Source organism: Agrobacterium sp. O3.4 (genome assembly GCF_041414895.1).
GTDB classification, from domain to species: Bacteria; Pseudomonadota; Alphaproteobacteria; order Rhizobiales; family Rhizobiaceae; genus Agrobacterium; species Agrobacterium cucumeris.
This window is the reverse complement of the sequence record NZ_JALPZP010000002.1, coordinates 1-57,671: the sequence shown is the minus strand read 5'-3', so window position 1 is coordinate 57,671 and position 57,671 is coordinate 1. Positions and strand designations below refer to the sequence as shown.

General features: G+C 58.6%; 46 protein-coding genes (1 of these 46 running past the window's edge). 14 read left to right on the top strand and 32 right to left on the bottom strand.

Features of this window, described 5'->3' with window-relative positions:
- On the bottom strand, nt 1-818 hold the 5' portion of the coding sequence (locus tag M0412_RS12905; protein ID WP_269698895.1) for a bile acid:sodium symporter family protein. The gene continues 202 nt to the left of window position 1, outside the view; only the first 818 of its 1,020 coding nucleotides appear in the window; the start codon lies at nt 816-818; the stop codon falls past the left edge of the window.
- 99 nt (nt 819-917) lie between these two features.
- Between M0412_RS12905 and M0412_RS12900 the strand changes: the two genes are divergently transcribed.
- On the top strand, nt 918-1,778 hold the full coding sequence (locus M0412_RS12900; RefSeq protein ID WP_269698894.1) for a LysR family transcriptional regulator: 861 nt from the start codon (nt 918-920) through the stop codon (nt 1,776-1,778).
- A gap of 55 nt (nt 1,779-1,833) precedes the next feature.
- Here M0412_RS12900 and glpK read toward each other — a convergent pair whose 3' ends face one another.
- The 19 genes from glpK to M0412_RS12805 form a co-directional block, all read right to left on the bottom strand.
- Entirely contained in the window at nt 1,834-3,333 is a 1,500-nt protein-coding gene (glpK, locus tag M0412_RS12895) for a glycerol kinase GlpK (protein ID WP_269698893.1), read from the bottom strand.
- A gap of 155 nt (nt 3,334-3,488) precedes the next feature.
- Entirely contained in the window at nt 3,489-5,210 is a 1,722-nt protein-coding gene (locus M0412_RS12890) for an ABC transporter substrate-binding protein (protein ID WP_142841717.1), read from the bottom strand.
- Between the two features lie 75 nt (nt 5,211-5,285).
- Nucleotides 5,286-5,576, bottom strand: coding sequence for a DUF2160 domain-containing protein (locus M0412_RS12885; RefSeq protein WP_269699517.1), 291 nt, complete (start codon nt 5,574-5,576; stop codon nt 5,286-5,288).
- Nucleotides 5,577-5,581: 5 nt separating this feature from the next.
- Entirely contained in the window at nt 5,582-6,457 is an 876-nt protein-coding gene (locus tag M0412_RS12880; RefSeq protein WP_371338318.1) for a carbohydrate ABC transporter permease, read from the bottom strand.
- 39 nt (nt 6,458-6,496) lie between these two features.
- The gene (locus M0412_RS12875; RefSeq protein WP_046799053.1) at nt 6,497-7,363 is read right to left on the bottom strand and encodes a carbohydrate ABC transporter permease; all 867 of its coding nucleotides are present in this window, start codon (nt 7,361-7,363) and stop codon (nt 6,497-6,499) included.
- Nucleotides 7,364-7,365: 2 nt separating this feature from the next.
- Nucleotides 7,366-8,436: an ABC transporter ATP-binding protein gene (locus tag M0412_RS12870; RefSeq protein WP_269698892.1), complete on the bottom strand. Its 1,071-nt coding sequence runs from the start codon at nt 8,434-8,436 to the stop codon at nt 7,366-7,368.
- Between the two features lie 13 nt (nt 8,437-8,449).
- Nucleotides 8,450-9,520: an ABC transporter ATP-binding protein gene (locus M0412_RS12865; protein WP_269698891.1), complete on the bottom strand. Its 1,071-nt coding sequence runs from the start codon at nt 9,518-9,520 to the stop codon at nt 8,450-8,452.
- Between the two features lie 37 nt (nt 9,521-9,557).
- A complete protein-coding gene (gene glpD, locus M0412_RS12860) occupies nt 9,558-11,081 on the bottom strand; it encodes a glycerol-3-phosphate dehydrogenase (RefSeq protein WP_269698890.1) in 1,524 nt (507 codons plus the stop codon).
- 107 nt (nt 11,082-11,188) lie between these two features.
- Entirely contained in the window at nt 11,189-11,962 is a 774-nt protein-coding gene (locus tag M0412_RS12855; protein WP_046799057.1) for a DeoR/GlpR family DNA-binding transcription regulator, read from the bottom strand.
- 140 nt (nt 11,963-12,102) lie between these two features.
- Complete coding sequence (cysG, locus tag M0412_RS12850; protein WP_269698889.1) at nt 12,103-13,581, bottom strand: siroheme synthase CysG; 1,479 nt, start codon at nt 13,579-13,581, stop codon at nt 12,103-12,105.
- A complete protein-coding gene (locus M0412_RS12845; RefSeq protein ID WP_269698888.1) occupies nt 13,553-16,201 on the bottom strand; it encodes a nitrate reductase in 2,649 nt (882 codons plus the stop codon). Before M0412_RS12845 ends, cysG begins: the two co-directional genes overlap by 29 nt.
- Nucleotides 16,202-16,418: 217 nt before the next feature.
- Nucleotides 16,419-16,754 carry a nitrite reductase small subunit NirD gene (gene nirD, locus M0412_RS12840; protein ID WP_142841724.1) on the bottom strand — a complete coding sequence of 112 codons (336 nt, stop codon included), beginning with the start codon at nt 16,752-16,754 and terminating at the stop codon, nt 16,419-16,421.
- A gap of 5 nt (nt 16,755-16,759) precedes the next feature.
- Nucleotides 16,760-19,207: a nitrite reductase large subunit NirB gene (gene nirB, locus M0412_RS12835; RefSeq protein WP_269698887.1), complete on the bottom strand. Its 2,448-nt coding sequence runs from the start codon at nt 19,205-19,207 to the stop codon at nt 16,760-16,762.
- A gap of 5 nt (nt 19,208-19,212) precedes the next feature.
- The gene (locus M0412_RS12830) at nt 19,213-20,010 is read right to left on the bottom strand and encodes an ABC transporter ATP-binding protein (protein ID WP_269698886.1); all 798 of its coding nucleotides are present in this window, start codon (nt 20,008-20,010) and stop codon (nt 19,213-19,215) included.
- A gap of 13 nt (nt 20,011-20,023) precedes the next feature.
- Complete coding sequence (gene ntrB, locus M0412_RS12825) at nt 20,024-20,917, bottom strand: nitrate ABC transporter permease (RefSeq protein ID WP_142841727.1); 894 nt, start codon at nt 20,915-20,917, stop codon at nt 20,024-20,026.
- 114 nt (nt 20,918-21,031) lie between these two features.
- A complete protein-coding gene (locus M0412_RS12820) occupies nt 21,032-22,324 on the bottom strand; it encodes a CmpA/NrtA family ABC transporter substrate-binding protein (RefSeq protein ID WP_269698885.1) in 1,293 nt (430 codons plus the stop codon).
- A gap of 379 nt (nt 22,325-22,703) precedes the next feature.
- A complete protein-coding gene (locus M0412_RS12815; protein WP_269698884.1) occupies nt 22,704-23,990 on the bottom strand; it encodes a CmpA/NrtA family ABC transporter substrate-binding protein in 1,287 nt (428 codons plus the stop codon).
- Between the two features lie 33 nt (nt 23,991-24,023).
- Nucleotides 24,024-24,611 carry an ANTAR domain-containing response regulator gene (locus M0412_RS12810; RefSeq protein ID WP_149899679.1) on the bottom strand — a complete coding sequence of 196 codons (588 nt, stop codon included), beginning with the start codon at nt 24,609-24,611 and terminating at the stop codon, nt 24,024-24,026.
- A 100-nt stretch (nt 24,612-24,711) separates the two neighbouring features.
- Nucleotides 24,712-25,377: a GntR family transcriptional regulator gene (locus M0412_RS12805; RefSeq protein WP_142841730.1), complete on the bottom strand. Its 666-nt coding sequence runs from the start codon at nt 25,375-25,377 to the stop codon at nt 24,712-24,714.
- 266 nt (nt 25,378-25,643) lie between these two features.
- On the opposite strand from M0412_RS12805, the gene M0412_RS12800 reads away from it, so the two are divergent.
- The 6 genes from M0412_RS12800 (at nt 25,644) to amyA (ending at nt 33,458) form a co-directional block, all read left to right on the top strand.
- Entirely contained in the window at nt 25,644-26,900 is a 1,257-nt protein-coding gene (locus M0412_RS12800) for an NRAMP family divalent metal transporter (RefSeq protein ID WP_142841731.1), read from the top strand.
- An 18-nt stretch (nt 26,901-26,918) separates the two neighbouring features.
- Complete coding sequence (locus M0412_RS12795) at nt 26,919-27,686, top strand: LamB/YcsF family protein (protein WP_269698883.1); 768 nt, start codon at nt 26,919-26,921, stop codon at nt 27,684-27,686.
- A 12-nt stretch (nt 27,687-27,698) separates the two neighbouring features.
- A complete protein-coding gene (locus M0412_RS12790) occupies nt 27,699-28,508 on the top strand; it encodes a putative hydro-lyase (RefSeq protein ID WP_269698882.1) in 810 nt (269 codons plus the stop codon).
- A 7-nt stretch (nt 28,509-28,515) separates the two neighbouring features.
- Nucleotides 28,516-30,111 (top strand): 5-oxoprolinase/urea amidolyase family protein, encoded by a 1,596-nt coding sequence (locus M0412_RS12785; protein ID WP_269698881.1) that lies wholly within the window; start codon nt 28,516-28,518, stop codon nt 30,109-30,111.
- Between the two features lie 17 nt (nt 30,112-30,128).
- On the top strand, nt 30,129-31,859 hold the full coding sequence (locus M0412_RS12780; protein WP_142841735.1) for a biotin carboxylase N-terminal domain-containing protein: 1,731 nt from the start codon (nt 30,129-30,131) through the stop codon (nt 31,857-31,859).
- A gap of 111 nt (nt 31,860-31,970) precedes the next feature.
- Nucleotides 31,971-33,458 (top strand): alpha-amylase, encoded by a 1,488-nt coding sequence (gene amyA, locus M0412_RS12775; protein WP_269698880.1) that lies wholly within the window; start codon nt 31,971-31,973, stop codon nt 33,456-33,458.
- Between the two features lie 23 nt (nt 33,459-33,481).
- Here the strand turns inward: amyA and soxR are convergent, their stop codons facing one another.
- Both soxR and M0412_RS12765 read right to left on the bottom strand, forming a co-directional pair.
- Nucleotides 33,482-33,937 (bottom strand): redox-sensitive transcriptional activator SoxR, encoded by a 456-nt coding sequence (soxR, locus tag M0412_RS12770; RefSeq protein ID WP_142841737.1) that lies wholly within the window; start codon nt 33,935-33,937, stop codon nt 33,482-33,484.
- A 159-nt stretch (nt 33,938-34,096) separates the two neighbouring features.
- On the bottom strand, nt 34,097-36,205 hold the full coding sequence (locus M0412_RS12765; protein ID WP_269698879.1) for a TonB-dependent siderophore receptor: 2,109 nt from the start codon (nt 36,203-36,205) through the stop codon (nt 34,097-34,099).
- Nucleotides 36,206-36,352: 147 nt separating this feature from the next.
- Here M0412_RS12765 and M0412_RS12760 point away from each other — a divergent pair, with 147 nt between their 5' ends.
- Nucleotides 36,353-37,822 (top strand): glycosyl transferase family protein, encoded by a 1,470-nt coding sequence (locus M0412_RS12760; RefSeq protein WP_269698878.1) that lies wholly within the window; start codon nt 36,353-36,355, stop codon nt 37,820-37,822.
- Nucleotides 37,823-37,841: 19 nt separating this feature from the next.
- Here the strand turns inward: M0412_RS12760 and M0412_RS12755 are convergent, their stop codons facing one another.
- The 5 genes from M0412_RS12755 to repA form a co-directional block, all read right to left on the bottom strand.
- Nucleotides 37,842-39,041 carry a low temperature requirement protein A gene (locus M0412_RS12755; RefSeq protein WP_269698877.1) on the bottom strand — a complete coding sequence of 400 codons (1,200 nt, stop codon included), beginning with the start codon at nt 39,039-39,041 and terminating at the stop codon, nt 37,842-37,844.
- A gap of 394 nt (nt 39,042-39,435) precedes the next feature.
- On the bottom strand, nt 39,436-39,648 hold the full coding sequence (locus tag M0412_RS12750; RefSeq protein WP_142841742.1) for a hypothetical protein: 213 nt from the start codon (nt 39,646-39,648) through the stop codon (nt 39,436-39,438).
- A gap of 477 nt (nt 39,649-40,125) precedes the next feature.
- A complete protein-coding gene (gene repC, locus M0412_RS12745; protein WP_269699516.1) occupies nt 40,126-41,403 on the bottom strand; it encodes a plasmid replication protein RepC in 1,278 nt (425 codons plus the stop codon).
- A gap of 185 nt (nt 41,404-41,588) precedes the next feature.
- Entirely contained in the window at nt 41,589-42,602 is a 1,014-nt protein-coding gene (gene repB / locus M0412_RS12740) for a plasmid partitioning protein RepB (protein ID WP_142841744.1), read from the bottom strand.
- Nucleotides 42,599-43,813: a plasmid partitioning protein RepA gene (gene repA, locus M0412_RS12735; RefSeq protein ID WP_142841745.1), complete on the bottom strand. Its 1,215-nt coding sequence runs from the start codon at nt 43,811-43,813 to the stop codon at nt 42,599-42,601. Before repA ends, repB begins: the two co-directional genes overlap by 4 nt.
- 437 nt (nt 43,814-44,250) lie before the next feature.
- Here repA and M0412_RS12730 point away from each other — a divergent pair, with 437 nt between their 5' ends.
- The 4 genes from M0412_RS12730 to M0412_RS12715 all read left to right on the top strand — a co-directional run bounded on the left by M0412_RS12730 (nt 44,251) and on the right by M0412_RS12715 (nt 49,098).
- Nucleotides 44,251-45,618, top strand: coding sequence for an FAD/NAD(P)-binding protein (locus M0412_RS12730; protein ID WP_269698876.1), 1,368 nt, complete (start codon nt 44,251-44,253; stop codon nt 45,616-45,618).
- Between the two features lie 414 nt (nt 45,619-46,032).
- Nucleotides 46,033-46,428, top strand: coding sequence for a RidA family protein (locus M0412_RS12725; protein WP_142841782.1), 396 nt, complete (start codon nt 46,033-46,035; stop codon nt 46,426-46,428).
- Nucleotides 46,429-46,460: 32 nt separating this feature from the next.
- Nucleotides 46,461-47,549, top strand: coding sequence for a D-TA family PLP-dependent enzyme (locus tag M0412_RS12720; protein ID WP_142841783.1), 1,089 nt, complete (start codon nt 46,461-46,463; stop codon nt 47,547-47,549).
- 70 nt (nt 47,550-47,619) lie between these two features.
- Nucleotides 47,620-49,098 carry a M81 family metallopeptidase gene (locus tag M0412_RS12715; RefSeq protein ID WP_269698875.1) on the top strand — a complete coding sequence of 493 codons (1,479 nt, stop codon included), beginning with the start codon at nt 47,620-47,622 and terminating at the stop codon, nt 49,096-49,098.
- Nucleotides 49,099-49,142: 44 nt separating this feature from the next.
- Here the strand turns inward: M0412_RS12715 and M0412_RS12710 are convergent, their stop codons facing one another.
- The 5 genes from M0412_RS12710 to hutI all read right to left on the bottom strand — a co-directional run bounded on the left by M0412_RS12710 (nt 49,143) and on the right by hutI (nt 55,148).
- Nucleotides 49,143-49,712: a HutD family protein gene (locus M0412_RS12710; RefSeq protein ID WP_269698874.1), complete on the bottom strand. Its 570-nt coding sequence runs from the start codon at nt 49,710-49,712 to the stop codon at nt 49,143-49,145.
- A 62-nt stretch (nt 49,713-49,774) separates the two neighbouring features.
- A complete protein-coding gene (gene hutU, locus M0412_RS12705) occupies nt 49,775-51,448 on the bottom strand; it encodes a urocanate hydratase (RefSeq protein ID WP_142841749.1) in 1,674 nt (557 codons plus the stop codon).
- An 11-nt stretch (nt 51,449-51,459) separates the two neighbouring features.
- Nucleotides 51,460-52,263, bottom strand: coding sequence for an N-formylglutamate deformylase (hutG, locus tag M0412_RS12700; protein ID WP_269698873.1), 804 nt, complete (start codon nt 52,261-52,263; stop codon nt 51,460-51,462).
- A gap of 84 nt (nt 52,264-52,347) precedes the next feature.
- Entirely contained in the window at nt 52,348-53,892 is a 1,545-nt protein-coding gene (hutH, locus tag M0412_RS12695) for a histidine ammonia-lyase (protein ID WP_269698872.1), read from the bottom strand.
- Nucleotides 53,889-55,148, bottom strand: a complete 1,260-nt coding sequence (gene hutI / locus M0412_RS12690) for an imidazolonepropionase (RefSeq protein WP_269698871.1) — start codon at nt 55,146-55,148, stop codon at nt 53,889-53,891. Before hutI ends, hutH begins: the two co-directional genes overlap by 4 nt.
- A gap of 114 nt (nt 55,149-55,262) precedes the next feature.
- Between hutI and M0412_RS12685 the strand changes: the two genes are divergently transcribed.
- Together M0412_RS12685 and hutC are read left to right on the top strand one after the other, a co-directional pair.
- The gene (locus tag M0412_RS12685; protein ID WP_142841753.1) at nt 55,263-56,609 is read left to right on the top strand and encodes a formimidoylglutamate deiminase; all 1,347 of its coding nucleotides are present in this window, start codon (nt 55,263-55,265) and stop codon (nt 56,607-56,609) included.
- A gap of 51 nt (nt 56,610-56,660) precedes the next feature.
- Nucleotides 56,661-57,386, top strand: coding sequence for a histidine utilization repressor (gene hutC / locus M0412_RS12680; protein ID WP_237681414.1), 726 nt, complete (start codon nt 56,661-56,663; stop codon nt 57,384-57,386).
- Nucleotides 57,387-57,671 lie beyond the last annotated feature (285 nt).

Below are 57,671 nucleotides of genomic sequence, written 5' to 3'. Positions count from 1 at the left end.
CTCTTCTTGGACCCGCAGAAGGTGATGGTGATTTCATCCGCCTTGTTGAAACCAAGCGCCCGGCTGCCGAACATCGTTACGCAGAGGACAAACGCCAGAAGCAGGATGTTGATGACAATGACCACGCCGATGTCGCGCAGGGAAAACGTCTGCCAGATACCCTCGATGACAGCATCGGAAAAAGCGAGATAGACAACCATCAAGATCGAGCCGCGATCAACGGGAGACAGCAGTTTTTTGCGCGCCCGGATCCAGTCGCCAATCCACGGCTGCAACACCTGACCGACGATGAAAGGCAACAACAGCTGCAGGAAGATTTGCAGGAAAGCGTCCAGCGAAAACCCGTTGCCATGGCCGCCGACCGTAAACAGCAGGCCAACCAGCAATGGCGTCAGGAACATGCCGAAAATATTCGATGCCGAAGCCGAGCAGATCGCCGCCGGCACGTTTCCGCCCGCCATGGAGGTGAAGGCGATGGAGGATTGCACAGTGGATGGCAGGACACAGAGAAACAGCACGCCCATATAAAGCGGCGCCGGCAGGATGTTTTCGGGAATGAAACCGATCGCCACGCCCAGCAACGGGAAAAGGCCGAAAGTGACGAGCAGGATCGCCAGATGCAGACGCCAGTGCAGGATGCCGGCAATCACCACATCCCGCGAAAGTCGCGCACCATGCAGGAAGAACAGAAGCGCAATCGCCAGCTTCGTCGCAAGGCCGAAATATTCCGCCGGCTGACCGCTGATGGGCAGAAAGGAAGCCAAAATCACGGTGGCCACCAACATCATGGTGAAGCGGTCAGGCAGGAAGCGGGTCATGGGAAAATCTTTCCGGCATCAGTTTTACTTGAAATGTCAGCCACTATCGCTAATCATGAATTCGAATGCAAAGACTAACAGTTATCATGATTTGAGATAATGCTGAACCTTCAACATCTAGCCAGCTTCGTCATGCTGCAGCAAACCGGCAGTTTCACTCTCGCAGCCGAGCGACTGGGTGTCGGCCAATCCACCGTCAGCCAGCATATTCAACGGCTGGAAGCCTCGCTTGGTCGCCGGCTGATTGCACGTAGTACCCATCAGGTAAAACTGACCGGTGAAGGCGAGGCACTGCTCGGTTATGCCCGCAATATGCTTGACATCGACAGCAAGGTCTCCTCGCTCTTCAGCGAAAGCCGCCTGCGCGGACGGCTGAGGCTTGGTGTATCCGAAGATTTCGTCGCCAGCCGGCTGACGGCCATTCTGGAAGAGTTCATCCGTCTTTATCCTCTAGTGGATCTGGAACTGACGGTTTCGCTGAGCGGCGTACTTTACCAGATGCAGGATAATGGCGAACTGGATGTGGTGCTGGCCAAACGCCGTCTTGGTGACAAGCTCGGACACTTCCTCTATCGCGAACCGCTGGTGTGGCTGGCGCGTGACCCCGAGCGCATGCTGAACCAGCCGGACGCCCTGCCGCTGATCGCCTTTCCGCCGCCGAGCATTACCAGAAAGGCGGCGCAGGAAGCGCTTGACCGCGCTGGCCTCTCCTGGCGCATCGTCTGCACCTGCGGCAGTCTCAGCGGGCTGACGGCTGCTGCAAGAGCGGGCATGGGCATTCTGGTGCAGCCACGCAGCATGGCGCCCACCGGTCTCAAGGAGATTGCGGCGGATGTGCTGCCGGTGCTCGAAGACGTGGAATTCGTGCTTCAGCCGAGCAAGGGTACCGATACGAAACTGGTGCGCGCCCTTTCCGATCTGGTGTCCAGCAAGAGCATCGCTCCCGGCAGCTTCGTATAGCTTCCCTGACGCATTTCCGGACGCAAAACCGCTTCACACTTTTGCTGGAAATGCTCTAGTTTTCCCGCCGTGAAAGGCACCGGCCGACGCTGTCACGCCAGCCGGCGATGGCGTTTTTCCGCTCCGCCTCGTCCATGTCAGGAGCGAAACGGCGGTCACGTTTCCAATGGGCTGCGAAGGCTTCACGATCCGGCCAGATGCCCGCACGCGATGCAGCGAGCCAGGCGGCACCCAGAATGGTCGTTTCCAGAAAGACCGGACGGTCTACCGGTGCGGCGAGAACATCGGCCAGTCGCTGCATCGTCCAGTCAGAGGCAACCATGCCGCCATCGACCCGCAGCACCGTCTTGCCATTGTCACCCGCCCAGTCCTTGCGCATGGCATCCAGGAGGTCAAACGTCTGATAGGCAACGCTTTCCAGCGCCGCACGTGCGAATTCCGCAGGTCCTGTTCCACGCGTCAGGCCGAAGATCGCTCCGCGCGCATCAGCATCCCAATACGGCGCACCAAGGCCGGTGAAGGCCGGAACCAGATAGACACGCTGATTGGGATCGGCCTTTTCGGCAAGCGCGCTGACTTCAGAGGCGACCGAGATGAAACCCAGCTCGTCACGCAGCCATTGCACCGCCGCACCGGCAATGAAGATCGAACCTTCGAGCGCATAGGTCGTCACACCATCGAGACGGTAAGCAATCGTCGTAAGCAGCCGGTTGGTGGAAGCGACGCGATCCGTGCCGGTATTGAGAAGCGCGAAGCAGCCGGTGCCATAGGTTGATTTCATCATGCCCGGCTCGAAGCAGGCATTGCCGATGACAGCTGCCTGCTGATCGCCGGCAACACCGAGGATCGGGATTTCTGCGCCTAGAAGCGCCTTGTCCGTCACGCCGAAATCAGCGGCGCAATCCAGCACTTCCGGCAGCATGGCGCGGGGAATGTCGAGGATCGACAGCAGCTCGTCATCCCAGGCATTGTCCTCAATATTGTAGATCAAGGTCCGAGAGGCATTGGTGGCGTCGGTCACATGGCGACGACCGCCGGTGAGACGGTAGATCAGGAAACTGTCGACCGTGCCGAAGCAGATGTCACCCCTCACCGCCTTTTCGCGGAGGCCGCTGACGCTATCCAGAATCCATTTCAGCTTGGTACCGGAAAAATAGGGATCGAGCAGCAGGCCGGTCTTTTTCGAAAACAACGGCTCCAGGCCACGGCGTTTCAGGTCCTCGCAGATGGGTGCGGCGCGCCGATCCTGCCAGACCACCGCACGGTGTACGGCTTCACCCGTGTTACGGTCCCAGAGCACTGTCGTTTCGCGCTGGTTTGTAATGCCGATAGCCTCGATATCGGAAGCGGCAATGCCGGCATCGGCAAGCGCCAGCCGGATGGTTTCGAGCACGCTTTTCCAGATATCCTCGCCATCATGTTCCACCCAGCCCGAGGCCGGGAAATGTTGCGGAAATTCTCGCTGTCCGACACCGATGACCCGCATGTCGCGATCAAAGACCATCGACCGTGTCGATGTCGTTCCCTGATCGATCGCCAGAATATAACCGCCCATTATGTAACTCCCTTTCAGACGCAATGACGGGGCGGCAAAGCCGCCCCGGTTTCAGAGCACGTCGTCGGACGTACTCTGTATCTTTGTTTTCACGCATTTTCCGGACGTAAAACCGCTACGCACTTTTACTGAAAATGCTTCATGTCACGCAGAGATTACTTCTGCCAGCTTTTGACCAGTTCGTCGTAATTGACGGTGACCGGCTTTTCCTTTTCGTTGGCGATCTTCAGCTGCGGAGCCAGATTGCCCTTCGAAACGGCGTCCTTGTTCCAGTAGTCGATATCGTGCTCTTCCGCCAGTTTCGGGCCGATATCACCCTGCACACCGGCGCGCTCGATACGGGCCATGACCTTTTCCTGCTCGGCGCAGAGCGAGTCCATGGCTGCCTGCGCGGTTTTCGCACCCGACGACGCATCGCCGATTGCCTGCCACCACAGCTGCGCCAGCTTCGGATAATCAGGAACGTTGGTGCCGGTTGGAGACCATTGCACGCGGGCCGGCGAACGATAGAACTCGATCAGACCGCCGAGCTTGGCAGCCCGATCCGTGAAGCTCTGGTGATGGATCGTGCTGTCACGAATGAAGGTGAGACCCACATGGCTCTTCTTCACATCCACCGTCTTGGAGGTCACGAACTGCGCGTAAAGCCATGCAGCCTTGGCGCGGTCGTCGGGGGTGGATTTCATCAATGTCCACGAACCCACATCCTGATAACCGAGCTTCATGCCGTCCTTCCAGTAGACGCCATGCGGCGAAGGTGCGACGCGCCATTTCGGCGAGCCGTCCTCGTTCACAACAGGCAGGCCGGGTTTGGCCATATCGGCGGTGAAGGCCGTGTACCAGAAGATCTGCTGGGCAATGTTACCCTGCGCCGGCACCGGCCCGGATTCGGAGAAGGTCATGCCCTGTGCTTCCGGCGGCGCGTATTTCTTCAGCCATTCGAGATATTTCTCGATGGAATAGACCGAAGCGGGACCGTTGGTATCACCACCCCGCGCCACGCAGGAACCGACGGGCTGCGACTTGTCGTTGACCTTGATACCCCATTCATCGACCGGCAGGCCGTTCGGCAGACCCTTGTCGCCGTTGCCAGCCATGGAGAGCCAGGCATCGGTGAAGCGCCAGCCAAGCGACGGGTCCTTCTTGCCATAGTCCATATGGCCGAAGACCTTCTTGCCGCCGACATCGCGGCCGGTGAAGAATTCGGCGATATCCTCATAAGCCGACCAGTTGACCGGCACGCCGAGGTCGTAGCCGTATTTGGCCTTGAAATCGGCCTTGTTCTTGTCGTCGTTGAACCAGTCGTAACGGAACCAGTAGAGGTTCGCGAATTGCTGGTCGGGAAGCTGGTAGAGCTTCTTGTCCGGTGCCGTTGTAAAGGCGCTGCCGATGAAATCCTTGAGGTCGAGACCGGGATTGGTGACGTCCTTGCCTTCATTGGCCATGAAGTCGGTCAGGTTGCGCACCTGCTGGTAGCGCCAATGCGTGCCGATGAGATCGCTGTCGTTGACCCAGCCGTCATAAAGGTTCTGGCCGGTCTGCATCTGGGTCTGGATCTTTTCGACGACGTCACCTTCCTGGATGATGTCATGCGTGACCTTGATGCCGGTAATGGCGGTGAAGGCCGGCGCCAGAACTTTCGATTCATATTCATGCGTGGTCAGGGATTCGGAAACGACCTTGATGTCCATGCCGGCGAAAGGTTTCGCGGCATCGATAAACCATTGCAGTTCCTTCTCCTGATCCGCACGGGAAAGCGACGACATATCGCCGATTTCCTTGTCCAGAAACTGCTTTGCTTCCTCCATTCCGGCGAAAGCGGAACCTGTCATTGCCAGCAGCATGGCTGCCGTCGTCGTCATCAGATGCCGTCGCATATCAGTCCTCCCAGGGGTTGCGATTGCATGAAGTCCTCCAGTGCGGTCTTCCTCCGCCGCACCGTTCTTTCTGCTCTAAACGAAACGGAAAACGCCGATGGCGTAGACCACGGACAGAGCGAGAGCCCACCACAGGTTCGGACCGACCAGCCCGAGCCATGCGAGATGAATAAAGGCGCTGCCGAGCAGCGAAATGAACAACCGGTCGCCGCGCGTGGTCTCAAAGCGCAAGAGGCCAAAGCGGGGATTGCCACCGGGCGAAAAATATTCCCAGACCCACATGCCGACGAGCAGCACGGCGATGGCGCAGAAAAATGCGGCCGTAGCCCAAGTCCACGCCATCCAGGTAAAATCGGGCATCTTCATCACGGTCAAACCCTCCCCAACGCAAAGCCCTTGGCGATGTAATTGCGCACGAACCAGATCACCAGCGCGCCCGGAATGAGTGTCAGCACACCGGCAGCGGCAAGCAGGCCCCAATCCATGCCGGCGGCGGACACGGTTCGCGTCATCGTCGCGGCGATCGGCTTTGCATCCGTCGTCGTCAGCGTACGGGCGATCAGAAGCTCGACCCACGAGAACATGAAGCTGAAGAAGCAGGCCACACCGATGCCGGAAGCGATGAGCGGCATGAAAATCTTCACGAAGAATTTCGGGAAGGAATAGCCGTCAATATAGGCGGTTTCGTCGATTTCCTTCGGCACGCCCGACATGAAGCCTTCGAGGATCCACACCGCCAGCGGCACGTTGAACAGGCAATGCGCCAGCGCCACAGCAATATGCGTGTCGATCAGCCCGAACGCCGAATAAAGCTGGAAGAAGGGCAACGCGAACACGGCGGGCGGGGCCATACGGTTGGTCAAAAGCCAGAAGAACAGGTGCTTGTCACCGAGAAAACGGTAACGGGAGAAGGCATAGGCCGCCGGAAGTGCCGCTGCAACCGAGATCACCATGTTCATCACAACGTAGATAATCGAGTTGATGTAACCCGAATACCAGGAGGAATCGGTGAAGATCGTCCGGTAGTTCTGCAGCGTCGGCTGGTGCGGATAAAGCGTCATGGACGAGACGATCTCCGCATTCGTCTTAAAGCTCATATTGACGAGCCAATAGATCGGCACGAGCAGAAGAATGATGTAGATCGTCGGCACCAGCCAGGAAAAACGCGATGGCCCATGGCGGCGGCGCGATCGTGCCGCAAGGCCCGACAATCCCGCCGAGGCGGCTTTCACCGGGGAATTTCCCATCCGTTCCACGCTTGTGGTGACATCAGAGGCGCTCATGTCTCAAGTCTCCGCGTCGTGGCTGGTCATCACGGTGTAGAACACCCAGGACAACAGCAGGATGATGAGGAAGTAGATCAGCGACATGGCTGCTGCAGGGCCCAGGTCAAACTGGCCGAGCGCCATCTTCACGAGATCGATGGACAGAAAGGTGGTGGAATTGCCCGGGCCGCCGCCAGTGACGACGAAAGGCTCGGTATAGATCATGAAACTGTCCATGAAGCGCAGCAGGAATGCGATGAGCAGCACGCGCTTCATCTTCGGCAGCTGGATGAACCGGAATACGGCGAAACGCGATGCTCCATCGATCCTGGCCGCCTGGTAATAGGCATCCGGAATGGAAACGAGGCTGGCATAGCAGAGCAGCACGACGAGGCTCGTCCAGTGCCAGACATCCATGATGACGACCGTGATCCATGCATCGAGCGGATCGTTGACGTAGTTGTAATCAAGCCCAAGCTGATTGGCGTAATAACCGAGCAGCCCAATATCGCTGCGCCCGAACACCTGCCAGATCGTGCCGACCACGTTCCACGGCACCAGAAGCGGCAGCGCCATCGTCACAAGGCAGACAGGCACGCCGATGCCGGATTTCGGCATTTTGAGCGCGATGAAAATGCCGAGCGGAATTTCAATCGCGAGGATGATGCCGGAGAACAGCAGGTTGCGCCCCAGCGCATCCCAGAACCGGGCCGATGCCAGAATTTCTTCGAACCATTGCGTTCCCGCCCAGAAGAACTGGTTGTTGCCGAAGGTATCCTGCACCGAATAGTTCACGACGGTCATCAGCGGAATGACGGCGGAAAAGGCGACCAGTACCAAAACCGGCAGCACCATGAACCACGCCTTGTTGTTCCAGCTCTTTTCCATCGTCAGGCCCCCATCTTCACACGCCAGGAATCGGCAAAGACACCGACGGCGGCCGGGTCGAAGCGAACACCCGCTTCCGCCGGAATTTCCTCGTCTTCAGCAACGACAATTGCCAGCTTCTGGCCGGCAAACCGGGCGCGAACGATCTTCTGTCGGCCTATATCCTCGACCTTGTCGACGGTAATCGGCATGCCGCCCCGCTCCAGCCGGATGAATTCCGGGCGGACGCCGATCTCGATGCGCTGCGCTCCATCAACCTTCGGTACACCGGCAAGCGGCACACCGAGGTCGCCGATCATAGCGGTTGCGCCGTCTATCCTGGCGGGCAGCACGTTCATGCCAGGCGAGCCGATGAAATAACCAACGAATGTATGCCCCGGCCGCTCGAAAAGCTCCGCCGGCGTGCCGATCTGGACGATCTGCCCGTCATACATGACCACCACCTTGTCGGCGAAGGTCAGCGCTTCGGTCTGGTCGTGCGTCACATAGACCATGGTGAAGCCGGATTGCCGGTGCAGCCGTTTTAGCTGCGAGCGCAGCACCCATTTCATATGCGGATCGATAACCGTCAGCGGCTCGTCGAACAGGATGGCGTTGACGTCGGAACGCACGAGGCCGCGTGCCAGCGAAATCTTCTGCTTCTGGTCTGCCGTCAACCCACGCGCATGACGTTTGGCCATGCCGGAAAGATCGGTCATCTCAAGGATGTCCCGCACCCGGCGATCCACTTCTGCTTCCGGCACATGCCGGTTGCGCAACGGAAAGGCCAGATTGTCGTAGACCGTCATCGTGTCGTAGACGACCGGAAACTGGAACACCTGGGCGATATTGCGGTCTTCGGTGGCAAGATCGGTCACGTCAGTTCCGTCGAACGCGATACGCCCTTCGGAGGGGCGCAGCAGCCCGGAAATGATGTTGAGCAACGTGGTCTTGCCACAGCCGGAAGGCCCGAGCAGCGCATAAGCCCCGCCATCCTCCCATTCGTGATGCACTTCTTTCAGGGCATAATCGCCGGCTGCCTGCGCCTTGGCGTTATAGGCGTGGCGGATGTGATCGAGCGTGATGCGTGCCATGACCGATCTCCCTTCAAGCCGCTTTGCCGATGGCGCGGCCATTCGCGTCAAAGGCCATCAAATGCCGTGTATCAAGAAACAGTTCGATGTCCCTGTCCGGCTCGATATCGTGAATGCCATGCGCCAGCATGACCCAGCGCCGGCCCGAAAATTCCACATGCACGAAGCTTTCCGATCCGGCGATTTCCGAAATCAGCGTTCGCGCCCGAATGGATTGCCGCGCTTCTCCCTTCGCATAGGGGAAGAGGTGGTGTGGCTGGAAGGCTATCGTCACCGGGCCGTCCGGCATGGCGGCAAGATGGGCTGGAACCGCGACCACGGCATGATCCGCACGGGTGAAAGCATTGCCGGCCTTGATGACCTCAATGGTGTTAAGCGGCGGATCTGCGAAGATTTCCGCGGTCACGATATCCACCGGATGCCGGTAAACCTCGATGGTGCGGCTGAACTGCGTCACCCTTCCCTCATTAAGCGTCGCGGTATTGCCACCCAGCAGCAGTGCCTCGGAAGGTTCGGTGGTGGCATAAACGAAAATTGCGCCGGATTCCGCGAAAATGCGCGGCAATTCCTCGCGTAGTTCCTCGCGCAACTTGTAATCGAGATTGGCCAACGGCTCATCGAGCAGCACCAGATTGGCGTTCTTGACGATGGCGCGGGCGAGCGCCGTGCGCTGCTGCTGGCCACCGGAAAGATTGAGCGGCGTCCGGTCGAGATAGGGCGTCAGCTTCAGAAGCTCGGCGGCTTTCCTCACCTCCCGATCAATGGTTGCCTGGTCTCTACCGGCAACCCGCATCGGCGAGGCGATGTTTTCGTAGACACTCAGCGCCGGATAGTTGATGAACTGCTGATAGACCATGGCGACGTTGCGCTTCTGCACCGGCCAGCCCGTCACGTCCTCACCATTAAAGAAGATCGCGCCGCCGCTCGGCTTGTCCAGCCCGGCCATCAGCCGCATCAGCGTCGTCTTGCCCGAAAGTGTCGGTCCAAGCAGGACGTTCAGGCTTCCGCGCTGCAACGTCAGATCGGTCGGGTGAATATGATATTCACCGCCGGCCATCTTCGAGACGTTTCGCAATTCAAGCATGTTGATCCAAAGCCTCCTCCGCTTTTCGATCGGATCGTCAGATTGCCTTCAAGCGTTCCCCTGCAATGTCTTCGATATAGTCCTCCAGCCCGCGCACCTCTTCAGGAGTGAAAAAAAGCCCCTGCTTGGTGCGGCGCCACAGAATATCCTCCGCCGTCAGCGCCCATTCCCGCGCCATCAGCCAGTGAACCTCGACCTCATAAAGCGTACCGCCGAAATGACGGCCCAGTGCTGCCGCATCCGTGGCAGAACCGATCATTGCCGTCGCATCCGTTCCGTAGCAGCGGACGAGCCGCCCGGCATGTCGCTCTTCCAGGAAGGGGTAACGCGAACGCAGGGCCGAAACCTCTGCACCGTAAGCCTCTGCACCGAAGTTCCCGCCCGGCAAATGCGAACCCGCCGTCCAGGGCGCACCCTTTTCGCCCAGCGCATCGCCGATTTTTTCAAGAGCATGTTCGGCAAGCCGCCGATAAGTGGTAAGCTTGCCGCCGAAAATATTGAGCAAAGGTGCTTCGCCCTCCGCTCCATCAGTTTTCAGCACATAATCGCGGGTCGCTTCCTGCGCTTTCGACGCGCCGTCGTCGAACAGTGGCCGCACGCCGGAATAGGTCCAGACGATATCGTCCTGCGTAACCGGTTCGGCAAAATATTCGCTGGCCGCGCTGCAAAGATAGCTGATTTCCTCCGCGGTGATCTTAACAGCGCGGGGATCGGCGGTATAGTCGCGATCCGTCGTGCCGATCAGCGTGAAGTCCTGTTCATAAGGGATGGCGAAGATGATCCGACCGTCCGGATTCTGGAAAAAATAGGCGCGCGGATCGGCAAACTTCTTGCGCACGATGATATGGCTGCCCTGCACGAGGCGGACATTATGCACGTTATTTTTGCCGAATGTGGAAGCGAGAACCTTGTCCACCCAGGGGCCGGCGGCATTCACCAGCATGCGTGCCCGGTAGGTCGCGCTTTCCCCGGCAGCGCTTTTTGTTTCAACCCGCCAGAAGGCGCCTTCGCGCCGCGCTGAAACCACCTGCGTGCGGTTGAGGATCAGGGCGCCACGATCAGCGGCATCGCGGGCGTTCAGCACGACAAGCCGGGCATCATCCACCCAGCCGTCGGAATATTCGAAAGCGCGGGCGAAAATCGGCTTCAGCGGTTTTCCGGCGGGATCGCGGCGCAGATCAAGCGAACGGGTGGCAGGCAGAAGCTTGCGGCCGCCGAGGTGATCATAAAGAAAAAGTCCGAGACGCACGAGCCAGGCCGGACGCACGCCACCTTTCTGAAACGGCAGAACGAAACGCATGGGCCAGATGATGTGCGGCGCCATGGCCCACAACACCTCGCGCTCCATCAGCGCTTCGCGCACCAGACGAAACTCATAATGTTCGAGATAACGCAAACCGCCATGGATGAGCTTGGTCGCGGCGGACGAGGTGCCGGAGGCAAAATCGTTCATTTCCGCAAGTGCAACGGAATAACCCCTGCCAACGGCATCACGCGCAATGCCGCAGCCATTGATGCCGCCGCCGATCACGAAAATATCGTGGATTGCCTCGTCAGACATGAATTCTCCCGCGCTTTCATCGACGCTCTCCTCATCGATATATTGAAAGCACAGACATCTAATTCGAAGACAAAACGAATGTCAAACGAAATTCCGATGGCGCAGGATCAGGTCTCCCGCGCCTCGGTTTCAATCAGCCGAACGTCATGATCGGCACAGATGGAACGGATGGAATCGACCGGGCAGTGGTCGGTAATAAAAGTATGCACCTGCGAAAGATGGCCGATGCGCACCGGGGCCGTCCGCTCGAATTTGAGCGAGTCCGACACCAGAATGACATGGCGGGCATTGGAGATGATCGCCTGCGCGACCTTGACCTCGCGGAAATCGAAATCCAGCAGAGCGCCGTCCTCATCAATGGCCGAAACGCCAATGACGGCAAAATCGACTTTGAACTGGCGGATGAAGTCGACCGCCGCCTCACCGACGATGCCGCCATCTGAACCGCGCACCACGCCGCCGGCAATCACCACTTCAATGCCCGGGAAAACCCGCAACCTGTTGGCAACATTGATATTGTTGGTGATGACCATCAATTCGTGGTGGTCCGCCAAAGCTTCACCCACCGACTCGGTCGTCGTGCCGATGTTGATAAAAAGCGACGAGTTATTGGGAATGAGGGCAGCGGCAGCAGCCCCGATCGCCTGTTTTTCAACAGATGCAATCGCGCGGCGCGCTTCGTATTTGACGTTTTCATTGCCGCTTGGAAAAAGTGCGCCGCCATGGATGCGCGTCAGCACCCTGGTGTCGCAGAGATCGTTTAGGTCCTTGCGAATTGTCTGGGGGGTCACCGAAAAGCGCGCCGCCAGCTCATCGACCAGCACCCGCCCGTTCGCTTTCGCCAGCGCAACGATTTCATCCTGACGCGGTGTGAGCAGCATTTCACCCTCCCTCCTCTTTCAATTTTTTCGTTTTATTGAAGAGCGAACGAAAAACCAATGTCAAGGGAAGGTTTGTGGCGGTGCGTTCTACCTGTCTGCGAATATGCCTGAAACACGCAATGGGGTTGCCCACGAACTCATTAGCCGGCTTTCTGAGCTATCCTTGAGGCGACCCCCTGCATATCGATACCGGAGAATCCCGAAGACGCGGCACTGAACGCATCGCCGATACCGATCAGGATAGGTTCGTTCACGCCCAGTCTCTCGACTGCCGCAGCCAGTTGCGCGAGCGAACCGCACCAGCGCTGTTCATTTGCCCGGCTGACGGCAATCATCACCGCAACGGGCGTAGAAGCAGGCATGCCGTGGGCGAGCAGCGAGGACTGGATATCAGCTGCGGTGCGGCCACCCATATAAAAAACAGTGGTCACGGCGGGATTGGAAAGCGATGCCCAATCGATATTCTCCGGCAACTTTCCCTGCCGCGAATGGCCGGTGACGAAGCGAACAGACTGGGCATGGTCGCGATGCGTCAGGGAGACGCCGAGGCGCGAGGCCATGGCGCTTGCGGCGGTAATGCCCGGCACGACGTCGACCGGGATATTTTCAGCCTCCAGCGCGGCGATCTCCTCGCCGGCGCGCCCGAAAATCATCGGATCACCGGATTTCAGCCGCACCACCCGTTTGCCGGCCTTGGCGAGGCGGATCATCATGTCATTAATGTCTTCCTGCTTGCAGCTTTCCCGGCCACCGCGCTTGCCGACCAGCATGCGCTTCGCCTCCCGCCGCGCCAGCTCCAGTACCTCCGCTGACACGAGATCATCGAATAAGATGACATCGGCGGCCTGCAGGGCCCGAACCGCTTTCAGCGTCAGAAGTTCGGCATCGCCCGGCCCGGCCCCCACGAGCGTTACGCGTCCGCGCGATAGGCCGGTGCCGGCGTCCTGCGTTCCAATATCCGTCAGCAGCCGTTCTTCGCTGCTCTCATCCAGCCTTTCGGTAAAGGCCCGATCGACGAAATTTTCCCAGAAAGATCGCCGTGACGGGCCGGGTGCGAGCCGCAGATTAACGCGATCACGGATCGTCTGGGCAAGTGCGCCCCAATCCTTCAGGGCCAGCGGCAGCAATGTCTCGATGCGCCGGCGGATGGCCTGCGCCAGAATGGGGGCTGCGCCATCGGTGGAAATCGATACCACCACCGGCGAGCGATTGACGATGGAGCCGAACTGGAACTGGCAAAATTCCGGCTTGTCGATGACATTGACGGGAACGCCGGCAGCCCGCGCAGCGGAATAAAAGGCTTTTCCTTCCACATCCGTTTCGCAATCCGCCAGCGCCAGTTCGGCATTGTCGAATATGCCATAATGCCAGGATTGGTCGTGAAAGCTCAAGGCCGGGTTCTTTGCAATAAGGGTCGTGAATGTCTCCGACAAATCTTGCTTGTCGCAATAGACATGCACCGTAGCACCGCAGGCGAGCAGCAGTTCCGCTTTCCAGGCGGCCCCATCCGACCCTCCCGCAAGCACCACACGCTTACCCTCCAGCCCCCAGAAAACTGGTAATTTGGCCAACTTTTCCATGCGCGCCGGTTCATTCCGCTGCGGTTTTAAGGCATCCATCGATGATCCCCCTGATTTCGGCGCGGCACGAGCCGCAATTGGTTCCGGCATTCAACGCCTTGCCGATGGCTTCGACGCTGTGGCAGCCATCGCGGATGGCGGCGGTGATCTGATTGACCCCAACATTAAAGCAGGAGCAGACCGTCGCACCCGGATCGGCCCGCCCGGCACCGGGGCGACCGGCAACCAGCGCAAAGCGCATGCGCAAATCCTCATGGCGCTCGGTCAATTGCGATATCGCCCAGTTGCGGGCGACGGCCACCGGCTGATTGGCGATGAACAGCGCTGCCAAGAGGCTCTCACCATCGAAAAAGGCAAGCCGCAGATTGCCCGTCTGCCGGTCGTTGTAACCAAGCGGCTCGACCCTGACATCGATGCCGAAAACCTGCCGCGCCCAGAGCGTCCAGTCCTGCGGTTCTTCCTCGAAGGCCAGCTCCATGCGATAGCCGCCATCCGCCTTGGCTGTCGCCCAATAGGAGCAATCCGGTGCATCCGGCCGGGTGCGGGAGATGGCGAAGCCATAGGCCTTTGCCGCAAAACGCCTTGCCCTCACCGCCACGTTTTTAGAAGCCGGCTGGCCGGAATGCGGGTCCGTGACCGGCGCAACAACCACATCGATGCGCGCCCGCGAGGCGAACTGGTCGTTCCAGTGCATTGGCGCAAAGACCGATCCACGCGCCTGCCTTTCGCTGACCAGTGCGCGCAGCAGAACCTTGCCGTGCGGGCTTTCCAGTTCCACCAGATCGGCGCTTTCGATGCCCAGCGCCTGCGCATCACGCGGGTGAAGTTCGGCGAAAGGCTCGGCGATATGGGCGGTCAGCCGCGCACTTTTGCCGGTACGGGTCATGGTGTGCCATTGGTCGCGGATGCGGCCGGTATTCAGCGTCAGCGGATAATCGGGCGACGTTCTGCCGGTCTCCGGCAAGGCTGTGGCGATGAACCGCGCCTTGCCATCGGCATGGTAAAAACGACCATCCGCGAAAAAGCGCGTTTCGGCATTGCCACCGGTTACGGTTTTCGGCCATTGAAAGGGTGGCATCTCTCCATAGGAATCCGGCTCGATCCCACTAATATCAAAATCCCGGCTGCCCGCATTCTCAAAGCCGGAAAGGGCCGCGTGTTCGGCAAAAATCTCCGATGGCTGGCGATAAGCGAAAGCAGCGTCGAAACCCATGCGCCGGCCCACTTCCGCCATTTGCCACCAATCGGCCTTGGCTTCGCCGGGCACAGGGAGAAAACCGCGCTGACGGGAAATGCGCCGTTCGGAATTGGTAACCGTGCCGTCCTTTTCGCCCCAGCCGAGTGAAGGCAAAAGCACATGGGCATGACGGGCCGTATCGGTATTGGCCATGACATCGGACACCACGACGAAAGGACAGGCCTTGATCGCGGCTTCGACGGCACCGGCATCCGGCATCGAGACGACGGGGTTGGTGGCCATCATCCACAATGCCTTAATGCGGCCGTCGGCCACGGCCCGGAACATGTCCACCGCCTTTAGCCCGGGCTTTTGCGCAATGGCGGGCGAGGCCCAGAAACGTTGCACCCGGTCGCGGTCCTCAGCGCTTTCGAGGGCCATATGGGCGGCCAGCATGTTGGCGAGCCCGCCGACCTCGCGCCCGCCCATGGCGTTCGGCTGGCCGGTCAGCGAAAACGGCCCCATGCCCGGCCTGCCGATACGGCCGGTTGCGAGGTGGCAGTTGATGATCGCATTGACTTTGTCTGTGCCGCTTTGCGACTGGTTGACGCCCTGGCTGTAACAGGTGACGGTTTTTTCCGTGCGTTCGAACAATTCGTAAAAGGAAATCAGTTCGGCGATGGTCAGGCCGGTGGCTTCGGCGATCTCCGGCAGGCTATGCTCGCTTGCGACCTGCATGGCGGCGTCGAAACCGGCCGTGTGGTTTTGCACGTAAGCACTATCGATCACGGAACTGACGGAAAGATGCACTAAAAGACCGGTAAACAGCGCCACATCTCCATCCGGGCAGATGGCGAGGTGCATATCGGCAATATCGGCGCTCATCGTCCGGCGCGGATCGATGACCACGACCTTCATTTCCGGCCGTGCGGTCTTTGCCGCCGCCAGCCTTTGGTAGAGAACCGGATGACACCATGCGAGGTTGGAACCGGTGAGGATCACCAGATCGGCAAGCTCCATATCCTCATAGGTGCCCGGCACCGTATCGGCTCCGAAGGCGCGGCGATGGCCGGCGACCGACGACGACATGCAGAGCCTTGAATTGGTGTCGATATTCGCCGAACCGACGAAACCTTTCATCAGCTTGTTGGCGAGGTAATAATCCTCCGTCAGCAATTGGCCGGAGACGTAAAAGGCAACCGAATCCGGGCCATGTTCGGCGATGGTTTCAGAGAAACGGGAAGCGACGAGATCAAGCGTTTCGTCCCATGCCGCCCGTCTGCCGGCGATCTCGGGATAGAGAAGACGTCCTTCGAGGTCTATGGTTTCGGCGAGAGCCGAACCCTTGGAGCATAGCCGGCCGAAATTGGCAGGATGGTCCGGATCGCCTTTGACGGACACGACGCCGGAGTCGTTGACGGTGGCGATGACGCCGCAGCCGACACCGCAATAAGGACAGGTGGTTTTTGTTTCAACGGGCATGGGTTTGCCCTCTCGGTGAGCGGCGTTTACCCCCCTCTGTCCTACCGGACATCTCCCCCTCAAGGGGGGAGATCGACAAGCGGAAGGCTCCTCGTTTCCTCTCCATCGGCGATGACGCCAGTTGTGAATGGAGGTTCGTGCCACAGGTGATCTCCCCCTTAGAGAGGGAGATGCCCGGCAGGACAGAAGAGGGGGGTAACGCCACCGCCATCGCCATTCACTCCGCCGCAATCATCAGCGTTTCGAACGCTATCGAAAGCCGCCCATCCAGATTACGCACCGGAATGGTCCGCACCTCGCCCTCATCCGCCCCCAGCGCCTTGCCGGTTTCCAGCGAAATGACCCAATTGTGCAAGGGACACGTCACCGAAGCCCCATGCACGATGCCCTGGCTCAGCGGCCCGCCCTTGTGCGGGCAATGGTCCTCAATGGCGAAGACCTGATTTTCCGCCGTGCGAAACACCGCGATTTTGCCCATCGGCGTTTTCACGCAGCGCGCGCCACGCAATGGAATGTCGGAGATGTCACCAATGTCGATCCAGTTGCTGTCCATCGTTCTCACTCCGCTGCCTGGTTGAAACCGATTGCCGCCATGGGCCTGAACTCATGCTTGTCGTGACCGGACACACGTTCCGACCAGGGATCGACCTGCGCGAATTTCTGGCTGAAGACGAAGCGATCGAAATAGGCCCGGCGCTTTTCGGCGTCGTCCATGATCTGGCGGCGAACCTCGTCGTAACCGATGCGCTTGGCCCATTTATAGATGCGCTCGAGATAGCGCGCCTGTTCACGATACATCTGGGTCAGCGCCACGATATGCTCCAGCGCGTCGTCTTCATTGTGGACGAGCCCCAGAATTTCAGTGCCCTTGATATCGAGACCGGCGGCACCGGCGAAATGGATCTCGAAACCGGAATCGACGCAGATGACGCCGATATCCTTGCAGGTGGCCTCGGCGCAGTTGCGCGGACAGCCGGAAACGGCAAGCTTCAGCTTGGCAGGCGTCCACGAACCCCACATGAATTTTTCAATGCGGATGCCGAAGCCGGTGGAATCCTGCGTGCCGAAGCGGCACCATTGCTGGCCCACACAGGTCTTTACCGTGCGCAACCCCTTGGCGTAGGCCTGACCGGAGATGAAACCCGCCTTGCCGAGATCGGACCACACCGCCGGCAGATCCTCCTTCTCGATACCGAGAAGATCGATACGCTGGCCGCCCGTCACCTTCACCATGGGTATGTCGAACTTGTCGACCACATCCGCAATCGCTCTCAACTCCGAGGAAGAGGTGACACCTCCCCACATGCGTGGCACAACGGAATAGGTGCCGTCCTTCTGGATGTTGGCGTGGACACGCTCGTTGATATAACGAGACTGATAATCGTCGGCATATTCATCCGGAAAATCGCAGACGAGATAATAATTGAGCGCCGGCCGGCATTTGGCGCAGCCGCAGGAGGTTTTCCATTCCAGTTCCTGCATCACGGCCGGGATGGTCTTCAGGCCCTTGGCCTTGATGAGACGGCGCACATCGTCATGGCCGAGATCGGTGCATTTGCACATCGGCTGCACGGCAGCGGGATTGTAGCTGTCGCCGAGCGTTATCGTCATCAGCTGCTCGACAAGGCCGGTGCAATTGCCGCAGGAGGCTGATGCCTTGGTGTGGGCGCGTACATCGTCCAGCGACGTCAGCCCCTTGGAGGTGATGGTCGAGGTAATCTTACCCTTGCAAACGCCGTTGCAGCCGCAGATTTCCGCATCATCCGGCAAGGCTGCAACGGCCGCCATAGGGTCCAGCGGCGACCCTCCCTGATAGGCCTGGCCGAAGATCAGGGTTTCACGCATAGCGGAGATATCGGTCGATTTTTTCATCAGGTCGAAGAACCACGACCCATCACCCGTCTCGCCGTATAGCACTGCACCGATGATGCGATTTTCCTTGAGGATCAGGCGCTTGTAGACACCGGCCGTGGCATCACGCAGCACAATTTCCTCGCGGTCGTCACCTTCAGCAAAATCACCGGCGGAAAACAGGTTGATACCGGTGACCTTCAGCTTGGTATTGGTGACCGAGCCGTGATATTCGGCCGAACCGCCACACAGCCGGTCGGCCAGCACGCGGGCCGATTCATAAAGCGGCGCAACGAGGCCGTAACACATGCCGCGATGTTCGGCGCATTCGCCGAGCGCATAGATCGAGGCATCCGACGTCATCATGCCGTCATCCACGACGATGCCGCGATTGACGGCTATACCGGCCTCCTTGGCGAGACCCGAAGCGGGACGGATACCAACCGCCATCACCACCATGTCGCCCTTGATGACACGGCCGTCTTCCAGCTCGATGCCTTCAACCTTATCCTCGCCGAGAATGCATTTGGTATTGGCCTTGGTGATGATGTCGATACCGCGCTCATTGAGCGCCTTTTCCAGGAGATAGGCCGCTGCCGGATCGAGCTGACGCTCCATGATCGTCGGCATCAGGTGGATGACGGTGACATCCATGCCCTGCCGCTTCAGGCCATAAGCCGCTTCAAGCCCCAGAAGCCCAGCGCCGATGACGATGGCGCGGCCCTTGCCCTCGGCAATCTCCAGCATCTTCGTCACATCATCGAGATCGCGATAGGCGAGCACCCCCGGCAATTGATGGCCGGGAACGGGAATGATGAAGGGCAGGGAGCCCGTGGCGATCACCAGCTTGTCGTAGGAAGCCGTGATGCCGTTTTCGCTGGTCACGGTTTTCTTGTCCCGGTCGATGCCGGTGACTTTCGCGCCCTTGTGCAGCGTCACGTTATTGGCGGCGTACCATTCGTCATTATGGATGACGATATCCTCATAGCTCTTTTCGCCTGAGAGCACCGGCGAGAGCATGATGCGGTCGTAATTGACGCGCGGCTCGGCGTTGAAGATCGTGACGTCATAAAGGCCGGGGGCGGTTTCGAAAAGGTTTTCCAGCATGCGCCCCGGCGCCATGCCATTGCCGATGATGACGAGTTTTTGCGTCATGGTCGTTACTCCGCGGCTTCGACAAAGCGGTGACGTTCGTAAAGGAACTTCAGCACGGCTTCGCGGCATTTGAGATAGGTCTTGTCGGATGCAAGCTCGATGCGGTGGCGCGGGCGTGCCAGCGGCACATCAAGCACTTCGCCGATATGGGCGGCGGGACCGTTGGTCATCATCACGATGCGGTCCGAAAGCAGCACCGCCTCATCGACATCATGGGTGATCATGACCATGGTATTTCCAAGCCGGGCATGGATTTCCATCACCGCGTCCTGAAGGTGGGCGCGGGTCAGCGCATCCAGTGCACCGAAAGGCTCGTCCAGCAGCAGGATCTTCGGCTCCATGGCGAGCGCGCGGGCGATGCCGACGCGCTGCTTCATGCCACCGGAAATTTCCGAAGGCTTCTTGTCCTTGGCATGCCCCATCTGCACGAGATCGAGATTGCGCATGACCCAGTCATGCCGCTCGGCCCGGGTTTTTGTTCTGCTGAACACTTTTTCCACGGCGAGATTGACGTTTTCATAAACCGAAAGCCAGGGCAGCAGGCTGTGGTTCTGAAACACCACGGCACGTTCCGGGCCGGGTTCGTTGACTTCGCGGTTTTCAAGAAGGACCGCCCCGGCGGAAACTTTCGTCAGCCCGGCGATGAGGTTCAGCATGGTGGACTTGCCGCAGCCGGAATGGCCGATGACGGAGACGAATTCACCTTTTTCGATGGTGAGGCTGATGCCTTTCAACACCTCGGCACGCGAGCCGCCCTTGTCGAAATATTTGTCGATGTGATCGAGCTTCAGGTAAGCGTTCATGATTTTGGCCCTCTCAATTCGCCGCAGCGCCACGGGTGATGACTTTGCCGAGCGCCGCCACCAGCTTGTCGAGCATGAAGCCCACGACACCGATGTAGGCGAGTGCGACGATGATGTCGGGCAGGCGCGAGGAGTTCCACGCATCCCAGATGAAGAAACCGATGCCGACGCCGCCGGTCAGCATTTCAGCGGCGACGATGGCGAGCCACGACAGGCCAATACCGATGCGCAGGCCGGTGAAGATGTAGGGTGCCGCCGAAGGCAGCATGATCTTGAAGAAGAATTCCAGCTGGTTGAGCCGCAGCACCTGCGCGACGTTGCGGTAATCCTGCGGAATGTTGCGCACGCCGACCGCCGTATTGATGATGACCGGCCAGATGGAGGTGATGAAGATCACGAAAATGGCCGACGGATTGCTGTCCTGAAAAGCGGCCAGCGAAAGTGGCAGCCAGGCAAGCGGCGGCACGGTGCGCAGCACCTGAAAGATCGGGTCGAGGCCGCGCATCGCCCAGACCGACTGGCCGATCACGGCACCCATGATGATGCCCGCGATGGCGGCTAGGCCGAAACCGTAGGCAACCCGTTCGAGCGAGACCAGCACGCGCAGCCCAAGGCCGATATCCTGCGAACCATTATGGAAAAACGGCGATACGATGAGATCGTAGCTTTCCTCGAAGACCTGGCTCGGCGGCGGCAGCGATGAGCCGGGGGCGGAACAGAGCAGCTGCCAGACACCGAGCAGAACAGCGAGGACGACAAGCGGCGGTATGGTGTTGCGGGCCGCTGCCGCACCCCATTTGCGCAGATCGATCCGCGACGGGTGTTTGGGCGAAAGCGCTACGACATTTGCCTTTTGCGCTGCCGGCTGCTGCGGCTCTTCGTTGTATTTTCGGGCCAATGCGGACATGGACGTTTCCTCTTGATTTCGATTGCGGTTGGGGTCTCGCCCCTCACCCGGTCTTCAGTCTCCGCCGGTGGACGGCGGCAACTGGCGGATGAAGGGCGACACCCCGTCTCCTCCTCAGGAGGCCGCCTTGATGGAAAGACTTTCGAGATAAGCGGACGGATTTTCCGGGTCGAAGACCTTGCCGTCGAAGAAGGTTTCCTTGCCGCGCGAGGTGGAAGCGGGAAGATCGGTTACGCCAAGATCCTTGGCCGCAGCACGCCAGATATCCTCGCGGTTGACCTTCGCAACCAGCGCCTTCACGTCGGTATCGGGCGCAAATTTGCCCCAGCGGATATTTTCCGTGATGAACCAGCTGTCATGGCTGTGGAAGGGATAGGAGGCGTGGTCCTGCCAGAACTTCATCTGCAGACCGGTGTTTTCGAGCACGCGGCCGTTGCCGTAATTTATATTGCCCTTGAGGCGGCCGAGAACATCCTTCGGCGGCACGTTGAACCATTGGCGCTTGCCGAGGATGGTGGACATCTCCTCCTTGTTGGCCATCTCGTCGCACCATTGCTGCGCCTCCATCACAGCCATCAGCAATGCCTTGGTGGCGTTGGGGTTCTTTTCCACCCAGTCGGCGCGCATGCCGAGCGCCTTTTCCGGATGACCCTTCCAGAGTTCGCCGGTGGTACAGGCGGTGAAACCGATGCCCTGATTGACGAGCTGCTCATTCCACGGCTCGCCCACACAGAAGACGTCCATGTTGCCGACCTTCATATTGGCGACCATCTGCGGCGGCGGAACAACTATGGTGGAGACGTCCTTGTCCGGGTCGATGCCGCCGGCAGCAAGCCAGTAGCGGATCCAGAGATCATGCGTGCCACCGGGGAAGGTCATCGCCGCCTTGATTTCCTTGCCTTCAGCCTTCTTTTTCTCGAAAGCCGCCCTCAGCTTCGAAGCATCCAGCTGAACGCCGGTATCTGCATATTCCCTGGCGACGGAAATGCCCTGGCTGTCGAGGTTGAGGCGGGCGATGAGCGCCATCGGCACCGGCACGTTATTCTGCGTCACCTTGCCGGTATGCATGAGATAGGGCATCGGGGTCAGAATATGCGCGCCATCGATGCCATTCGAGGCGCCGCCCAACACGAGATTGTCGCGTGTTGCACCCCAGGAGGCCTGCTTCAGAACTTCGACATCAGGCATGCCATGCTTGGCGAACAGTCCCTTTTCGGCCGCGATGACGAGCGGCGCGGCATCTGTCAGCGCGATAAAGCCGATTTTCGCGCCTTTCACCTCGGGTTCTGCGGTGGCGGCGAAAGCGCCGGATGGAAAGGCAGTGCGCACGGCGGTGACAAGGGCTGCGGTGGCAGTCGTCTTCAATATCGTGCGGCGGCTGACAGCACCCGAGAATATCTTTTTCATTCGCATGTTCCCCTTATTGAGCCACCTTTGCCGGTGGCGTTTTCGCTTGCGAAAAAAGCCTGAAAATAAAAAACGCCGCTCGGTGTCTGCGCCTGCGGAACGGGAGGTGTTCCGGGCAGCAAAACCTTGCGACGTCTATGTCTTTGAAAGCGCCTATGCCGCGCCTTGCCTGCCCCGATCGCCGTTGACCGGTGCAAACAGGAAGACGCAAGAGGCGTGCCAGTTTATGAAAAACGAACTATCACACTGAAATTAATCGGTAATTCTTATATTTTTGCGATGTGATTAAATTTTAATCAGTGTATTTTTTGTCTTCTGTTTGTGCAAAGCAAAAAATTCCGCGCTTGAAATTTGCGCAGCCTCCAAGGCGAAACGTCAGTCACGCCTCTCCGGAGGACGGGGAAAATGGCGCGGATGTCCGCACCGTAAAGCCGCTCACATAGCCCTCAATGTCAGCGGGATCGAACACGAAACCATCCACGAAACGGTCGCCCTCTTGCCTCCCTTCGATACGGATATCGGCATCGTCAGGTGCATTGGTCTCTCCCAGCGCCGCCCGATAAATATCCGGCCGATAGGCGGAAAGTGCTGCGTCCACGCCCGCTTGCGAAAACTCCACTTGGCCCCAGCGGATCATCTGGCTGTAAATCCACAATGCCTGGCTTTGGCGCGGATAATTGGCATGGCCTCTGTGGAAAAGGAAATAATTGTCGATCACCCGGCGATTGCCCTGGCTGTCGATGCTGAATTCACCGGACAGCACCCGGCGGATGATGCCTTCAGGCGCGCCAATGTAGCGAGGGTCGGCAAGAGCCGTGCTCAGATCGTCGTGATTATCCGCAAGGTCGCACCAGCGAGCGGCTGCATCCAGCGCCGTCAGCAGCCGGCCGACCGTTTCCTGCTGGCTTTCCGCCCATTCGGGCCGCATGCCGATCACCTTTTCCGGCGCGGACGGCCACAGGTCCTGCTTGGCCGCAACGATCCTGCCGACGCCGCGCTCGGCGGCGACGATGTTCCAGGGCGCTCCGACACAGAAGCCATCGATGGCGCCCGCCTCCAGTGCATCCGAGGTCAAGGGCGGCGGCACCACCACCAGCTTGACATCGTGATCGGGGTGAATGCCGCCAGCTGCAAGCCAGTAGCGAAATTCGTAATTATGCGAGGAGAACGGATAGGTCATGCCAAGCGTCGGCGGCGCTTCTCCGCGCGCCCGCATATCATCGAGCACCCGCTTCAAGGCCTTGGCGTTTTCAAGCGCTCCTGCCGTTTCAGACAGCCCCGTCAATGCCTTCATCCGCCCAAACAGCCGGGTCGAAAGCGTGATCGCATTGCCACCGCGCCCGAGCGAAAAAGGCGTGATCGTCGGTGACGGATTGGAACCGAGGCCGAGCATCGAGGCAACGGGCATCGGAGAGAGCATATGGGCGATATCGAATTGTCGAAACGCCAACCGGTCGCGCACATTCGCCCAGGACACGTCCTTGACAAGATCGAGTGACAGGCCTTCGCGCTCGGCAAACCCGAATTCGGCCGCCGCAATCAGGACGGAGGCGTCGACAAGCGGAATAAAACCCGCACGCAGGATTTTCTGCCGGTCGCTGCTCACAATTGCCGGCGCACCAGTCGCTACGCTACCCGATCCGGCCAATTTTCCCGGTGCCGCCATGTCATTCACTCCACACTGTCCGGCTGGTCTTTGTCACATCAATAGACCGGCCGCGGTGACCACGCTTTGCGCGATCTCGGAAATTTTCTTTTTCTCGTTCATTGCCGTTTGCCGCAGAAGCGCAAAGGCCTCCTCTTCGGAAAGGCCACGCATCTTCATCAGGATGCCCTTGGCGCGCTCGATGACCTTGCGTTCCTCCAGCGCCGATTTCGCCTCGGCAAGTTCCCGCTGCAGGCGGCTGAAAGCATTAAAGCGGCTGACCGCCATATCGAGAATGGGTTTGACCCGTTCCTTCTTCAGCCCATCCACCACATAGGCGGAAACGCCCGCCTCGACGGCCGCCTCAATAGACGCCGTGTCAGAACGATCGACGAACATGGCGATCGGCCGGCCGACTGTGCGGGTAAGCTGGAACAAATGCTCCATCATGTCGCGGTTGGGATTTTCAAGATCGATGAAGATGACATCGGGCTGCAGCGTCTCGATGGTGCGCGCTACACCGATCACTTCGTGGATGACGGTGACGCGATGATAGCCGGCCTCGCGCAGCCCCTCCTCGATGATGGAGGCGCGGATCGCGTTTTCGTCTATGACAAGAATGGTGAGGTCGCGAAGCGTCATGTCAGCATTGATGACGCAGTGCAGCAAACTTGGCAATCGGCTGCCGACGCAAAAATGAATGGAGGGACAAGGCGCTTTCTCTCCCCTGCCGCCTGCCCTGTCAGGATGCGTGTTCGACGGCGCGTTCAAGCGCCTTCAAAACCGTGCGCTCGGATAGATTAAGATAGATTTCCATCTCGTTACCGGCCTCGGCCGCTTTACCCTCTTCCATCAGCGATAGAATCTTGCTGTTCATGTCCACAAAGGGCGAATGAAGCTGCTCGGGATCTTTCAGCAGGCCGAAACAAAGCCTGAGCTCAGCAGCGATACGCTCGTAAAAATCGCTGAGGCGGGCGCTGTCGAGAAGATCAACCACCGCGGCGTGAAACTTCATGTTGGCACTACCCACGCCCAGCCAGTCAGCCGTTTCACGCTTCACCTTGGCATCTTCGACCGCTGCGCGCATGGTCCGGATGGCCGGGTGCTTGTGCCAGGCCTGGCGCAGCGCGCCGCATTCCACCATGCGCCGCACACGGTAGATATCGATCACCGAAGCCATGGTGGGAACGGCAACGAACACGCCGCGATTGGCCTCGTGGCGCAACAACCCGTCCTTTGTCAGAAGCCGGAAGGCTTCTCGCAACGAATTGCGGGAGACATCGAAACGTTCACTGAAGGCTGCCTCTGAAAGGCGTTGCCCCGGCATCAGCTCGCCCGAAATCAGCAGGGTACGGATACCCTTGGCCAATCGGTCCGCAAGCGGCAGAGCCTCTATCGTTTCCGTCATGGCGCTCCTTTCCTAAGAGCAATGCGGCATCGGGAATTCCGTGACAGGCATGTTCGGACACGGCATGTTCTGCCCATAGCACAAAGCATTAGCAAAGCACGAAAAAAACGTGATTAAATCGCGGTCATTGCGTCCAACAAATAGACAAAATGAAAGAACGATAACTTTATATTGTTCAACAAAGTTGACAATTTCGCAGAACAGGACAAGATCGGCCGCATAAAGCATCCGCGAGGGGCGGATTGCGACAGGAGCGGAGAAAATCCATGGAGCAGAAAATGCCCACGCCCGCCGACCCGAATGCGGCGGCACAGAAGGCAAAAACCCAGCGATATGCCTTGCTTTCAGCCATGTTCTTGATGTCGATGTCAGCCGTAGGGCCTGGCTTCATCACTCAGACGGCGAATTTCACGGTGAAACTGGGCGCCGCATTCGCATTCGCCATTCTCATTTCCATCCTGATCGACTTTGTGGTGCAGGCCAATATCTGGCGGATCGTCACCATCACCCGCATGCGGGCGCCGGCCATCGCCAATGCCGCCATTCCAGGCTCGGGTTATCTGCTCGCCATCCTCGTCATCATCGGCGGCCTGTTCTTCAACGTCGGCAATATCGGCGGGGCCGGCCTTGGCTTTAACGCCATGATCGATCTCGACCCGAAGATCGGCGGCGCAATCGGCGCGCTGGCAGCCATCGGCATCTTCCTGTCGCGCCGGGCGGGTATCGCCATGGACCGCGTCGTTTTCGTGGCCGCTTTCGTCAAGCTCGCGCTGATCCTTTATGCGGCATATGTTTCCGGTCCACCGGTGGCGGAAGCTTTCCGCCAGACCTTCCTGCCCGACACCATCGATTTCGTCACCATCACCACCATCGTCGGCGGCACCGTCGGCGGCTACATCACCTATGCCGGCGCGCACCGCCTGCTGGACAAGGGCATGGTCGGCGTTGAAAATATCAGCGCGGTCAATCGCGCCGCACTCAGCGGTATCGCGATAACAGGCGTGCTGCGCTACATCCTGTTCCTTGCCATTCTTGGTGTCGTCGCAAGCGGCGTGATCATCGATCTCTCCGGCAAGGCGGCAAACCCGGCAGGCCAGGCGTTCCACGCCGCCGCCGGCAATATCGGCTACCGTCTGTTCGGTGCGGTGTTCCTCGCCTCTGCCATGACCAGCATCATCGGCGCGGCCTATACTTCCGTTTCCTTCCTGACGGCTTTCAAGCCGGAAATGACGGAACGCCAGCGCAATTTCGCGACCGTCGGCTTCATCGCCATCTCGCTGATCGCTTATATCATCATCACCACACCGCCCGCGGCCATGCTCGTCTTCGTCGGCGGCCTGAACGGTCTCGTTCTACCGATCGGCCTTTCGATCTTCATGTATGCAGCATGGAAACGCGCCGACCTGATGCACGGTTATCATTACCCGCGCTGGCTGCTGATACTTGGTGTGCTGACCTGCGCACTCACCTGGTATATGGCCTATAAATCGGTCGGCGCGATCTTCGGCCTGCTCGGCTACTGACAATAAAGGGAGGCAAACATGGCCGCTATCGATCTCAACAGCGATCTTGGCGAAAGTTACGGCGCGTGGCGCATGGGTGATGACGAGGCGATGCTTGCCATCGTTTCCAGCGCCAATATCGCCTGCGGATTTCACGCAGGTGACCCGGCCGGCATCTACCGCACGGTCAAGGCCGCTGCCGAAAAAGGCGTGGTCGTCGGCGCCCATGTCTCCTATCCGGACCGCGTCGGCTTCGGCCGCCGCGATCTGGACGCAACCTCGGAAGAACTGATTGCCGACGTCATCTACCAGATCGGCGCGCTGAAAGGCGTTGCCGCCGCTGCCGGCACCACGGTGCGTTACGTCAAGCCGCATGGCGCACTTTACAACCGCATCGCCAATGACGCGAAACAGGGACAGGCCGTCATTGATGGCATCAAGGCCATCGATCCGTCGCTGGTCCTGATGGGCCTTGCCAATGCCCCCATCCTCGATCTTGCCCGCAAGGCGGGCCTTTCTGTCGTCGCCGAAGCCTTTGCCGACCGCGCCTATACGCCTGAAGGCCAGCTGGTGTCGCGCCGGGAAGCCGGTGCGGTATTGCATGACGCAGCAAAAATCGCCGACCGTATGGTTCAGCTTGCCCGCGAGGGTACGCTGGAGGCGATCGATGGCAGCATCATAAAAATCGAAGCGCAATCCATCTGCGTGCATGGCGACAGCCCGGGCGCTGTCGCCATCGCCCAGGAAATTCGCCGTCGTTTCGAGGCTGATGGCATCGACATCCGCTCCTTCGCATCCAATCGCTGAAAGGGGTAGTCAATGACGATACCAACATCCTATCTCAACCATACCGACGCCGAAGTCGCCCGAAAGGCTCGCGCCACCTACCGCGACGGCCTCGTCGCCCCCACTTCCGGCATTGCGCCCGGCTTCACGCAGGCGAACATGATCGTGCTGCCGCGCGACTGGGCCTTCGATTTCCTGCTCTATGCGCAGCGCAATCCAAAACCTTGCCCGGTGCTCGATGTCTCTGATCCCGGCTCGCCCACCACGCTTCTCGCGCCCGGCGCTGATCTGAGAACCGACTTGCCGCTTTACCGCATCTGGCGGGACGGCAAGCTTGCCGAGGAAACCGCCGATGCCACCGCCGCCTGGGCGGAGCGCGATGATCTCGTTGCCTTCCTGATAGGCTGCAGCTTCACCTTCGAAACGCCGATGGTGGAAGCGGGTATCGAAATCCGCCACATGACCGACAAGAGCAATGTGCCGATGTACCTCACCAACCGACCTTGCCGCCCGGCCGGCCGGCTGAAGGGCAACATGGTTGTTTCCATGCGGCCGATCCCGGCATCACGCGTCGCCGATGCGGCCACCATTTCCGGACGTTTTCCGGCGGTGCATGGCGCACCCGTGCATGTCGGCGCGCCGGAAGAAATTGGCATCACCGACCTCGCAAAACCTGATTTCGGTGATGCTGTTCGGATTGAGCCGGGCGAAGTTCCGGTATTCTGGGCCTGCGGCGTGACCCCACAGGCCGCCGTGATGGCATCGGGTGTTCCATTTGCCATTACCCATGCGCCGGGCCACATGTTCATCACCGATATTCCCGACACTGCCTATCACGCGTGAGGATATGATGCGTTTTCTCCCCGTCAGCCTCACCACAATCCTTGTCGAACTCGCCGATCTCGATGAAACGCTGGCGCTGTTCGCCTCGCTTCAGAACGATCCGGTCGAAGGCATTGAAGAGACGGTGCCGGCTGCCCGTACCCTGATGATCCGTTTCCGCCCTGAGAAAATCGATGCCGAAGCGCTGGCCGCGCGGCTGGCAAGTCGCGATCTCTCGGCAAAAATCGCGCCTTCGGACAATCTCGTGGAAATCCCCGTCCATTATAATGGCGAGGATCTCGCAGACGTTGCCGAACTGACCGGCATGAGCATCGAAGAGGTGATCCGCCGCCATACCGAAAGCGAATTCACCGTGGCCTTCTGCGGGTTTGCGCCCGGTTTCGGTTATCTGGTCGGCGGCGATCCGGCCCTGCATGTGCCACGCCGGCAAAGCCCGCGCACCCGTATTCCCGCCGGCTCGGTGGCGCTGGCCGGCGCTTTCAGCGGCGTCTACCCACAAAACAGTCCCGGCGGCTGGCAGATCATCGGTACCACGCCGGTCAAGATGTGGGACATTGACCGCGACCCCGGTGCTCTTTTCCAGCCGGGTTATCGCGTGCGTTTCTTCGACATGGACAAGGCCGGCAGAAAAGTTGATATCCCCGCCCCGGCCGCGCGCGGCTCCGAGAATGCGCCGACAAAAGACGGTCCGCATTTCGAGGTGCTAACCGCGCCGATGCCCGCCATCTTCCAGGATCTTGGCCGTTTCGGCCAGACCGGGCAGGGTGTTTCCGCCTCCGGCGCTCTGGATCGCGGCGCGTTTAATGCCGCAAACCGCATCGTCGGCAATCCGGTCAACACGCCCTGTCTTGAACTGACGCTTGGCGGTTTCTCCTTCAAAAGCGCAAGCCGCATCGTCATCGGTATAACCGGTGCGCCCTGCCCCGTTACCATCACTACCGCGGATCGCAGTTTCGCGGCCAAGACCCCTGGTCTGGTCTCCCTCGAGCCCGGCGATATTGTTGCCTTCGGCCAGCCGCCGAAGGGAATGCGCTGTTATCTTGCCGTGCGCGGCGGTTTTGATGTCGAGCCGGTGCTCGGCAGTTTCGCAACGGATACACTGGCTGTTGTCGGCCCGGAACCCGTGGGTACAGGTGCAATCCTGCCGCTCAAGGGCGAGAAGTCTGGTCTTTCCAGTGTGTCGATCGATGAGGTTTCGGCCTTTGATCCTCCGGCAACCGGCGAGGTCGTGACACTGGATGTCGTTCTCGGCCCCCGCACCGACTGGTTCACACAGAAAGGTATCGAGACCCTGACCGGCCAGCTCTGGCAGGTCACGCCGCAATCAAACCGGGTGGGCATCCGCCTTGCCGGCGACGTGGCAGTGGAACGTAAGGACAGCGCCGAATTGCCGAGCGAAGGCACAGCGACCGGGGCGATCCAGATTCCCCATAGCGGCCAGCCGGTTCTATTCCTTGCCGATCACCCCTTGACCGGCGGTTATCCCGTCATCGGCGCGGTAGCGGAATATCATCTCGATCTTGCCGGGCAAATCCCCGTCAACGCCAAAATCAAGTTCCGCCCGATCGGCCCCTTCGCCGAAATCGCGACCAAAAACACATAATTTCGAGGAGAAGAGCGATGAAAAAAGTGCTGATTGCCAATCGCGGCGAGATCGCCGTGCGCATCATCCGCGCATGTCGCGATTACGGCCTGCAATCGGTCGCCGTTTATGCCGATCCAGACCAGGATGCGCTTTTCGTCCGGCTGGCGGATGAGGCATATGCGCTGGAGGGCGTGCGCCCTGCCGAGACCTATCTCGATATCACCAAGCTGATCGCAATTGCCAAACGCGCCGGCGCCGATGCCGTGCATCCCGGTTACGGCTTCCTGTCCGAACGCGCCGAATTTGCGCAAGCTGTTCTCGATGCCGGACTGATCTGGATCGGTCCCGATCCTCACGTCATCGAAGCATTGGGAGACAAGGTCGAGGCGCGGCGCATCGCCACCGGCGTCGGCGCGCCGCTGGTTGCCGGCAGCGACGGCCCGGTTTCTTCCGCAGCCGAAGTCACTGCCTTTGCCGAAGAGTACGGCCTGCCCGTCGCGATCAAGGCGGCGCATGGCGGCGGCGGGCGCGGCCTTAAAGTGGCGTGGAAGATGGAGGAGATTGCCGATCTCTATGAATCCGCCGTGCGCGAGGCGACAGCCGCTTTTGGCCGTGGCGAGTGTTTTCTGGAACGCTTTCTCGACCGCCCACGCCACATTGAGGCACAGGTTATCGCTGACAAGCACGGCAATGTACTGGTGCTCGGCACCCGCGACTGCTCGCTGCAGCGCCGGAACCAGAAACTGATCGAGGAGGCTCCTGCCCCCTTCCTCTCCGACGAGCAACGCCGGAAAATCCATGACGCCGCCAAGGCAATCTGTGCCGCAGCCGGTTATTCCGGCGCCGGCACCGTCGAATTCCTGCTCGGCGTTGATGGCACGATTTCCTTCCTCGAGGTCAATACGCGCCTGCAGGTGGAACATCCCGTTACCGAAGAAACCACCGGCATTGATCTCGTCATTGAGCAGTTCCGTATTGCTGAAGGCCACAAGCTTCGTGTGCTTGAAACACCGGAACCGCGCGGCCACTCCATGGAATTCCGCATCAATGCCGAAGATCCCGGCCGCGGCTTTCTGCCGACGCCCGGCTCGATCTCGGTTTTCGATGCGCCCTCCGGCCCCGGCATTCGCATGGATAGCGGCGTTGTCAGTGGCTCCAGCGTGCCTGGTGTGTTCGATTCGCTGATGGCGAAGCTCATCGTCACCGGTGTGGATCGCGATCAGGTTCTGCGTCGTGCCCGCCGCGCGCTCAAGGAATTCCGCATCGAGGGTATCGCCACCGTTCTGCCATTCCATCGCGCCGCAATCGAGACGGATGATTTCATCGGCACGGATGGTTTCAAGGTTCATACCCGCTGGATCGAGACCGATTTCGCCGCCATGCCCGACGCCATGGAGCGCCCGGCACCGGCCGATGACCCGTCGATAACCCGCACCTTTCTGGAAATCGACGGCAAGCGCGTCTCCGTCGGACTGCCGAGCCTGCTGCTATCAGGGCTTGGTGCCGTCAGCGGCGGGAATACGGCTGCTCCCGGTGCTGCGATCAAGGAAAAGGAAGGCGAAATCATTGCCCCCGTTTCCGGCACCCTGCAATCTTTCAAGGTGAAAGACGGTGATGTGGTTTCCGAAGGCGATCTGCTGGCCGTCATGGAAGCCATGAAGATGGAGACACAAATTGTCGCCACCAAGGCCGGAAAAGTGCGCCTGATCGTCAAGGAAGGCGACTATCTGCAGGCGGGCGCAGCCCTCCTCGACATAGCCGGCTAATATACGTCGGATCTGCCGGCCTCACAATTGCAGATCGCGCATCTCCGGCGGCGGAACCCTTTCGCCGCCGGGCCGTTTATGGCGCGACCTGCTAACCATCGTGAGGGAAATATGGCCGGACGCACCTTGCTTCAATTCTTCCATTGGTATTATCCGGACGGAGGGAAATTATGGAGCGAGGTGGCCGAAAAGGCCGAAAGCCTTGCCAAAATGGGCATCACCGATATCTGGCTGCCACCGGCCTATAAAGGCGCTGCCGGTGGTTATTCGGTCGGGTACGATACCTACGATCTCTTTGACCTCGGTGAATTCGACCAGAAGGGCACCGTCGCAACCAAATACGGTGATCGCGCCGCCCTTGAACACGCCGGCCGGACGCTGAAGGAAAACGGTATCCGTGTCATCCATGATGTGGTTCTCAACCACAAGATGGGGGCGGATGAGAAAGAGAAAGTTCGGGTTCGCCGCGTCAATCCCGAAGACCGCACTGATATCGACGACGAGGATTTTCAGGCGCTCGCCTATACCAAATTCACTTTTCCCGGGCGAAAAGGCGCACATTCCAAGTTCATTTGGGATTTGAAATGCTTCAGCGGCGTGGACCACATCGAGGAGCCGACTGAAGACGGCATTTTTCGTCTCGTCAACGAATATGGCGATGGCGAGTGGAACGAAGAGGTCGATCAGGAAAACGGCAATTTCGACTATCTGATGGGCGCTGACGTCGAGTTCAGAAATCGGGCGGTTTACGAGGAGCTCAAATATTGGGGCCGATGGCTCTCCGAGCAGGTGCAGGTCGATGGCTTCCGTCTGGATGCCGCCAAACATATTCCAGCATGGTTCTTCCGCGACTGGGTCGGCCATATGCGTGAGACTGTCGATCCCGATCTTTTTGTCGTGGCGGAATATTGGCATCCCGATATCGACGCGCTGAAAAGCTATCTTGAACTGGTCGACAAGCAGTTGATGCTTTTTGACGTTGCCCTTCACCATCGCTTCCACGACGCAGCAAAACAGGGTGGCGATTTCGACATGCGCAGTATCTTCGACGGCTCGCTGGTAGCGGCCGTTCCCGACCATGCCGTCACGCTGGTCGACAATCATGACACGCAGCCGCTGCAATCACTGGAAGCGCCGGTGGAACCCTGGTTCAAACCGCTGGCCTATGCGATCATTCTGCTGCGTGAAGAGGGCGTTCCCTGCGTCTTTTATCCGGATTTGTTCGGCACGAGTTACACCGACACCGGCAATGACGGCAACGAGCACAAAATCGACATTCCAGCGATCGAATGCCTGCCGAAGCTCATTGAAGCGCGCAGCCGTTTCGCCAACGGTTCGCAGACGGACATTCTCGATGATCCAAGCTGCATAGCCTTTATTCGCCACGGCACTGCCGATGCCCCGGGCTGCGTTGTGGTGATGTCGAACGGCGAACCGGCGGAAAAGCAGATTGATCTCGGACCGGACCATGCAGGCACGGTCTGGCGGGACTTTCTGGAGCATCGAGACGAAAAAATCACCCTCGACGATAGCGGCAGCGGCGTCTTCCCCACCAATGGCGGCAGCGTCAGTGTATGGGTTTCAGCCGAAGCCGAGTGAGGGCAACCACGAGGAAATATCCCTCATTCACCGGGTACGAGACGGCGCGGACCTGCGCCGTCATCGGCCAGGACATCGTTCGGATTGCGTAGCGGACAATCGTCCAAAGAAAGGCAACCGCAACCGATGCAGCCGGTAAGCTGGTCGCGCAGCATCACCAGATTGTTGATGCGAAGCTGAAGCATCTCCCGCCAGGACTGTGAGAACCGTCGCCAGTCCGCCGCCGTCGCTACCCGATCCTGTGGCAAATCCGCCATCGCATCCCTGATGATGCTGAGCTGGATACCGGCCCGCTGGGCGATTCGGATGATGGCTATACGCCGAAGGACGGCGCGATGATAACGGCGCTGATTACCGGCAGTACGCCAGCCCTCGATCAAGCCCTTTGCTTCGTAAAAATGGATGGTGGAAACCGCAACGCCGCTACGATGGGCAACCTCCCCCACCGTCAGGCTATGCTTGAACACGGTACTTTCCATTCTGGCTCCTGTTTCCGGAACGATTTCCGCTCGGAAACGCGGAAACTCGTTGAAGAGCAGCCGGTATAATTCCTCAACTATAGTTGAGGTCAATAGGTGGATGGTCAAAAAAAGAGGCGCCCGGTGGGCGCCCCTTCAAATCCTGCAAACAAGGCGTGATCAGAACTTCGCCGTCATGCTGATCCAGAAACGTCGGCCTTCCATGACGGTGTTGAAATCATCAGTGCCGACATCCTTGTCGAAGACGTTGTAGACCGCAGCGTTAAGATCGACATTTTCGGCAACCGCATATTTCGCACCGATATCGAGGGTGGTGTAGGCCTCATATTTGCGCCCGGCCTTACCATTGATCGTCACCGGCGTACCATTGGTGCCGATACGCGGTCCGGCATTGATTTCCGATCCGTGATAGTTGATCGAGGCCCAGGCTTCTAGACCATCGATCGGTGTCACCCAGTCACCCCGCAGATTGGCCATATGCTCCGGTGTCCGCGCCAGCGGGAAACCTTCATAATCACCGGTTTTCTGCTCGGAATGAGTATAGGTGTAGTTACCGCGCAGCGTCAGTTCCGGCGTCGCATACCAGGTTGCCGTCAACTCCACACCCTGAATCACCGCATCGTCGATATTGTAGTTATACCAGAGGCGATAATTGCGGTCCTCGCTCCAGCGGGCAGGCGTTCCATCCGGATTGAGCACCAGCGCGTTGGAAATCTTGTCCTTGAAATCGGTGTAGAAATAGGTAGCGCCAAGAGCGACATCGCCATTGTCCCAGAGTGCGGCCACTTCGTAGCTCGTGCTCTTTTCCGCCTCCAGGTTTGGATCGCCGATAATCACGCCGCAAGTGCCACTCGGACCATAGGTGCAACCACCGCCGCCGGTCGTATAGGCATAGCCCGGCGCGACCTGGCGGATTTCAGGCGCACGGAAACCGGTGGAAATGCCGCCCTTGATGGTCAGCTCCTCCGTCGCACTCCAGACACCATAAAGGCGCGGACTGAAATGATTGCCGTATTTTTCATGGTTATCGAGACGCAGACCACCGGTCAGCGCGAAATTATCGACAATGCGCCACTCATCCTCGACAAAAAGCGCCCATTGGGTTGCCGAGAATGTTTCGTCGAGATTGGTGCGGCGTCCGGGGTTCTGGTCCGTAAGACGCGCCTCAAAATATTGGCCGCCCGTCACCAGCGTGTGGTTTCCGTACAATTCGAAGGGCGTGGTGAACTTGCCGTCCAGAACGGTATTGCGCACTTCCGGCGAGCGCGGATTTTCGGTCACACGTCCCGTGCGGATATTTCGGGTGAAATTGGTGCGCTCCGCCCATTCCTGCTGGAAGGAGAATTCGGATGTGGTCGGCCCCCAGCGGCCGGTATGCGACAAGGACCAATGGTCGCGCGTATTGGTGTTGTAGGTGCCGTTGGCGTCAGTCGCCGCCAGCGTGTCGCCAGGCTCTGCGCTGCGGCGAAGCCGCGTCTTGCCACCGTCGAGATAGATGTCGTGGTCTTCATTCGGCGTAAACGTCAGACGGCCGTTGAAGTCATATTCCTTGGCGCCCGTGGTGCCGTTGAGGACGCTATCTTCGCCGCGTGTGAAGCCCCTGCCCCAGACCTGCAGGCCCAGCTGGTCTTTCAGGATCGGCCCATTGGCATACCAGGAGACCTGGCCGCTATTGCCGAATTTGGAATGCTGCTGAACCGTACCCTCGGTGGTGACGGAGCCGGACCAGACATCGCCAACCTTACGGGTGATGATGTTGATGACGCCGCCCATCGCATCTGAACCATAAAGCGAGGACATCGGCCCACGCACGACCTCGATGCGCTCAATCGCCGAAACCGGCGGCACGAAGCTCTGTTCGAAACCGGAATTACCGTTAGTGCGGGCATCGCGGGTGCTCTGCCGCTTGCCGTCAACGAGGACCAGCGTGTAAGCGCCGGGCAATCCGCGAATGAAAATATCCTTTTCATTGGCGATGCCGGTGACAGACACACCCTGCACTTCACGCAGAGCATCCGTCAGATCGCGATAGGATCCCTTTTCCAGATCCTCGCGCGTGACAACGGTGATGCTGGCAGGCGCATCCTTCACATTCTGCTCGAAGCCGGATGCAGTGACGACGATCTGCTGGAGAACCGTCGTTCCATCGGATGCCTGCTGCGCATAAACGGGCAGAGCAAAGCCCAGCGCCGTTCCGGCCATTGCTGCCGAAAGACCGGCCTTTATTATTGTCGCAGCGTTGTTCCGGCCGCGGTACTTCAATTCCATGTTACGCCCCCGCATTTAACTTGAGAATTTAACCCCACTTATTTAGGAGGGAGTGCGGGCGCAATGCGTTTGTTTTCGAAACATTCTAAATTCCAGAAATTGCAAAAAGGGCTCCTCCACTCAGCGGCGGAGTAAAAAAATCGCAAGATGACAACCGGCAAGAGAAAAGAACAATCAGCTTCCCCGACAAAGCCAGACAGGCTTGGACAGCTGAAATTACTTGTCGCTTTCGACGCGTTGCTGCGGGAAGGCAGTGTCAGCCGAGCCGCGGCCGGTATGGGAATGCCTGTTTCCTCGATGAGCCGCATATTGCAGCAGCTGCGGGAGAAATACGGGGACCAGCTGTTTTTACGCACCGGCCAGGGCCTGCGTCCGACCCCCTTTGCCGAGAACATGCGGTTGCGGATCCGCTCGCTGGCAGCGGAAGCGGATAACCTGATCGATTACTCACGGGAGAAACCGGAACTACCCGCCGCTGCCAATAAAAGTGGCTGGGAACGGCCGGTGCTGATGAAGGCGCCACCGCTTTCACTTCGCCCGAGCGTTGCGCTGGAAGGCCAGCCGACACCGGAAAACATCGCTGATCGTCTCGCCCGTATCGGCCACAATGCCGATCCGCAGCAGCGGCTTGCCAAATATATCGCGACCTCGGCAATGGGCATCGGCAATAGCCGCCCGCTCAGCCAGGAGGAGGCGATGGATGCGCTGTCGATCATTCTCGACGGCAATGCCGATCCGATCCAAATCGGGGCGCTGCTTGCAACCATGCATTATCGCGGTGGGACCGCAGCGGAGCTTGCCGGTTTCATTGAAGCCATGTGGCAGCATATAGAAAGAGACCGGCAGCGGCCTGCCGCCGTTGATCTCGACTGGCCGGCCTATATGTCGCCCAAACATCGTGACGCACCCTGGTTCCTGCATTCCGCCCGCCTCGTTTCCATGGCGGGATACAGCGTTTTGTTGCACGGCCATGTGGGTCAGGGGGAAAATGGCGGCAAGCTCGAACTTGCAGCTGAAGCCTGTGGAATTCCCCTCTGCCATTCCCTTTCGCAGGCGGCCGAGGCCACAGCCTCGGAACGGATCGCCTATTTGCCGATTGGCGGCCTGTCTCTGCAGTTCCAGAGCCTGCTTGGCCTGCACGGCATTCTGGAAATGCGCCTGCCGCTCAATACGGTCGTGCATCTTCTCAATCCGCTGCGCGCCAGAAGCGCCATCATCGGTGTCGCCCGCCCCTCCTATCAGGAGCTTCACCGCGACACTGCACGGCTACTTTCGGTGGAAAACCTCGCCATCCTCGGCAATACGCGGGATTTTGCGCAATTCACGCCGTTTCGCAGCACCCGGATTTTTGGCCTTTCCAAAGGCAAGGATGTAGAATTCGTCATTCCAGCCCGCGAAACGCCACCGGCCGAAATGCCGACCATGTTCACCAGCTTCGAATATTGGCGGGCAGTCTGGACGGGGGCAGCCAGAGACGAAAGGGCGGAAACCACCATCATCTCCACGGCTGCAATCGCGCTGATGCTGGTCAACGACATGACCATGCCATTTGAAGAGGCCTATGCCCGCAGCCTGCGGCTGTGGCACGACCGGGCGCGTAATTTCGTCAATGTCTGAAAGCTCGGGGCCTGAAAGCTCAGGCGTTGGCGACTGATTTTTTCAGTGCCAGATACTCCCACACGGCAACGAGCAGCAGGACGCCCGTGCTCGCCAGTTGCAGAATATAAAGCGGTATGCCCGGCACCGGCAAAAGCAGGCAGAGCGCCACCAAACCGGCAAAATGCGAGACGGGCCGCTGGTAAGTGGCGGCAATCTTGACACCGATATTGCCGGCCAGAAACAAAACCGGGCCGCCAAGAATAGCGATCGCCTCCCTCAACGTTGCGCTCTCCCAGGCATGGGAAAGGCTGAAATCCTCTCCCACAGCCGTCAGGATAATGCCTGCCACGATAGGCAGGTGGCCATAGTTGAAAAGATTATGGGCGATCTTCGCTTTCTCTTTGGCGTTCTCAGCCTTTCTGGACGCTTCCTCCTGCCCGTGATGGAAATAAATCCACCACATCACTACGGTGCTGACGAAGGCCGAGCAGAAAACAATGAATGTTAGGGTCGAATTCATATATTCGGTGGCCGTGCGGCCGGTGGTGAGAATGGTTTCGCCAAGGCAGATGATCACGAACAGAGCACAGCGCTCTGCCAGGTGTTCGCCGGAAAGATGCAGCCGGTCCTCGTCGCTGGATGCCACACCCGGCACCACATAACGGCAGGCCGGCCCCGCATATTCGATCGCCAATGCCACACCCCATAGGAGAATACGGTCCGTTAGATCGACCAGCCCGCCGGCCAGCCAGAACAGGCTTGATATGACGAGCCAGATCGTCACGCGCACGAAAACCAGAAACGACTGCCGGTCTTCTCCCTTGAAAGCATAGAGCGCAAAAAGGCTCCGCCCCACCTGCATGGTGCTGTAGATGAGGGCGAAAACGAACCCCTGTTCCGCAAAAGCTTCCGGCAGAGCGATGGCCAGCAGAACCCCACCGAACATCAGGACAAAGAGGAGAATCCGGACCGGCTCCTTTTCCGTATTCAGCAGATTGGTGATCCAGGTGGTGTGTATCCACAGCCACCATAACGACAATATCAGAATGCCTGCCTCAAGCGCAGCCGTTGGCCCGAAATCCTTTGCCAATGCATGCGAGAGCTGGATGAGCGCGAAGACAAAAACCAGATCAAAAAACAACTCGGGGAAAGTCGCCTTTTCAGCGTCCTGTCCTTCCCGCCTGATCCAGCTTTCCGCAGCCGGCGTGCACCCGGAGATCTTTGTTTCAGTTCCCATTCTGCTTCTGCGCCTGTTCGTGAACTATAAAGTCGCTGCCCCTCTCATCGTTGTGAGAGATCAGCGTCCACGCCAAATGTATCTAGGCTCGAAGTTCGTCCGGGAAACTCGAGCGCGCGCGCACTGTCTGGATAAAAGCGCGGCCCTACCATTCTTATCTTCCTGCCCAGGACGTCCGTAATATAATCGGGTGCGGCAGATGCCTTAGAGAATGTGACGTTCCGGGCATTATCATGCTCCAGCGTGCTGACCTCGATGGGCTGAGCAACTACCGGCAACGCCGTCACGCAGATGAAGGATGCGGCGAGAAAAATTGACTTGGGCAACATCGGTCTATCCCTGGCGTAATTATTTGCGCCATAAACAGCCTGCACCCGTTTTTGTTCCGACGCTGTCAGGCCTCTCCGTCGAGATAGCTGCGATATTGCACATAATCAGCGCTTGGTTGCCCATCGACAATTTCAGGCGGCCGGCCCGTGCCTCCAGTCAGATAGCCAGCGCTTTCGAGCTCCGCTTTCAAGAGCGTCTCAATCGCCACGTGCCGGGGCAAGGCATTGTCCGCCATATAAAGAGCAACGGCCAGCTCCATATCGTCTGGGAAAATCATGGGCGCGGCGTTCCTTTTCAACAATCAGGCGGAAACGCGTAATGACGTCGAAGGTTCAATCCTGCCGATTTGTGCCTGCATTTCCGGCCAGCAATCGTCTGCAAAATGATTGCCTCTGGCCGCTACCAAAACATCGTGAGCAACAGTTTTGGACGCCAGTTAAAGGGCTTCCCCTTCTGCTTTTTGCGGGGGAATGAGACCTAAAATAACACGTATATGACCCAATCGGTACCGCTAGGCGACCAAAACACCTCGGACTCAAGCGATTGAAACCAATCGTTGAAAAACGCAAACGAAAGCTAAGTGGTATTTAACTTTCATTACCTTGCATTAACCATAGGGGTTCTCGTTGGCTGAATGCTGGTGTGTTTAACAGCAGCCTTGCCGCGAATCTCTCTGGGGTTCTGAAAACAGTGCAAATCTACCTGTGGACAGGCTTTTTCGCAAGCTTTCGCCATTTCCCCGGCGGTTCAGGTTTTACGCTCGCATGGTTGCCTCCAGCTTGTCTGTGCGACCGCGCAGCTGCGCCAGCAGCATGGCTTGAAGATCAAAACCACCCTCCTGTGCCTTCCGGGTCAGATTGCGGAGATATCCACCCAGCGAACTGATCTGCTCCGCCTTCTGCAGCAGGCAGGCAAGGATAGCCGCCGTCCCCTGTCGACCGAAGGCGGTAAGCGCATCCTGATAAGCCGACTGGCTGATGTTGAACATGGTTCTGATGACGGAGGTTGCCACCTCCAGATCGCGCCAGCCTGTCACAGCTCCGCCTGGGGCATAGAGCGAGATATCCGGGCAAGCCTTCAAAACCAAAACAATATCAGGAACAAAAAATTGCTTATGAACAACAGGCTTGAGCGGTGGTGGTGAAGTGTTTGCACTGGCAGGTGCCGCATATGCTGGCTGAGCTGCGGTGTTTGCGACCAGTGGAACCGTCGCCGGTTCACGCAAATCTTGCGGTTTAGATATGGATTCGGATTCTGAATTCTTTATGAGGCGCTCATTTTGGCAGTCATTGCCGCTCAAATCTTCGGATTTTTCAATATTTTCCAGATAGTTGGTCACTTCTGCGCGTATCGAGGCCAGAAAACCGGCGATTTCCTTGAGTTCAGCGGGTTTTGAATTGCGGCCAAGCGAGCGGGCAACGGCATTGTAGCGGGTCTGAAATCCTTCGACTGGTTCAGTCTGGCCGCTGGCGGCAATCATTTCGCAGAGTTTCTGGATATCACGGCGGCAAAGGCTGATGCTTTCGCGAAGCCGTTGAAGATCGAGCCGCTCGCGAATGATGCGTTCAGCCAGGTCTTCAATTTCCGCCTTGCGGGCAAGAAGCGGCGCCAGCGAGAAACCATAGGCTTCGCTGATCTCCCCTCCCCTGTGCTTGCGGGCGTAGCGTTTTCCGTTTGGACTATCTTTACGGATAATGAGACCGGCTTCGACGAGAGCCGAGAGATGCCGGCGCAACGTCTGTTCGGCCATACCATGGGCTCTCAGCGACAATTGCGTATTGGACGGGAAGACGACCAGACCGGCTTCGCTTGAGAGTTCGTTCTTCGGATAGAAACTCAAAAGCGCGTTCAAAACCGCAAGCGAGCGATCGGTCACGCCGAGCAATGGTCTTGCTTCACAGACCGAACGATAGAGTTTCCATTTATCGACCGCTTCGGTTTTAATGTTTTTCTGTGCGGCAAACTGAGTTGCGAGAACGCCAAACGACATCGCTCGCCGCCCAAAGGGCGTCGTTACATGTGTGCTGTCCATGTCTTTCACCTTTCACAAGGCAAAAGAAAATCGCTCACCGAAAAATTCGATGCCAAGACTCTTGACTATGATTCGCGGAAATGAGATTCTTTGGTTGCTTAGATCAAAGAAAGGCTTCCGTGCGGCAACGTTCGGGGGCTTTTTTCTTTTGTAATGCGTCTCCTGTTAGTCGTTCGAGTTAAAAATCACTGCTTGGATCGGTATTCGGCAAACAGCGCCTGAAGATGTTCCAGAACGAACTCGGCAAATTCCGGGGCTTCGTTCTTATCGATCGAGATATCCAGCTTGCGGTCGCTCTCAACCACCTTTGCCAATCGACCACCGGTTTCCGACGACCAGACACCGGCTTTTTTCGCCTGGGCTTTGGGCTTCAGGAAATCCAGAAGTGATTTGAATCTGTCTTCGGAGACAAGCGCCGCAACGGAAGGCTCCTTGACATAAGCGCGGGCAGCTTCCTTGACCTGCGACGAGGAAAGCTGATCGGCAAGATCCATCCAGTTACGGCGACCGACGCTGGGCGCGGGACCGATAAGATCGACCAGATCCTCCGGAATGCGGCCGACGACTGACAACATGTTGGAAAGATCGCCTTTATGCAGCGACATTGCCGCCATGATCGTATCACGGGGAAACCGCATCTGCAGTTTCTGGGCAAAGCGCGCCTTTTCGATATAGGTGAGATCGCGACGCTCGTTGTTTTCCTGTCCCTGTGCCACGACCAGCTGTTCATCACTAAGATCGCGAACGACGGCCTTGACCGGGATACCAAGGCTCGAGACGGCACGCAGACGGCGATGACCGAAGGCAACCTGATAGCGGCCCGGAAACTCGGGATGCGGGCGCACCAGAATGGGAACCTGCTGTCCCTGCTCGCGAATGGCTTCCACCAGACCTGCATCCGCTTCTTCGGAAGCCGGCATACGATCCGGTATGAACGAAGGATCAATATCGGCAGGATTGAGGGAAACGATCGTCAGACCCTCGGCGAGCCGCTTTTCGATCTCTTCAGCTCGCTTTGCACGTTCAGAAACTTCGTTCAGGGACTGGCCGATCATACCAACCGGTGAGTTGGCAACATCAGTCACCAGATCGGGAGAACCAAGGATGGGCCTGATGCGTGGCCGCGCCCGCTCAGTAGCTGCGTCGTTGTTGTCGGTAGCTGGTGTACCTAGATTTGCGAAAATCTGCTTTCTGCTCATGCTGCCCTACCCCACGCTTTTTTGATCAGTCCTTCGACTTCAGCGTTTACATTGTTCATGGCTTCCAGCGCGCGATCATAGGTCGAGCGGGTGAACTGGGTTCTCTCGACCTCGAAAAGCGTCTGGTTGGTCAACCCGGCGTCAGAGACAGCCGTGCTCTTCAGCATCGGATGATTGAGGACGTTTTCACCGAAGATCGAACGCAGGAAAGCAACCATCTGATTTTGCGGGCCGTCACTGGGTTCAAACCGGGTGATGAGATAACGCATCCAGTTATAATCGGATCGCGCACCTGCCCGGCCGATTTCGGCGAGCAGATCGCCGGTCATGGCGAGAAACTGGTTCATGGACATGACGTCCAGCATCTGCGGATGAACGGTGACGAGAACCGAGGTAGCTGCCGTCAATGCCGAAAGCGTCAGGTAACCGAGTTGCGGCGGGCAATCGATCACGACGACATCATAGAAATTCTGGGCCTGGGCGATTGCCTGACCGATGCGGGCAAAAAACAACGTGTCACCCGGAGCGCGACGCATCAGTGCGCGAGGCGTGTCGTGCTCGAACTCCATGAGCTCCAGATTGCCCGGAACGATGTGAAGGCCGGGAATATAGGTGCCACGAACGATCTCGGCGATCGGACGGCGTTCCTCGTCATAGCGGATCGCGCCATAGAGTGTTTCATTCGGGCCGACATCGATCTCCGGCTGATGACCGAAGAGAGCGGACAAACTGGCCTGAGGATCAAGGTCGATTGCGAGAACCCGATAACCGCGCAGCGCCAGATATTGCGCCAGATGCGCCGACGTCGTGGTCTTTCCGGAGCCGCCCTTGAAATTCATGACGGCGATAACCTGGAGTTCTTCGCCGTCACGACGGTGAGGCAGGTAGCGGCGTGTGCCACGTGCGCCCTGATCGAGAAGCTTTCTGATCTCATGCATGTCTTCAACGGAATAGGAGCGGCGGCCTGAGGCCTGTGCCGCGTCAAGTTCCGGACGCTCAGCTGCGATCTGGCGAAGATAAGCCTCGCCAATTCCAATCAGCCGCGCGGTTTCGGCAGGCGAGAAATGTCGCATGCTCTTTTCGGTGTGGGGTGAAAATGTATTTGCATTATGCGCCTGCAATTGGGCTGACAGTGCAGCCGAATGCTGTTGTATAAGGCCCGTCAGGTCGGGGGCCCCTGCAGCACGTCTTGAGTCGGCACTCTGTGTCATTTGTCTTCTTTCGCTCGATATCGCAGTGGCGGTTTTTTTCGAAAAAGGCGGTTTTTTCCGCAACTGAGATATAAGCGCCGATTCTCTTTTCGGCGCAATAGGCTTTTTTCCCGGTTGCGAAAGTGCCGCTAAAGCATTGTGGAAGAATCACATTTGGTTTTTGTGACAGTTTGACGGTTAGCCGCGGCTAACTTCTTTAATATTGGTCGGCGGGAGCGATTGCCGACTATCCGACCGTCGGCGATTCAAAGCCCTTGGAGTTAGCCGCGGCAAACTTTCCGCAGCGGATATAGAGATGTTTGACCTTCGACCAGACGCAGTGGGGAAAAGTGAAGGGTGGACATTCGCAGGCGTTTAATCTCTACTCATTGACTAGAGTATCGTTGGGCCGCGCGCTCCCGGGTGGCTATTCATACTGTCGCAGGTTGGAGGAATGAATGTCCTATGATGTTGCTCTCGTCGGGTCCGGCTTCGCTGCCATCTGTACTGCCGCCCATCTTCTCTCTTCTCTGCCAGCGAAGGCCTCGATCGTTATTGTTGGCGACGAGTCTGACTTTGGGCGTGGAACAGCCTATCGTACCGAACTACCCTATCACCGGCTGAATGTCCCGGCTGGACGCATGAGTGTCTTTCCTGACCGCCCGAATGATTTCGTCGACTGGCTGAAGGAAAGCGGGATAGGGGACGATCCTCTATTGTTTGCATCGCGCGGAGATTATGGTCTCTATCTGAGAGATAGATTGGCCACCCTGTTGAGGAGTCGGGAACAGAGAGCAAGGGTGGATTTCATTCGGGCCAAGGCTTCCACCTGTCGCCCTGCCGATGCGGGCGGATTCACCTTCGTGCTCGAAAACGGTGAGACCATGCGCGCGCAAAACGTTGTTCTGTGTGTGGGTGTCGGGGCGGCCAGTTTGCCGGTGCAAACTGTCGCGAATGACGAGGGCAGGGCGCAGCGGATCATCGGTCACTGCTGGCAGCCGGGATGGCTGTCGAAGGTTAAGACGGGCGACCGCGTCTGTATTCTCGGTTCCGGGTTGACGATGATTGATCAGGTGCTGACCCTGCGGGGAAAAGGGCACACGGGGCCAATCCATGTTCTGTCCCGTCGCGGGCTTGTGCCGCATCCGCATATCAGCCCCCCTTTGCCTCCCGTCGATCCGATATTACCAGAGGAAACCACTGAGATTAGCCGCCTGTTACAGTCTTTGCGCAAACAGGTGAGGGACGGCGCGCCATGGCGGACGGTGATGGATGGATTGCGGCCGAGAACGCAGTCGCTTTGGCAAGTTCTCACGGTTGCTCAAAGAAGCAGGTTTCTCCGGCATGCACTTCCCTGGTGGAATATTCACCGGCACCGCATCGCGCCGGAGGTTCATGCGGCTTTTGAGAAACTGCTTGCGGATGATGTTCTGGAAGTCCACGCGGGTTATCTGAACTCCGTTGAAGAGCAGGATGAAGGCATTACCTTGCGCTACCGCCGCCGGCATACGCAGATATCGAAAGAGCTGCAGGTGGACTGGGTTGTCAATTGCACCGGTATGGAGCGAGCGGGCATTGGTCATTCGCGCCTCTTGGAAAATATGAGGAACGACGGTGTGCTTCTGCTGGATCCTCTGGGTCTCGGCGTCGAGGTGGACGACGAGTCTCGCCTGTTGCGAGCGGATGGACAAAGCTGGCCCGGCCTCTTCGCCGCTGGCGCGCTGACGGCGGGCCGTTTGTGGGAAATAACCGCCGTGCCGGATATTCGCGTACAGGCGCAAAAAATTGCGCAACACGTCACGGACAGGGTGTCAGCGAAGGGGTAAATTGCTGATATGAAATATCGGAAACATCAACTGTGCTCGAGGAATGTTTGTTCGCCGCTGGTCGTCTCCGGATTGACCATCCCTGGTGTTAGCCGCGGCAAACTTTCCCAGTTCGTGAATAGCTAACGAACGAACAGTTGTTGATTTCCAAGCCCGAAGGCACGGGTCGGAACCACTTGCCTAGGAGTGGTGGATGGGAACCTATCGAATGCTCTTGCAGCAAGAGTTGAATTCTCGAGAATAGCGCTCATCCCTGATGTAAGGCCGGATTAGCGATTTCGTGCTGGCAATGGCGTGACAGGCGCGTTTCCTCCAGTTTGCTAAATAATTTACATCGCTTATGGAATGTTGCCGTAAAACCGGCTATAAATTCCGGAAAATGCGATAATGATGAAAATTATTTGCGAGGTTTTAATGGAAAAGCAGAAGCTGGTAAGATTCGCAACGGCTGATAATCAGGCCGGCGGCCAACGTCGACCATTTGCCAAGGCCGTTCGGGCCGGCGATTTTGTCTATGTTTCCGGGCAGGTGCCGACTATTGACGGGGAAGTGGTGACCGGCGGCATCGTGGCACAGACCGAGCAGGTTGTAGCCAATATCAAGGATGTTCTGGCGCTTGCCGATTGCACGCTTGCCGATGTGGTGAAGGTTAATGTCTGGCTGGACGATGCCCGCGACTTTTCGAGCTTCAACGCTGTTTTCCAGAAATATTTCATTGATCATCCGCCGGCTCGCTCCACCGTGCAGTCGCCGCTGATGGTCGATGCAAAGGTGGAAATGGACGTTATCGCTTATAAGCCATTGGCTTAACTATCTGATTTTTATGGCTTTGAGAGCATATGATGACCTATCCCTGGCCTGAAGAGGGCACACCACTCGATGCGATTTCAACGCCGATGCCGGTGATCGATGAAGATCGGCTTGCGGCCAATATTCTCAAGGCGCAATCCTATCTCGATGAGCATGGCAAGGCCTTCCGACCGCACATCAAGACGCACAAGATCCCGGCTATCGCCAGGCAACAGCTTCAGGCCGGCGCGATCGGCATCAATTGCCAGAAGGTCAGCGAAGCGGAAGTTTTCGCGGATGCCGGCTTCGACGACATCCTGATTACCTTTAATATTCTTGGCGCAGCAAAATTGTCGCGACTAAAGGCGCTGAATGCGCGTATTGGCCGGTTGAGTGTCGTTGCCGACAGCGCCGCGACGATTGCTGGCCTTGCTGGCACATTTGATACGGAAAAGCCGCTCGCCGTGCTTGTCGAATGCGATACCGGCGGAAAGCGTTGTGGCGTACAAACGCCGGAAGCCGCCCTGGTGCTTGCAGAAAAGATCAATGCGGCTCCGGGTCTCGTTTTCAAAGGCATTTTGACCTATCCGGCACCGGGCGGCGCTGAAAAGGTCGAGAGTTTCATTGGCGAGACAATGGCGCTGCTGGCGGCGAAAAGCATCGAATGCCCTGTGCGCTCCAGCGGCGGTTCACCGGATTTTTACGCCGCACACCTTGTGCCTTCGGCAACCGAACACCGGGCGGGTACCTATGTCTATAATGACCGCGCCATGCTGCGCGCCGGTCATTGTGCGGCTGGTGATCTGGCAATGCATGTTCTCGCCACTGTGGTGTCGCGGCCCACGCCCGATCGAGCCGTGCTCGATTGCGGTTCCAAGGCTTTGACCTCCGATCTTCTTGGTTTCAGCGATTACGGGCTGATCGAAGGTTATGAGGGTGCAAAAATCATCTCGCTTTCGGAAGAACATGCAGTTGTCGATCTATCCGGCTGCACGTCCGGCAGGCCGGAAATCGGTGATGTGGTCAAGGTCGTGCCGAACCATACCTGCGTCGTCAGCAACCTTTTCGACAGGATGGTGTTTCATCGAAACGGTCTTGTGACCCGGGTTGAAGACGTGGCCGCACGTGGTACCGTCTGGTAAGATTACCCGGCTAATCATATTAAGGGACAGAAAACTGCGTAAAGCAGTCCCGGTAACGAGAAATACAAAAATGCGTATATTCACGGCGTCGCTCGCCACCGAAACCAACACGTTTTCGCCCGTCCCGACGGATATGGATGCTTTCCGCGCGGCTTTTTATGCCGGGCCGGGTGAACATCCGGAAACGCCGACGCTCTGCTCTTCGCCGGTGCCAATCCTGCGGCGTCGCGGCAAGGCGGAAGGGTTCACGGTGATTGAGGGCACGTCCTGCTGGGCGGAGCCTGCAGGTCTCATCCAGCGCCAGACTTATGAAACGCTGCGCAATACTATCCTTGCGGAGCTCCAGGAAGCGCTGCCGGTTGATGCGGTCGTTCTTGGTCTTCACGGCGCAATGGTGGCGCAGGGATATGATGATCCGGAAGGTGATTTTCTGTCGCGTGTGCGCGCAATGGTCGGGCCCGACGTGTTGATCGCGGCGGAATTTGACCCGCACAGCCATCTGACGGCGCTGCGAGTTAAAAATCTCGACCTCATGGCGACGTTCCTGGAGTTTCCCCACACCGATTTCGAAGAACGCGGCGAGCATGTCGTTGAACTGGCGCTGCGTACCCTGCGTGGTGAGATCAAACCGGTCATTTCCACGTTCGATTGCCGCATGATCACCATTTATCCGACCAGCCGCGAGCCGATGCGGTCTTATGTGGACCGTTTGAAGGCGATGGAAGGCAAGGACGGCATCCTGTCGATTTCGGTCATCCACGGTTTCATGGCGGGCGATGTGCCGGATATGGGCACGCGGATTGTCGTCGTTACAGATGGAGACCGGGAGAAGGGCGATGCGCTGGCCGAAAAGCTCGGCCATGAACTTTATGCCATGCGCAAAGTAACCGCCATGCCCATGCTGGATACGGAGTCAGGCCTCGACAAGGCACTTGCCATTCGCAGCAGCAATCCGGACAAGCCGGTGGTGGTGTCGGATATTTGGGACAATCCGGGAGGTGGCGTTGCGGGTGATGCCACCTATATCCTGCGGCGTATGGTGGAGCGCGGCATGGATAATATCGGCGTCGCGACGATCTGGGATCCCATTGCGGTCTCTTTCTGTCACGCCGCGGGCGAGGGGGCAGAGATCGATCTGCGCATCGGCGGCAAATCCAGCCCCGAGGGCGGTGAGCCGCTCGACTTCCGCATAAAAGTGATGCGCACCGTTGAGGCCGGCTGGCAAAGTTTCCGCAACAGCCGCGTCACGCTTGGCCGCGCTGCGGTTGTCCGGCCGGTTGGCACAGAGATCGATATCATCCTCATCACCAGTCGCACCCAAACTTATGAGCCGGATATCTTTTCCAATCTCGGGATCGATTTCGCTAAAAAAGACGTCCTGTTGGTCAAGTCAACCAATCACTTCCATGCGGGTTTTGCGCCGGTCGCCTCGGAGATCGTCTATATCGCGGCACCGACCTCTTATCCGACCGATCCGGCTAAAACCGCTTATCGCAAAGCGAGCCTCAAGCTCTGGCCACGTGTGGCCGATCCGCTGGGTCTGGACTAGGACTTTTCCAGTAAAAGCGGAATTGCTCCAGGCGTACGGTCGCTTCAGAGGGGCTGAAGTGTGATGAGGAAAAACGCGCCCGTATTTTGATCGGGCTCGACAGTGAAAGGCCGACTGTTTTCGATCAACAGGCTGTCCAGCCGATCGAGATTGGCTTTTTCATCGCCGCTGGAGACCACAAGCGCATCGAGCGCGAGGACGAGTGTCGTGACACCCTCTGCTGTCGCGGAAAATGTGCCGGAGCGCTTTTGCACGGCATGGCGGAAAGCCGAGCGGCGGGTCATGACGTTCAGATCGACGATCGGGCCGCCGGGCAATGTCGCATTGACAGGAACATCCGCCGAAAAGGGCAGGGGAGCACTCTCCATCGTCAGCAGCAGTGGCTCGTTGGCTGCGATCGCAAGCGCCATGCCATTGCCCTGAAGAATGGACAGGGTGCGGTCTATGCCGGGAAAAATCGAAAATGGTCCGTCGGTTGCAACGGTTGCCATGCTGATTCGCCAATCGAAATCATTCACGGAGGCGGCTGGCGGGAAGATAGCGATTTCCACGGTTTCGCCACCGCCATTTTTCCAGGGCATGCGTTTGTAATCGCTTGCGTGCAACAGGGTCATGATTTTCCAACTCCGCACGGTGCTGGCCGGAAACGCCTTCCGCATTTCCGGCCAAACACGAATCAATTGCCGAGAATGCCAGGCAGGCGCAAGCCCTGCTCCTTGGCGCAATCCACGGCGATCTCATAACCGGCATCGGCATGGCGCATGACGCCGGTTGCCGGATCGTTCCAGAGCACACGCTCAAGCCGGCGAGCGGCATCGTCGGTGCCATCGGCGCAGATGACCATGCCGGAATGCTGGGAGAAGCCCATGCCGACACCGCCGCCATGGTGCAGCGAAACCCAGGTCGCGCCGGAAGCGGTGTTGAGCAGCGCATTCAGGAGCGGCCAGTCCGACACGGCATCCGAACCGTCCTTCATGGCTTCGGTTTCGCGGTTGGGCGAGGCGACGGAACCGCTGTCGAGATGGTCGCGACCGATGACAACAGGCGCTTTCAGCTCGCCGTTCTTCACCATTTCGTTGAAGGCAAGGCCCAGACGATGGCGGTCGCCAAGCCCGACCCAGCAGATACGCGCCGGCAGGCCCTGAAACGCGATGCGCTCGCGTGCCATATCCAGCCAGTTATGCAGGTGCTTGTTGTCAGGCAGCAGTTCTTTCACCTTGGCGTCAGTCTTGTAGATGTCTTCCGGATCGCCCGAAAGTGCCGCCCAGCGGAACGGGCCTATACCGCGGCAAAACAGCGGACGGATATAGGCGGGAACGAAGCCGGGGAAGGCGAAAGCGTCCTCCAGCCCTTCATCCTTGGCGACCTGGCGGATATTATTACCGTAATCGAGCGTCGGAACACCGGCGTTCCAGAAATCGACCATGGCCTGCACATGCACCTTCATCGAGGCGCGGGCAGCAGCGGCGACGGCCTTCGGGTCACTTTCCTGCTTGGCGCGCCATTCGGCAACGGTCCAGCCGGCCGGCAGATAACCGTGGATCGGATCATGCGCCGAGGTCTGGTCGGTGACCATGTCGGGGCGGATGCCACGGCGAAACAGTTCAGGGAAGATTTCCGCCGCATTGCCGATCAGGCCGACGGATTTTGCTTCGCCTGCCTTGGTCCATTGGTCGATGAGTGCCAGCGCCTCATCCAGCGTGTGTGCCTTTGCATCGACATAACGGGTGCGCAGACGGAAATCGACGCGGGTTTCATCGCATTCGACGGCTAGGCAGCAGGCGCCTGCCATGACGGCGGCCAGCGGCTGTGCGCCGCCCATGCCGCCAAGACCGCCGGTCAGGATCCATTTGCCCTTGAGGTTGCCGCCATAGTGCTGGCGGCCGGCCTCGACGAAGGTCTCATAAGTACCCTGCACGATGCCCTGCGTGCCGATGTAAATCCACGAACCGGCCGTCATCTGGCCGTACATGGCGAGCCCCTTCTTATCCAGCTCGTTGAAATGGTCCCAGTTGGCCCAATGCGGCACGAGATTGGAATTGGCGATCAAAACCCGCGGCGCATCCTTGTGGGTGCGGAATACGCCAACCGGTTTGCCAGACTGCACGATGAGGGTCTCGTCCTCGGTCAGATCCTTCAGCGTCGCGACGATGCGGTCGAAATCTTCCCAGGTGCGGGCGGCGCGGCCGATGCCGCCATAAACCACCAGTTCATGCGGCCGCTCGGCGACATCAGGGTCGAGATTGTTCATCAGCATGCGCAGCGGTGCTTCCGTCATCCAGCTTTTGGCGTTCAGCTCATTGCCCTGCGGCGCGCGGACTTCGCGAATATTGTGGCGCGGATTATCCATGTGATTTCCCCTTATCGTTGCGTCTCGAGCGCGAAATTTTCCATACGCGTGAGAATGGTTTTGAGATGGTTGCGCAGGCGTTCCGCCTTTTGCGCGTCATAGGCGAAAGGCGGTACCTCACTGGCGAGATGGGTGGATTGCGCCAACTCCATCTGGATAGCGTGCACGCCGGCTTCCGGTTTTCCATAATGCCGGGTCGTCCAGCCGCCCTTGAAGCGGCCGTTCAGAATGCTGTCGTAACCGTCAGCGGCAGCGGTCACGTCCACGGCAATTTTTTCGATCGTCGGATCGCAGGTCCTGCCCATATCCGTGCCGATGTTGAAATCCGGCAGCTTACCCTCGAACAGAAAGGGGATATGCGAGCGGATCGAATGGCAATCATAGAGAATTGCGATGCCGTGAATGGCCTTCACCCGCTCGATTTCCGCTGCAAGGGCTGCATGATAGGGCGCGTGGAAGGTTTCCACCCGATAGGCGATATCAGCTTCATCCGGTTGCTGCCCCTCGTTCCAGATGGGCTTGCCGTCGAAATCGGTTTCCGGAACCAATCCCGTCGTGTTCTGGCCCGGATAAAGGCTCACTCCGGCCGGGTCGCGGTTGGCATCGATGACGTAGCGGTGGAAGGTCGCCCTTACGGTTGTCGCGTTATCGAGAAGCCCTTCATAGAGTTCATGGATATGCCAGTCGGTATCGGCGAGAATCCTGCCGTTATCGTTGAGGCGATCCCAAATCGCAGCCGGCACATCCGTACCGGTGTGAGGCAGCCCGAGAATGATCGGCGAGATGCCTTGGTGAAGCGAGAAAGGCGTTTTCATTGATCAGCTCCTTCTGCACTGCCGGGCAGAGAGGGTAACCCCAACGCACCGACCGGAACGGAGGAAAACAATTGGCTTGTCATCTCAAACCTCCAGCTTCGGCAAAATGTCATCCGAAATCACGGAAACCAGAGCGCCGGTAGCAATCAGCTCAGCTGCCGCCTTCAGATCCGGCGCCATATAACGGTCCTCTTCCAGCGAGGGGATTGATGCACGCAGCACGGCAATCGCCTTTTGCAGTTCCGGGCTGGTTTTCAGCGGCCCACGCAACTCCACGCCCTGGATGGCGGAAAGGGCTTCAATCCCAAGGATGGCGAAGAGATTTTCGGTCATTGGCAGCAGGCGACGAGCACCATGGCAGGCCATGGACACGTGGTCTTCCTGATTGGCGGAGGTCGGTGTGGAATCCACCGAGGCCGGATGCGCCATCTGCTTGTTCTCGCTCATCAGCGCGGCGGACGTCACTTCGGCGATCATCAGGCCGGAATTCAGACCCGGCTTTTTGGAAAGAAAGGCGGGCAGACCGTAGGAAAGGGCCGGATCGACCAGTAGTGCCACGCGTCGCTGGGCGATCGCGCCGATTTCGCAGATGGCAAGTGCCGTCTGGTCGGCGGCAAAGGCCACTGGTTCGGCGTGGAAATTGCCGCCGGATACGACGGAATTGTCTGATAGCACCAGCGGATTGTCGGTCACCGCATTGGCTTCGATTTCCAGCGTGCGTGCCACCTGCCGTAGAAGATCAAGGCAGGCGCCATCCACCTGCGGCTGGCAGCGAATGCAATAGGGATCCTGCACCCGCTCGTCACCTTCGATATGGCTGACGCGGATTTCCGAACCTTCCAGCAGATTACGCAACGCCGCACCGGCATCAATCTGGCCCTTGTGGCCGCGCAGGGTGTGAATATCAGGATGGAAAGGAGCCGATGAGCCCATGGCGGCATCCGTAGAAAGTGCGCCGGTAATCAATGCGGCCTGTGCGGCGCGATGGGCACGGAAAAGACCGGCCAGCGCCAGCGCCGTCGAGGTCTGCGTGCCGTTGATCAGCGCCAGGCCTTCCTTGGCGGCGAGAACGACCGGTGTCAGCCCGGCTTTCGCAAGCGCTTCGCCGGCGGGCAGAAGCCCTCCTTGATAAAGAGCCTCGCCTTCGCCCATCATCACGGCGGCCATATGGGCGAGCGGCGCAAGATCGCCGGAGGCGCCGACCGAGCCCTTTTCCGGGATGACCGGGATGACGCCCTTTTCCAGCATGGCCTCGATCAGCCGCACCAGTTCCAGCCGTACACCGGAGGCGCCGCGGCCGAGTGAAATCAGCTTCAGCGCCATGATCAGCCGCACGACATTTTCAGGAAGCGGAGCGCCCACACCGCAGCAATGCGACAGGATAAGGTTTCGCTGTAGTGTCGCCACATCGGCCGCATCGATCTTGATGGAAGCGAGTTTGCCGAAACCGGTATTGATGCCATAAACAGGCGCGTTGCCAGCGGCGATCTCCGCTATGCGCGCCGCCGCCTTTTTTATGCCCGCGTCGAATGAGGGGTCGAGCTTCGCAGCGCCATTGTTCCAGTAGATATCGGCGAGGTTGGCAAGGGCTACATTGCCGGGGTGAAGCGTGATGGTCTTCATGGTCATGACGAAACCTTCTGTCCCTTGAAAATGCGGGCATGGAGCGGATTGAAACCGATGCGGTAGACAAGTTCGGCCGGGCGCTCGATATCCCAGATAGTGAAGTCGGCGGATTTGCCGGCCTCCAGCGTGCCGGTTTCCGCAAGCAGGCCAAGCGCCTTGGCGGCATTGCGCGTCGTCGCCGCAAGGCACTCTTCCACGGTCATGCGGAAAAGCGTGGCACCCATATTCATGGTCAAAAGCAGCGAAGTCAGCGGTGAGGTGCCGGGATTGCAATCCGTTGCCAGCGCGATTGTTGCGCCCGCATCGCGCAGGTCCTGAACCGGCGGGGCCTGTTTTTCCCGGAGCGCATAAAAGGCGCCGGGCAAAAGCACGGCCACGGTTCCCGCTTTCGCCAGCGCCTTTGCGCCTGTCTCATCCAGATATTCCAGATGATCGGCCGAAAGTGCGCCATAGGAGGCGGCAAGCTTTGCCCCGCCAAGATCGGAAAGCTGCTCGGCATGCAGTTTGACGCGAAGACCAAGCTGCCGTGCTTTTTCGAAGACGCGGGTGATCTCCGCGACGGAGAAGGCGATGCCTTCGCAAAAGCCGTCCACCGCATCCACCAGCCCTTCGGCATGGGCTCTTTCCAGCCCCGGCAGAACGACATCGGTAATGTAATCGGCGTTGCGGCCCTTATACTCGGCGGGCGTCGCATGGGCTGCCAGATAGCTGGTGACGATCCGCACCGGCCGCAGCGTTTCAAGCCTGCGAGCAACACGCAGCATTTTCAGTTCAGTCTCTATATCGAGACCATAACCGGATTTGATTTCAATGGTGGAGATGCCCTCTGCCAGCAGCGTGTCGAGACGCGGCAATGCCTGAGCCACCAGAGCGTGTTCCGAGACGGCGCGCGTATCGCGCACCGAAGAAACGATGCCGCCGCCCGCCTTGGCGATCTCTTCATAGGTCGCGCCATTCAGCCGCATTTCGAATTCCATCGCCCGGTTGCCACCGAAGACGAGATGAGTATGGCAGTCGATCAAGGAGGGGGTGACCCAGCGCCCGCCGCAATCGGTGATCTTATCGGCTGTGGCCAGATCGACAGGCAGATCCTTTTCCGGGCCGGCAAAGGCGATGCGGCCGCCGCGCACGGCAATAACGGCATTTTCGACCGTACCAATGCCTTGCATGGTTGGATCAAAAGTCGCCAGCCGGGCGTTGCGCCACAAGGTCGTGGTGTTTCCCGCTGCCGCTCCCTTTACGGATTTGTTCCCTGGCATTTGCTTTTCGCCTTTCCTTTATGGTTTAAATGTATATACATAATAATCGGCTTGGCAAGCCGCAATTTCATGTCTGAAATGGCCTTGCCCATAACGAAAAGAGGAGAGGGTGGCATGACGGCAATTCACGCGGGCACGGCATTGATGGCCGGGGGATGGGTGCAGGACGTTCGCATTGTTTGCGATGGCGGCGTTGTTTCATCGGTCGAAACCGGCGTTTCGCCTCAGCCGCAGGATGAACGCCATACCGTCATCGTTCCGGCCATGCCCAATCTCCACAGCCATGCCTTTCAGCGGGCCATGGCCGGGCTTGCCGAAATTCGCGGGCCGGCCGATGACAGTTTCTGGAGCTGGCGCACCGTCATGTATAAATTTGCGCTCTCCATGACGCCTGACCATGTAGAGGCGGTTGCCGCCCAGCTTTATATGGAAATGCTCGAAGCCGGTTTCGGCCGGGTCGGGGAATTTCATTATCTGCACAACGACAGGGATGGTTCGCATTACGGCAATATCGCCGAAATGGCCGAACGCATCGGTGCGGCCGCCGCACAAACCGGTATCGGCCTGACATTGCTACCGGTCTTTTACGCGCATTCCGGTTTTGGCGGGCAGCCGCCGATCGACGGGCAGAAACGTTTTATCCATTCACTCAACAGTTACGAAAGACTGATGCAGGGCGCGCAGGCAGTGGTTAAATCCCTGCCGGGTGCCGCCCTGGGCATCGCGCCGCACAGCCTGCGCGCCGTAACCGGCGAAGAGCTTTCGGCCATCGAGCCCCTGGCAAAAGGTGGGCCTATCCACATTCATGTGGCGGAACAGACAAAGGAAGTCGAAGATTCGCTCGCCTTTTCAGGAGCGCGACCGGTTGAGTGGCTTCTGGCGAATGCGCCGGTCGATGATCGCTGGTGCCTTATCCATGCCACGCATATGACGGAGGCCGAAACGCGCCGCATGGCGAAAAGCGGTGCCGTTGCGGGCCTCTGCCCAATCACCGAAGCCAATCTCGGTGACGGCATCTTCCCCGCTCCGGATTTTATCACGGAAGGGGGGTATTATGGCGTCGGCTCCGATTCCAACATTCTCATCTCCCTGCCGGAAGAATTGCGGACACTCGAATATTCGCAGCGTCTGTCGCGACGCGCGCGGAACGTCATTGCCGATGCCGGAGGCTCCACCGGTGAAAAACTGTTCCGGCGGGCGCTTGCAGGCGGCGGCAGGGCCCTGGCATCACATAATGCAATAGAAAAGGGAAAAAGCGCTGATCTTGTCGCACTGGATATCTCGGCTGTGTCCTATCTTCCTGCATCCCAGATTCTCGACCAGTGGATATTCGCGGGCGGTGTCCATGTCGATTCCGTCTGGGTGCGCGGTGAAAAACAGGTGCAGGCCGGCCGCCATGTCCGCCGCGGTGAAATATCGGCGCGCTTCAACAAGGTCATGGCTGAACTTCTCGATAGCTGATATGGGCTCCACTGAAACGAGATCGAGCCGGTGTGGAAAGGCATTACGGACGTGACGAAAGCATCGGCCGGGCAGACCCTGCATCAGCTTATCCTCAGCGAGATCGAGGGCCGGATCGTTTCGGGGGAATGGCCGCCGGGTTACCGGTTGCCGTTCGAGGTCGATCTCGCCACCCATTATGATTGCTCGCGCATGACCGTCAACAAGGTCATGGGTCAACTTGCCAAGGCGGGTTTGATTGAACGCCGCAAGAAATCAGGCAGTTTCGTTCGCCAGCCGCAGATCCAGTCAGCCGTTCTTGAAATTCACGATATCAGGGCCGAGGTGGAATCCCTTGGTCTGGATTACGGTTTCAAAATCCTGAAATGCGCGCAGCGTGCGGCAAAGAGCGAAGATCGTGCAAGTCTCGATGTTTCCGTTGGCGCACCCTTGCTCGATATCATCTGCATCCATTTCGCAGGCATGCGGGAATTCTGCGTCGAGCAGCGTCTCATCAATCTGGCCGCCGTGCCGGAGGCTGCCGATGCTGACTTCACCGAGATTGCGCCCGGTCCCTGGCTGCTTGGCCATGTTCCATGGAGCAATGCCGAACACCGGATCAGCGCCGAAATAGCCTCGAAGGAGATTGCCCGTCTGCTGGGTATCTCTGACAGGCAGGCCTGCCTTGTGGTGGAGCGGCGAACCTGGAGCAACTCCGGCGCCGTCACCTATGTGCGCTTCTCCTATCCCGGCAATGCCCATGCCCTGGTCGCCCGCTTCAGTCCTTCCTCCGACTGAGATCAGCAAAGGCGGGATCCTCCTATTATCGAAAGGGCGCGGCCGCATTGGCCGTCAGACGAGAAAAGCACGGAAATCCGCCAGTTTTCGCGAAAGTCCGCAAACTATCGTTGAAAACCAATGAGTTAAGTGATTTTCTTATTTTTTCCGATTTGTGCTGTTGACTTGTTTGAGGTGATGGATTTATAAGTCCGCTCACTGAACGAGGGCGGCGGCGCTGCTGGCGACGACGACTTTCGTTCTAAAGAAATCAAGTTGATGAGCTGATTGCTTGTTGGTTTCCCG

What these genes read in the sequence shown, in the direction of transcription:
- M0412_RS12900 (WP_269698894.1), top strand. Translation starts at nt 918, where the DNA reads ATGCTGAACCTTCAACATCTAGCCAGCTTCGTCATGCTGCAGCAAACC.
- glpK (WP_269698893.1), bottom strand. Translation starts at nt 3,333, where the DNA reads ATGGGCGGTTATATTCTGGCGATCGATCAGGGAACGACATCGACACGG.
- M0412_RS12890 (WP_142841717.1), bottom strand. Translation starts at nt 5,210, where the DNA reads ATGCGACGGCATCTGATGACGACGACGGCAGCCATGCTGCTGGCAATG.
- M0412_RS12885 (WP_269699517.1), bottom strand. Translation starts at nt 5,576, where the DNA reads ATGAAGATGCCCGATTTTACCTGGATGGCGTGGACTTGGGCTACGGCC.
- M0412_RS12880 (WP_371338318.1), bottom strand. Translation starts at nt 6,457, where the DNA reads ATGGGAAATTCCCCGGTGAAAGCCGCCTCGGCGGGATTGTCGGGCCTT.
- M0412_RS12875 (WP_046799053.1), bottom strand. Translation starts at nt 7,363, where the DNA reads ATGGAAAAGAGCTGGAACAACAAGGCGTGGTTCATGGTGCTGCCGGTT.
- M0412_RS12870 (WP_269698892.1), bottom strand. Translation starts at nt 8,436, where the DNA reads ATGGCACGCATCACGCTCGATCACATCCGCCACGCCTATAACGCCAAG.
- M0412_RS12865 (WP_269698891.1), bottom strand. Translation starts at nt 9,520, where the DNA reads ATGCTTGAATTGCGAAACGTCTCGAAGATGGCCGGCGGTGAATATCAT.
- glpD (WP_269698890.1), bottom strand. Translation starts at nt 11,081, where the DNA reads ATGTCTGACGAGGCAATCCACGATATTTTCGTGATCGGCGGCGGCATC.
- M0412_RS12855 (WP_046799057.1), bottom strand. Translation starts at nt 11,962, where the DNA reads ATGCTGCTCACACCGCGTCAGGATGAAATCGTTGCGCTGGCGAAAGCG.
- cysG (WP_269698889.1), bottom strand. Translation starts at nt 13,581, where the DNA reads ATGGATGCCTTAAAACCGCAGCGGAATGAACCGGCGCGCATGGAAAAG.
- M0412_RS12845 (WP_269698888.1), bottom strand. Translation starts at nt 16,201, where the DNA reads ATGCCCGTTGAAACAAAAACCACCTGTCCTTATTGCGGTGTCGGCTGC.
- nirD (WP_142841724.1), bottom strand. Translation starts at nt 16,754, where the DNA reads ATGGACAGCAACTGGATCGACATTGGTGACATCTCCGACATTCCATTG.
- nirB (WP_269698887.1), bottom strand. Translation starts at nt 19,207, where the DNA reads ATGACGCAAAAACTCGTCATCATCGGCAATGGCATGGCGCCGGGGCGC.
- M0412_RS12830 (WP_269698886.1), bottom strand. Translation starts at nt 20,010, where the DNA reads ATGAACGCTTACCTGAAGCTCGATCACATCGACAAATATTTCGACAAG.
- ntrB (WP_142841727.1), bottom strand. Translation starts at nt 20,917, where the DNA reads ATGTCCGCATTGGCCCGAAAATACAACGAAGAGCCGCAGCAGCCGGCA.
- M0412_RS12820 (WP_269698885.1), bottom strand. Translation starts at nt 22,324, where the DNA reads ATGAAAAAGATATTCTCGGGTGCTGTCAGCCGCCGCACGATATTGAAG.
- M0412_RS12815 (WP_269698884.1), bottom strand. Translation starts at nt 23,990, where the DNA reads ATGGCGGCACCGGGAAAATTGGCCGGATCGGGTAGCGTAGCGACTGGT.
- M0412_RS12810 (WP_149899679.1), bottom strand. Translation starts at nt 24,611, where the DNA reads ATGACGCTTCGCGACCTCACCATTCTTGTCATAGACGAAAACGCGATC.
- M0412_RS12805 (WP_142841730.1), bottom strand. Translation starts at nt 25,377, where the DNA reads ATGACGGAAACGATAGAGGCTCTGCCGCTTGCGGACCGATTGGCCAAG.
- M0412_RS12800 (WP_142841731.1), top strand. Translation starts at nt 25,644, where the DNA reads ATGGAGCAGAAAATGCCCACGCCCGCCGACCCGAATGCGGCGGCACAG.
- M0412_RS12795 (WP_269698883.1), top strand. Translation starts at nt 26,919, where the DNA reads ATGGCCGCTATCGATCTCAACAGCGATCTTGGCGAAAGTTACGGCGCG.
- M0412_RS12790 (WP_269698882.1), top strand. Translation starts at nt 27,699, where the DNA reads ATGACGATACCAACATCCTATCTCAACCATACCGACGCCGAAGTCGCC.
- M0412_RS12785 (WP_269698881.1), top strand. Translation starts at nt 28,516, where the DNA reads ATGCGTTTTCTCCCCGTCAGCCTCACCACAATCCTTGTCGAACTCGCC.
- M0412_RS12780 (WP_142841735.1), top strand. Translation starts at nt 30,129, where the DNA reads ATGAAAAAAGTGCTGATTGCCAATCGCGGCGAGATCGCCGTGCGCATC.
- amyA (WP_269698880.1), top strand. Translation starts at nt 31,971, where the DNA reads ATGGCCGGACGCACCTTGCTTCAATTCTTCCATTGGTATTATCCGGAC.
- soxR (WP_142841737.1), bottom strand. Translation starts at nt 33,937, where the DNA reads ATGGAAAGTACCGTGTTCAAGCATAGCCTGACGGTGGGGGAGGTTGCC.
- M0412_RS12765 (WP_269698879.1), bottom strand. Translation starts at nt 36,205, where the DNA reads ATGGAATTGAAGTACCGCGGCCGGAACAACGCTGCGACAATAATAAAG.
- M0412_RS12760 (WP_269698878.1), top strand. Translation starts at nt 36,353, where the DNA reads ATGACAACCGGCAAGAGAAAAGAACAATCAGCTTCCCCGACAAAGCCA.
- M0412_RS12755 (WP_269698877.1), bottom strand. Translation starts at nt 39,041, where the DNA reads ATGGGAACTGAAACAAAGATCTCCGGGTGCACGCCGGCTGCGGAAAGC.
- M0412_RS12750 (WP_142841742.1), bottom strand. Translation starts at nt 39,648, where the DNA reads ATGATTTTCCCAGACGATATGGAGCTGGCCGTTGCTCTTTATATGGCG.
- repC (WP_269699516.1), bottom strand. Translation starts at nt 41,403, where the DNA reads ATGGACAGCACACATGTAACGACGCCCTTTGGGCGGCGAGCGATGTCG.
- repB (WP_142841744.1), bottom strand. Translation starts at nt 42,602, where the DNA reads ATGAGCAGAAAGCAGATTTTCGCAAATCTAGGTACACCAGCTACCGAC.
- repA (WP_142841745.1), bottom strand. Translation starts at nt 43,813, where the DNA reads ATGACACAGAGTGCCGACTCAAGACGTGCTGCAGGGGCCCCCGACCTG.
- M0412_RS12730 (WP_269698876.1), top strand. Translation starts at nt 44,251, where the DNA reads ATGTCCTATGATGTTGCTCTCGTCGGGTCCGGCTTCGCTGCCATCTGT.
- M0412_RS12725 (WP_142841782.1), top strand. Translation starts at nt 46,033, where the DNA reads ATGGAAAAGCAGAAGCTGGTAAGATTCGCAACGGCTGATAATCAGGCC.
- M0412_RS12720 (WP_142841783.1), top strand. Translation starts at nt 46,461, where the DNA reads ATGACCTATCCCTGGCCTGAAGAGGGCACACCACTCGATGCGATTTCA.
- M0412_RS12715 (WP_269698875.1), top strand. Translation starts at nt 47,620, where the DNA reads ATGCGTATATTCACGGCGTCGCTCGCCACCGAAACCAACACGTTTTCG.
- M0412_RS12710 (WP_269698874.1), bottom strand. Translation starts at nt 49,712, where the DNA reads ATGACCCTGTTGCACGCAAGCGATTACAAACGCATGCCCTGGAAAAAT.
- hutU (WP_142841749.1), bottom strand. Translation starts at nt 51,448, where the DNA reads ATGGATAATCCGCGCCACAATATTCGCGAAGTCCGCGCGCCGCAGGGC.
- hutG (WP_269698873.1), bottom strand. Translation starts at nt 52,263, where the DNA reads ATGAAAACGCCTTTCTCGCTTCACCAAGGCATCTCGCCGATCATTCTC.
- hutH (WP_269698872.1), bottom strand. Translation starts at nt 53,892, where the DNA reads ATGACCATGAAGACCATCACGCTTCACCCCGGCAATGTAGCCCTTGCC.
- hutI (WP_269698871.1), bottom strand. Translation starts at nt 55,148, where the DNA reads ATGCCAGGGAACAAATCCGTAAAGGGAGCGGCAGCGGGAAACACCACG.
- M0412_RS12685 (WP_142841753.1), top strand. Translation starts at nt 55,263, where the DNA reads ATGACGGCAATTCACGCGGGCACGGCATTGATGGCCGGGGGATGGGTG.